Source organism: Chroococcidiopsis sp. TS-821 (assembly GCF_002939305.1).
Classification (GTDB): Bacteria; Cyanobacteriota; Cyanobacteriia; order Cyanobacteriales; family Chroococcidiopsidaceae; genus Chroogloeocystis.
In genome coordinates, this window is sequence record NZ_MVDI01000008.1 from 115,343 (window position 1) to 173,013 (window position 57,671).

42 protein-coding genes, 1 tRNA gene and 1 other annotated feature (2 of these 44 running past the window's edge) are annotated in these 57,671 nt (G+C 45.5%); of the genes, 20 read left to right on the plus strand and 23 right to left on the minus strand.

The features are described 5' to 3' along the window. Both B1A85_RS18270 and psaM read right to left on the minus strand, forming a co-directional pair. A protein-coding gene (locus tag B1A85_RS18270) for a hypothetical protein (RefSeq protein ID WP_104548169.1) crosses the window boundary here: on the minus strand, nucleotides 1–29 show its 5' end (the start). It extends 340 nt beyond the left edge of the window; only the first 29 of its 369 coding nucleotides appear in the window; it begins with the start codon at nucleotides 27–29; its stop codon lies off the left edge, out of view. A 561-nt stretch (nucleotides 30–590) separates the two neighbouring features. Next, a complete protein-coding gene (gene psaM, locus B1A85_RS18275; RefSeq protein ID WP_104548170.1) occupies nucleotides 591–686 on the minus strand; it encodes a photosystem I reaction center subunit XII in 96 nt (31 codons plus the stop codon). Nucleotides 687–1,006: 320 nt separating this feature from the next. Here psaM and B1A85_RS18280 point away from each other — a divergent pair, with 320 nt between their 5' ends. The 3 genes from B1A85_RS18280 to B1A85_RS18290 all read left to right on the plus strand — a co-directional run bounded on the left by B1A85_RS18280 (nucleotide 1,007) and on the right by B1A85_RS18290 (nucleotide 3,830). Further along, nucleotides 1,007–2,290, plus strand: a complete 1,284-nt coding sequence (locus tag B1A85_RS18280) for an FGGY-family carbohydrate kinase (protein WP_104548171.1) — start codon at nucleotides 1,007–1,009, stop codon at nucleotides 2,288–2,290. 88 nt (nucleotides 2,291–2,378) lie between these two features. Then, nucleotides 2,379–2,834 carry a hypothetical protein gene (locus tag B1A85_RS24845; protein ID WP_210404562.1) on the plus strand — a complete coding sequence of 152 codons (456 nt, stop codon included), beginning with the start codon at nucleotides 2,379–2,381 and terminating at the stop codon, nucleotides 2,832–2,834. A gap of 78 nt (nucleotides 2,835–2,912) precedes the next feature. Next, nucleotides 2,913–3,830 carry an ROK family protein gene (locus B1A85_RS18290; protein WP_104548172.1) on the plus strand — a complete coding sequence of 306 codons (918 nt, stop codon included), beginning with the start codon at nucleotides 2,913–2,915 and terminating at the stop codon, nucleotides 3,828–3,830. A 105-nt stretch (nucleotides 3,831–3,935) separates the two neighbouring features. On the opposite strand, the gene B1A85_RS18295 is transcribed toward B1A85_RS18290, so the two are convergent. Beyond that, entirely contained in the window at nucleotides 3,936–5,573 is a 1,638-nt protein-coding gene (locus tag B1A85_RS18295; protein WP_104548173.1) for a CTP synthase, read from the minus strand. Between the two features lie 159 nt (nucleotides 5,574–5,732). Here B1A85_RS18295 and B1A85_RS18300 point away from each other — a divergent pair, with 159 nt between their 5' ends. Continuing rightward, a complete protein-coding gene (locus tag B1A85_RS18300; protein ID WP_104548174.1) occupies nucleotides 5,733–7,466 on the plus strand; it encodes an N-acetylmuramoyl-L-alanine amidase in 1,734 nt (577 codons plus the stop codon). A gap of 126 nt (nucleotides 7,467–7,592) precedes the next feature. After that, a complete protein-coding gene (locus B1A85_RS18305) occupies nucleotides 7,593–8,237 on the plus strand; it encodes a Uma2 family endonuclease (protein WP_104548175.1) in 645 nt (214 codons plus the stop codon). 10 nt (nucleotides 8,238–8,247) lie between these two features. Here B1A85_RS18305 and B1A85_RS18310 read toward each other — a convergent pair whose 3' ends face one another. From B1A85_RS18310 to B1A85_RS18325, 4 genes are all read right to left on the minus strand, one after another. Continuing rightward, the gene (locus tag B1A85_RS18310) at nucleotides 8,248–8,724 is read right to left on the minus strand and encodes a hypothetical protein (RefSeq protein WP_104548176.1); all 477 of its coding nucleotides are present in this window, start codon (nucleotides 8,722–8,724) and stop codon (nucleotides 8,248–8,250) included. 22 nt (nucleotides 8,725–8,746) lie between these two features. After that, nucleotides 8,747–9,700 (minus strand): sucrase ferredoxin, encoded by a 954-nt coding sequence (locus B1A85_RS18315; RefSeq protein WP_104548177.1) that lies wholly within the window; start codon nucleotides 9,698–9,700, stop codon nucleotides 8,747–8,749. A 91-nt stretch (nucleotides 9,701–9,791) separates the two neighbouring features. After that, on the minus strand, nucleotides 9,792–10,772 hold the full coding sequence (locus B1A85_RS18320; RefSeq protein ID WP_210404563.1) for an iron-siderophore ABC transporter substrate-binding protein: 981 nt from the start codon (nucleotides 10,770–10,772) through the stop codon (nucleotides 9,792–9,794). A gap of 100 nt (nucleotides 10,773–10,872) precedes the next feature. Next, the gene (locus B1A85_RS18325; RefSeq protein ID WP_104548179.1) at nucleotides 10,873–13,401 is read right to left on the minus strand and encodes a TonB-dependent siderophore receptor; all 2,529 of its coding nucleotides are present in this window, start codon (nucleotides 13,399–13,401) and stop codon (nucleotides 10,873–10,875) included. Between the two features lie 739 nt (nucleotides 13,402–14,140). Between B1A85_RS18325 and B1A85_RS18330 the strand changes: the two genes are divergently transcribed. Genes B1A85_RS18330 through B1A85_RS18340 form a run of 3 tightly spaced genes read left to right on the plus strand, consistent with a single transcriptional unit; the run spans nucleotide 14,141 to nucleotide 17,279 of the window. After that, on the plus strand, nucleotides 14,141–14,371 hold the full coding sequence (locus B1A85_RS18330) for an acyl carrier protein (RefSeq protein ID WP_104548180.1): 231 nt from the start codon (nucleotides 14,141–14,143) through the stop codon (nucleotides 14,369–14,371). 23 nt (nucleotides 14,372–14,394) lie between these two features. After that, on the plus strand, nucleotides 14,395–15,930 hold the full coding sequence (locus B1A85_RS18335) for a benzoate-CoA ligase family protein (RefSeq protein WP_104548181.1): 1,536 nt from the start codon (nucleotides 14,395–14,397) through the stop codon (nucleotides 15,928–15,930). Nucleotides 15,931–15,956: 26 nt separating this feature from the next. After that, a complete protein-coding gene (locus B1A85_RS18340; protein WP_104548182.1) occupies nucleotides 15,957–17,279 on the plus strand; it encodes a salicylate synthase in 1,323 nt (440 codons plus the stop codon). A 102-nt stretch (nucleotides 17,280–17,381) separates the two neighbouring features. Here the strand turns inward: B1A85_RS18340 and B1A85_RS18345 are convergent, their stop codons facing one another. Further along, nucleotides 17,382–18,695: an MFS transporter gene (locus tag B1A85_RS18345; protein WP_104548183.1), complete on the minus strand. Its 1,314-nt coding sequence runs from the start codon at nucleotides 18,693–18,695 to the stop codon at nucleotides 17,382–17,384. A gap of 453 nt (nucleotides 18,696–19,148) precedes the next feature. On the opposite strand from B1A85_RS18345, the gene B1A85_RS18350 reads away from it, so the two are divergent. From B1A85_RS18350 to B1A85_RS18375, 6 genes are all read left to right on the plus strand, one after another. Continuing rightward, a complete protein-coding gene (locus B1A85_RS18350; protein ID WP_104548184.1) occupies nucleotides 19,149–20,615 on the plus strand; it encodes a 3-oxoacyl-[acyl-carrier-protein] synthase III C-terminal domain-containing protein in 1,467 nt (488 codons plus the stop codon). Between the two features lie 409 nt (nucleotides 20,616–21,024). Then, complete coding sequence (locus B1A85_RS18355) at nucleotides 21,025–24,465, plus strand: non-ribosomal peptide synthetase (protein ID WP_104548185.1); 3,441 nt, start codon at nucleotides 21,025–21,027, stop codon at nucleotides 24,463–24,465. Between the two features lie 151 nt (nucleotides 24,466–24,616). Beyond that, on the plus strand, nucleotides 24,617–29,107 hold the full coding sequence (locus tag B1A85_RS18360; protein ID WP_104548186.1) for a type I polyketide synthase: 4,491 nt from the start codon (nucleotides 24,617–24,619) through the stop codon (nucleotides 29,105–29,107). A gap of 25 nt (nucleotides 29,108–29,132) precedes the next feature. After that, nucleotides 29,133–30,359: an LLM class flavin-dependent oxidoreductase gene (locus tag B1A85_RS18365; protein ID WP_210404566.1), complete on the plus strand. Its 1,227-nt coding sequence runs from the start codon at nucleotides 29,133–29,135 to the stop codon at nucleotides 30,357–30,359. Between the two features lie 52 nt (nucleotides 30,360–30,411). Next, nucleotides 30,412–35,019 (plus strand): non-ribosomal peptide synthetase, encoded by a 4,608-nt coding sequence (locus tag B1A85_RS18370; RefSeq protein WP_104548187.1) that lies wholly within the window; start codon nucleotides 30,412–30,414, stop codon nucleotides 35,017–35,019. Between the two features lie 325 nt (nucleotides 35,020–35,344). Beyond that, nucleotides 35,345–35,713: a hypothetical protein gene (locus B1A85_RS18375; RefSeq protein WP_104548188.1), complete on the plus strand. Its 369-nt coding sequence runs from the start codon at nucleotides 35,345–35,347 to the stop codon at nucleotides 35,711–35,713. 6 nt (nucleotides 35,714–35,719) lie between these two features. Here the strand turns inward: B1A85_RS18375 and B1A85_RS18380 are convergent, their stop codons facing one another. Then, nucleotides 35,720–38,866 (minus strand): efflux RND transporter permease subunit, encoded by a 3,147-nt coding sequence (locus B1A85_RS18380; protein WP_104548189.1) that lies wholly within the window; start codon nucleotides 38,864–38,866, stop codon nucleotides 35,720–35,722. Nucleotides 38,867–38,887: 21 nt separating this feature from the next. Beyond that, a complete protein-coding gene (locus B1A85_RS18385; RefSeq protein ID WP_104548190.1) occupies nucleotides 38,888–40,288 on the minus strand; it encodes an efflux RND transporter periplasmic adaptor subunit in 1,401 nt (466 codons plus the stop codon). A 277-nt stretch (nucleotides 40,289–40,565) separates the two neighbouring features. On the opposite strand from B1A85_RS18385, the gene B1A85_RS18390 reads away from it, so the two are divergent. The 3 genes from B1A85_RS18390 to B1A85_RS18400 all read left to right on the plus strand — a co-directional run bounded on the left by B1A85_RS18390 (nucleotide 40,566) and on the right by B1A85_RS18400 (nucleotide 43,902). After that, entirely contained in the window at nucleotides 40,566–41,168 is a 603-nt protein-coding gene (locus B1A85_RS18390) for a TetR/AcrR family transcriptional regulator (protein ID WP_246841466.1), read from the plus strand. A 273-nt stretch (nucleotides 41,169–41,441) separates the two neighbouring features. Continuing rightward, nucleotides 41,442–41,978 carry a GIY-YIG nuclease family protein gene (locus tag B1A85_RS18395; RefSeq protein ID WP_104548191.1) on the plus strand — a complete coding sequence of 179 codons (537 nt, stop codon included), beginning with the start codon at nucleotides 41,442–41,444 and terminating at the stop codon, nucleotides 41,976–41,978. A 172-nt stretch (nucleotides 41,979–42,150) separates the two neighbouring features. Further along, nucleotides 42,151–43,902, plus strand: coding sequence for a serine/threonine-protein kinase (locus B1A85_RS18400; RefSeq protein WP_246841467.1), 1,752 nt, complete (start codon nucleotides 42,151–42,153; stop codon nucleotides 43,900–43,902). Nucleotides 43,903–44,203: 301 nt separating this feature from the next. Here B1A85_RS18400 and rplL read toward each other — a convergent pair whose 3' ends face one another. The 8 genes from rplL to rplS all read right to left on the minus strand — a co-directional run bounded on the left by rplL (nucleotide 44,204) and on the right by rplS (nucleotide 48,325). After that, complete coding sequence (gene rplL / locus B1A85_RS18405) at nucleotides 44,204–44,602, minus strand: 50S ribosomal protein L7/L12 (protein WP_104548193.1); 399 nt, start codon at nucleotides 44,600–44,602, stop codon at nucleotides 44,204–44,206. 58 nt (nucleotides 44,603–44,660) lie between these two features. Continuing rightward, on the minus strand, nucleotides 44,661–45,212 hold the full coding sequence (rplJ, locus tag B1A85_RS18410) for a 50S ribosomal protein L10 (RefSeq protein ID WP_104548194.1): 552 nt from the start codon (nucleotides 45,210–45,212) through the stop codon (nucleotides 44,661–44,663). 36 nt (nucleotides 45,213–45,248) lie between these two features. Beyond that, nucleotides 45,249–45,417, minus strand: a sequence feature (ribosomal protein L10 leader region). A 51-nt stretch (nucleotides 45,418–45,468) separates the two neighbouring features. Further along, the gene (rplA, locus tag B1A85_RS18415) at nucleotides 45,469–46,182 is read right to left on the minus strand and encodes a 50S ribosomal protein L1 (protein WP_104548195.1); all 714 of its coding nucleotides are present in this window, start codon (nucleotides 46,180–46,182) and stop codon (nucleotides 45,469–45,471) included. 100 nt (nucleotides 46,183–46,282) lie between these two features. Further along, nucleotides 46,283–46,708 (minus strand): 50S ribosomal protein L11, encoded by a 426-nt coding sequence (gene rplK, locus B1A85_RS18420; protein ID WP_104548196.1) that lies wholly within the window; start codon nucleotides 46,706–46,708, stop codon nucleotides 46,283–46,285. A gap of 7 nt (nucleotides 46,709–46,715) precedes the next feature. Beyond that, entirely contained in the window at nucleotides 46,716–47,351 is a 636-nt protein-coding gene (gene nusG / locus B1A85_RS18425; protein WP_104548197.1) for a transcription termination/antitermination protein NusG, read from the minus strand. After that, a complete protein-coding gene (secE, locus tag B1A85_RS18430) occupies nucleotides 47,348–47,572 on the minus strand; it encodes a preprotein translocase subunit SecE (protein WP_104548198.1) in 225 nt (74 codons plus the stop codon). Before secE ends, nusG begins: the two co-directional genes overlap by 4 nt. A gap of 216 nt (nucleotides 47,573–47,788) precedes the next feature. Continuing rightward, nucleotides 47,789–47,861 (minus strand) — tRNA-Trp (locus tag B1A85_RS18435). 101 nt (nucleotides 47,862–47,962) lie between these two features. Continuing rightward, nucleotides 47,963–48,325, minus strand: coding sequence for a 50S ribosomal protein L19 (rplS, locus tag B1A85_RS18440; RefSeq protein ID WP_104548199.1), 363 nt, complete (start codon nucleotides 48,323–48,325; stop codon nucleotides 47,963–47,965). 427 nt (nucleotides 48,326–48,752) lie between these two features. Here rplS and B1A85_RS18445 point away from each other — a divergent pair, with 427 nt between their 5' ends. Then, a complete protein-coding gene (locus B1A85_RS18445) occupies nucleotides 48,753–49,292 on the plus strand; it encodes a phycobiliprotein lyase (protein ID WP_104548200.1) in 540 nt (179 codons plus the stop codon). A gap of 76 nt (nucleotides 49,293–49,368) precedes the next feature. Here B1A85_RS18445 and B1A85_RS18450 read toward each other — a convergent pair whose 3' ends face one another. Beyond that, nucleotides 49,369–51,072 carry a diflavin flavoprotein gene (locus B1A85_RS18450; RefSeq protein WP_104548201.1) on the minus strand — a complete coding sequence of 568 codons (1,704 nt, stop codon included), beginning with the start codon at nucleotides 51,070–51,072 and terminating at the stop codon, nucleotides 49,369–49,371. Between the two features lie 128 nt (nucleotides 51,073–51,200). Beyond that, nucleotides 51,201–52,928, minus strand: coding sequence for a diflavin flavoprotein (locus B1A85_RS18455; protein ID WP_104548202.1), 1,728 nt, complete (start codon nucleotides 52,926–52,928; stop codon nucleotides 51,201–51,203). 209 nt (nucleotides 52,929–53,137) lie between these two features. On the opposite strand from B1A85_RS18455, the gene B1A85_RS18460 reads away from it, so the two are divergent. Continuing rightward, nucleotides 53,138–53,959 carry a pantothenate kinase gene (locus tag B1A85_RS18460; protein ID WP_104548203.1) on the plus strand — a complete coding sequence of 274 codons (822 nt, stop codon included), beginning with the start codon at nucleotides 53,138–53,140 and terminating at the stop codon, nucleotides 53,957–53,959. Between the two features lie 71 nt (nucleotides 53,960–54,030). On the opposite strand, the gene B1A85_RS18465 is transcribed toward B1A85_RS18460, so the two are convergent. After that, nucleotides 54,031–54,486, minus strand: a complete 456-nt coding sequence (locus B1A85_RS18465; RefSeq protein ID WP_104548227.1) for an NUDIX hydrolase — start codon at nucleotides 54,484–54,486, stop codon at nucleotides 54,031–54,033. A gap of 554 nt (nucleotides 54,487–55,040) precedes the next feature. Between B1A85_RS18465 and B1A85_RS24025 the strand changes: the two genes are divergently transcribed. Further along, nucleotides 55,041–55,205 carry a hypothetical protein gene (locus B1A85_RS24025; protein ID WP_168192432.1) on the plus strand — a complete coding sequence of 55 codons (165 nt, stop codon included), beginning with the start codon at nucleotides 55,041–55,043 and terminating at the stop codon, nucleotides 55,203–55,205. Between the two features lie 91 nt (nucleotides 55,206–55,296). Here the strand turns inward: B1A85_RS24025 and argH are convergent, their stop codons facing one another. Together argH and B1A85_RS18475 are read right to left on the minus strand one after the other, a co-directional pair. Continuing rightward, a complete protein-coding gene (argH, locus tag B1A85_RS18470; RefSeq protein WP_104548228.1) occupies nucleotides 55,297–56,685 on the minus strand; it encodes an argininosuccinate lyase in 1,389 nt (462 codons plus the stop codon). A gap of 302 nt (nucleotides 56,686–56,987) precedes the next feature. Then, on the minus strand, nucleotides 56,988–57,671 hold the 3' portion of the coding sequence (locus B1A85_RS18475; protein ID WP_104548204.1) for a PP2C family protein-serine/threonine phosphatase. 717 nt of this gene lie beyond the right edge of the window; 684 of the gene's 1,401 nt are visible here — the last part of the coding sequence; its start codon lies beyond the right edge, outside the window; the stop codon is at nucleotides 56,988–56,990.

The window sequence follows — 57,671 nt, forward strand, 5'->3', positions numbered from 1 at the left end:
GAAGGGTCAGAAGGTTGAATAGCGTTCATAACGACTCAAAAGCTGCTCTAGAGAAAGCTAGATTAACAATACCAAGCTATTACGCTGGTTTTCGACAAATTTTGCTGTAAATCCGTAACTTAAGTAAAGATGACTCTCTACTCAATTTGTTCTGCTTTAAACAAAAATTCAGAATTTACAAAGGTAAGGTAGATGTTACAGCTTGATGACCGAACAACCATGAGTCACCTTCGGTTAGGTGAGCGTGTAGGGTTACAAGTCTCGCAATGAGCGATTGACAAAAGCACAGGTCTTTATTCAAGAAATTTAGCTAGAAGCTAAGCGCTTTTTTACTTGCACCGTAATATCACGTAAACTCGCGTTGCTTCACAAGCAAGTTACCGCTAGTTTGCCAAAATTTCAACAGTAATTATACTGAAAAAATCTGAACTTTGTCCTAGGTAGCCGTCAGAAATTTGGGGGCACAGGGCGATAAGTTGAAAGGATGAAAATATATGCGACAAGGAGTAGCAAGTCACCCGAGGTTTTGCTTGCAATCCTGAGTGGCGATACCTTTCATCCTTTCAAAATTTATGCTGTTTTAAATGGCGTTACTTGTAAAGCTCTGTTGCTAAGCGGAAAGCAAGTACGCCAGGAATCAGTGCAATGACAAGTGCTACAAAAACTTGGGTATCTGATATAGACATTTGAGGAAACCTCCTTGAGACAAAATGAACCGAACAATCATTACTTTTGACCAAATTGTTCAACTGATGGAATAAGTTTTTACAATATGAAACAAAATAGGAAAATTAGAGGTCAGAGATCAAAGGTCGGGGAAGCTTTATACTTATACAAAAAGATATCTTGAATCTCGTCGCCGACAATCTCCCTACCCAGCTTTCGTTGTTCCATCGATGAATCTGTGCTGGTTGAAATCAGCAACGGCTCTAGATTCTAATTCTATTATCGGTCGTAAAACCCCGATACCCGCTCTTTGACTCCTCACCTCGAATGTCTTTCCACAGTGCTTGAATCCGTAAATTATCATTACACGCTTGGAATAGATTTTGGTACCTCTGGTGCGAGAGCCGTGGTTATTGATGCTACGGGAGCAGTACAAGCTGAAACCAAAAAGTCACTGACTTTTGATGCAATTACACAAGTAAGTGATTGGGAACGCACTTTATTTAGCTTGATCGAGCAAATTCCAGCAAGAATACGGCAACAAATTAACGCGATCGCCATTGATGGAACTTCTTCGACAGTTCTCTTGTGCGACGCAACCGGAACGCCAGTGACAACACCACTGATGTATAATGACGCGCGCGGAGTTGCAGTACAAGCACAATTAAAAGCGATCGCACCACCGCAGCACACAGTATTGAGTGCGACATCGAGTTTAGCAAAGCTGTTGTGGCTATCGCAGCAACCAGGATTTAACGATGCTCAATATTTCTTACATCAAGCTGATTGGTTAGCGTTTCTGCTGCACGGAAAACTAGGAATCAGTGACTATCACAACGCGTTAAAACTTGGCTACGATGTCGAGCATTTTTGTTATCCTGCGTGGTTGACACAACTCGCGATCGCGCATTTATTACCCGAAGTTGTCGTTCCTGGTACGCCTATTGCAGAAGTAACAGCAAGCATTGCCAAACGCTTCGGCTTGCGCCGCGATTGCTACGTATGTGCGGGAACAACCGATAGTATCGCTGCGTTTCTCGCAAGTGGTGCGGTTTCTCCAGGAGAAGCTGTCACGTCACTCGGTTCAACTTTGGTACTCAAGCTCTTAAGTCAGACTCGCATAGAAAATAGCCTGTATGGTATTTATAGCCATCGCTTAGGTGACTTATGGTTAACCGGCGGGGCTTCTAATACTGGAGGCGCGGTACTACAGCAGTTTTTTTCTAACGCTGAGTTAGAACAATTCAGCCGTCAGATTAATCCTCAACAAGTTAGCCCACTCGATTACTATCCGTTATTGCAAAGTGGCGATCGCTTTCCAGTTAACGATCCCAACCTACAACCGCGACTCGAACCGCGACCAGATAATCGCGTCGAGTTTCTACATGGATTATTAGAAAGCATTGCTCGTATTGAATACCAAGGTTATCAATTACTACAGCAACTCGGTGCAACTCCGCTCACGCGCATTTATACAGCCGGTGGCGGTGCAGCAAATGCAACCTGGACGGCGATTCGTCAGCGTTACTTTGACGTACCGTTAGTGATGTCGCAGCACACCGAGGCGGCTTATGGTACTGCATTACTTGCCCTACGCAGTATCAATCACAACAGGAACTCATAGACAGTAAACTACCGTCTAAAAAGATCGCAGCGAATTGCTCATTGCTGATTGTTCTTAGCTTTTGAATAATATTGCTTTTTAGCTTCGGATGATGAAACCTATAGTCTTGATTAAACCTCGGCAAATCTTTTGCATTGTGTTGTTGAGCGGTATTTTATCTAGTGGTATGGCAACAGTGACAGCAGCCTCCCCACCCAGAAATGTACCGTCACAAAGGTGTAAACCAACACGCCAACGACAAAGCGATCGCGCAACACGAGTTCCCCGTCAAGTTGTGGATGCGGTACGGCAAGATATTGCGCAACGCGAGAGTATTCCTGTAAATAGGCTGCGAGTTACTCAATCGAGTCAACAAACGTGGTCAGACGGTTGTTTAGGATTAGCGCAAGCCGACGAATTTTGTACGCAAGCTTTGGTAGAAGGTTGGCGCATTACAGTGTCTGATGGTCGCTCTACTTGGGTGTATCGTACCGACTCGTCGGGAAGAGTTGTGCGCCGTGAAGAACCGCAAACAACATCGAGCGTTAGGAACCTCTTCAACTGATTCCCTTCTTGTGGTGAAATAAGAGAATTCTGGCGAAGCAATTGCAAGAATTCTAAATCACCGTAGTTGAACCACACGATGAGCGCAGCATCATATTCACTTCAGTCTCAAGTTATCGGCATTGACTTGGGTGGAACCGCAATCAAATTAGGGAAATTTACGCAGGATGGTACTTGTCTTGGCTCGTTAATTGTTGCTACTCCTCAACCTGCAACGCCACAGGCGGTTGTTGATGCAATAGTGGATGCGATCGCGCAAATTGATCCTCACAATCAATGTTTGGCGATCGGTGTTGGTACTCCAGGTCCTACGGATGTTTCTGGACGAATTGCGCGAGTAGCAATTAATCTTCATAACTGGCGCGATGTGCCTTTAGCCGATTGGCTAGAAACGAAAACAGGTCGAGTTGCGGTTCTAGCTAATGACGCTAACTGCGCAGGCTTAGGCGAAGCATGGCTAGGTGCAGGACGCCGCTTTCGCCACTTAATTCTGCTTACTTTGGGAACGGGTGTAGGTGGCGCTATAATCCTCGATGGCCATCTTTTTGTCGGACATCAAGGAACTGCTGCTGAACTCGGATTAATTACTTTAAACCTTGATGGTCCACCGTGCAATAGTGGCAACTACGGTTCTTTAGAGCAATACGTCTCTGTTCAAGCAATTCGTCGCCGTACTGGACTTGAACCCGCCCAACTCTGTGCGCTTGCCAAAGCAGGAAATGTAGAAGCCTTGACTTTTTGGCAGCAGTATGGTAAGGAATTGGGCGCAGGCTTAGCGAGTTTAATTTATGTTTTAACTCCTGAAGCCATTATTATTGGTGGTGGGGTGAGCGCCAGCGCAGAGTTTTTCTTACCTAGCGTTCGTGCGGAAATAGAATGCCGCGTACTACCGAGTTCCCGCACGGGATTAGAAATCCTGACAGCCGAACTCGGCAACCAAGCCGGAATGGTAGGCGCCGCGCGACTTGCGTGGGACAAACTAGGACAAAAGAGTTAAGTAGAGGGTGTAGGTATGTTATGACTTTTTAGCGTTTGTGAGTGGTGAGTTTTGACTTATATAGAAAACACTATTCTTCCTCTACACCTCTGTCCCTACTCCTTACTACGACACTTCTGCGGGTGCGGGTAATGGCGAAGATGATTGCGATCGCATCATAACGGCTTCAACAAAGCCTTTAAACAAGGGATGCGGTGCACTCGGACGCGATTGAAATTCTGGGTGAAACTGCGTCGCCATGAAAAACGGATGATTTGGGAGTTCGATAATTTCGACCAAGCGCCCATCAGGAGACGTGCCACTAATTACATATCCAGACTCTAAAAATAAGTTGCGATAGGCGTTATTAAACTCATAGCGGTGGCGGTGTCGTTCGTAAACGACTTCTTCTTGGTAAAGCTTGAACGCTAGAGTATTCGGCGCTAAGCGACAAGGATACAACCCTAAGCGCATCGTACCGCCCAAATCGACAACATCTTGCTGTTCTGGTAATAAGTTAATAACCGGATGCGCGCCTTCCGGATTAAACTCAGCACTGTTCGCATTTTCTAAACCCGCGATGTGCCTCGCCCATTCAACAACAGCACACTGCATTCCCAAGCACAAGCCCAAGAAGGGAATTTGATGCGTGCGCGCGTATTCTACTGCGGCAATTTTGCCGTCTACACCGCGAATGCCAAAGCCTCCTGGTACGACTAACCCGTTTACTCCTTCTAGATAGCGTTCTACAGGTTCATTTTCTAAGTTTTCTGAGTTTACCCAGCGTAAGTGCAATTCGCCACCCATTGCGATCGCCGCATGACGAAGCGCTTCTACTACTGATAGATACGCATCACCCAAGCGCACATACTTACCAACGATCGCAATTTCTATACTGTGTGTTGGACTATACAACCGCTCGACAATCGTTCGCCACTGACGGAGATCTGGTTGGCGTTGTTCGAGTTGCAGTAACTCTAGCGTTTGCTGCGCTAGACCTTCTTGTTCGAGATTTAGCGGAACTTCGTAGATACTTTTAGCATCTTGCGACGTAATCACGCATTCGACAGGGACATCGCAGAATTCGGACATTTTTTCTTTCAAGCCAGGGGGTAGCGGGCGATCGCATCGACACACTAAAATATCAGGCTGAATGCCAATCGAGCGTAACTCTTTGACTGAATGCTGCGTCGGCTTGGTTTTCATTTCTCCTGCCGAAGGAATCCAAGGTACGAGCGTTACGTGCATATACAAAACATTCTGCCGCCCGACATCCTTGCGAAACTGGCGAATAGCTTCTAAGAACGGTAGCGATTCGATATCGCCTACTGTCCCTCCAATCTCTGTAATAACCACATCAGGATTAGTATTCTTTGCTACGCGCTTGATGCGTTCTTTAATTTCATTTGTGATGTGCGGAATCACCTGCACTGTCCCACCCATATAGTCGCCGCGACGTTCTTTATTCAGCACAGCTTGATATATTGAGCCAGTTGTGACACTATTGAGCCGCGACATTGAGGTATCTGTGAAGCGTTCGTAGTGTCCTAAATCCAAGTCAGTTTCAGCACCATCTTCTGTCACAAAGACTTCCCCATGCTGAAAAGGACTCATCGTACCAGGATCGACGTTAATGTAAGGATCGAGCTTGAGAATCGATACGGAATAATCGCGCGACTTCAGCAACCGTCCCAAACTGGCTGCAACAATGCCTTTGCCAATGCTGGAGACGACACCGCCAGTGACAAAAACAAATTTAGTCATAAAAATTTAATGAGGAACTTGTGCAGATATACCCCGTCAATTGTGCCACAGTTGTGAAGGGGTTAGGGGCGAGGGAAAATGATGAGTTGTTTTTTGTTCCAACATAATTGATATTTTAGCGTGAGACACATTTTAGGATTAGCGTTATTAAGTTTTGTCATGGCGTCTGCGCCAGCTTGGGCGAATCAATCGCTTTCGGTAGTGTATCCACCCAACGAGCATCAAACCACATCCGATCGCATTTTCTTAATTGGAACCGCACCGCCAGACGGGGAAGTATTCATCAATGGTCAGGCGATCGCGCGCAGTCGCGCCGGACATTTTGCTCCGAGTTTTCCTTTACAAGTGGGCGATAATGTGTTTACGCTGCGCTACCAAAATCAACAACTTCAAATTAAAGTGACGCGCCTATCCACAACGCCAAAAATTCCAGTCGGATTAGCATTTGCGGAAGATTCTCTGACTCCAGCAGTCGATATCGCGCGATTACCAGGAGAATTAGTTTGTTTCGGGGCGATCGCTCCTCCTAATGCTACGGTAGCAGTCCAACTGGCGAATCAGAAAGTTCCCCTACTGCCACAACCACAAGTTCTTCAGTTACCACCTAACTCTGCCGCGTTAACGCAACAAAATCAACCGACAGTTTCAGATACCGGAAAGTATCAAGGCTGTACTACGTTACCAGCTTTGGGTACTGACGCAGCGATCGCCAATTCGATTCAACCGCAGTTTCAGCTAACAGTTGATGGTAAAACGACAACGCAACTCAGTCCTGGTAAAATCTCAATTTTGTCTCCTGCGCAGCTAGAAGTTGCTGAAGTAGTTGCGGATGCTGGTGTCGCGCGTACAGGTCCTGGTACCGATTACTCGCGTTTGACACCGTTACCAAAAGGAACCCGCGCGAGTATTACCGCCAAAGAAGGTGAATGGTTACGTCTCGATTACGGCGGTTGGATTAACGCCAAAGAAACAAGCATAATTCCTGGTGTTGTTCCCCCGCGATCGCTAATTCGCAGTGTCAGCGCCCGTCAAGTTGCAGGTGCAACCGAGATTGTCTTCCCGTTGCAAGTTCCCGTACCCGTAAGCGTCCAGCAAGGCGATCGCGCGCTCACTCTCACGCTCTACAATACCACCGCCCAAACTGACGTTATTCGCTTGGATGACGATCCGCTAATTTCGCGTCTAGATTGGCAACAGACCGCGCCAGAACAAGTGCAATACACCTTTAACCTCAAATCTGCCCAACAGTGGGGATATAGGCTGCGCTACGACGGTACAAGCTTAATCTTAACTTTACGGCATCCTCCTGTAAGTCAGGCTAAGCAGAACGCTTTACCTTTAGCAGGAATTAAAATTCTTCTCGATCCAGGACATGGAGGCGCGGAATTAGGTGCGAAAGGACCAACAGGATATCCTGAAAAAGAAATTAATTTGGCGATTTCGAAATTAGTGCGCGATCAACTAGTAGCGCGGGGTGCAACCGTATACATGACGCGCGAGGAAGACATCGAATTGTCATTAGGCGATCGCGTTGCGATGATAGATAAATTAGAACCAGCGATCGCGCTTTCACTGCACTACAACGCGCTACCTGACGGTGGCGATGCGATGAATACGCAAGGATTTGGAGCATTTTGGTATCATCCCCAAGCCCACAATCTCGCGGTATTTTTACATAATTACGTCGTTAATAAACTGCGCCGTCCTTCGTATGGAGTGTACTGGAATAATTTAGCACTTACGCGTCCCACATCAGCCCCTTCGATACTACTCGAATTAGGATTTATGATCAATCCCACTGAGTTTGAATGGATAGTCGATCCGCAAGCACAAAGAAACTTAGCTGCGGCGATCGCTGAAGGGATTACCGAATGGTTTCGTGAGGTTCAATAGCATCGCGATTAAAATGATTGGACAATGGGTAACAGGTAATAGGTAATCGCCATTCTACTTGATACTCTTATTACCATTTACCAATTACCCGTCTTAAATTTATTTGAATTTTTACTACCTATACATATGGTTTCAACGTCAGCGTTAGCCGAACAAAGAGTTGTTTTAAGAAATATTAGTTGGCAAACATTCACAACCATGCTTGACGAGATGGGTGAAGAACGAGCAACGCGCGTGGCTTATATTGATGGAATGTTAGAGATTATGACTCCTTTAGGAGAACATGAAAATACAAACCGATTTATTGAGCGACTGATTCACGCATTAGCTGAAGAAATGAATTTGAATATCAAAAGTTTTGGCTCCCTGACACTCAAGCGCGAAAATATGAAACGTGGTGCTGAGCCTGACTCTTGTTACTATATTCAAAACGAGCCGCGTGTTAGAAATAAACGCAATATCGATCTAAATAGCGATCCGCCGCCTGATTTGGTTCTCGAAATTGATATTACAAGTAGTTCGATTGATAAACGCCCAATTTATGCTGCTGTGGGCGTACCAGAGATTTGGCGATATGATGGGCGATCGCTTCAGGTTTTCTTATTATCTCAGTTTGATTCAAGCTACACGCCTACGCAACAAAGTCCGACGTTTCCTATACTTGATTTGAATTTAGTTCCACAGCTTATGGCACAAAGTCTAGTTGACGGCGAAACTCAAACGCTGCACTTGTTTCGGAAGTGGGTACGGCAGCAGTTATCGTCTAAGTAAGAATAGAAAATTATAAATTACGAGTACGTTGTCGCAGTTGTTGGGGTAAGCTTCTGAACCACAACCCAAGCGGAAATTGATAAAACTCGATCGCCAACCAACCAACAATCGCTAAATGTGCGATGAAACCCAAGGTAGCCCATACATAAGGTAGCCAAGCTAAAGGCGTATCAGGAGTGGGAGGATGAATCAAAATTACTAGCCCAATTAAAGTAGGTGGAAGTAATACCAAGGCGATCGCTGCAAAAACGTACCCCCAACCAAACTCAACGCCTTCCAAACGCGCGCCGTCCCAACGTTTACCATTCCAGTTCCACAATAATGCTGGTTGGCGTGAAGGCATTTTGATTTGCTGTTTTTCTAAATCAACTTCGAAAATTTGCCGACATAAATTACACGCCATCGCGTCCATCAAGGGTAAAGCTGCAATTTGCCCCAAACGACAGACAGGACATGGATAAGAGTCGTGTAAATTTAAGGAATTCATGAAAAGATGTCAATGAAGTGAATTACACAATGCGATATTGCTTGACTGCGATCGCTTTCTCTCCCGAATTTGTAGCACTCATAACTGAACCACATACTTCTACCCTAGCTTGATAGACACTACTCGCGCTACCATTAGGTGCCGCGTACTCTAAACGAACTTCAGCCCAATCAGCATTCCACGGATCGTTAGCGGTATCTTGTGCCAAGATTTGCCCAAATTTATAGTAGTTTAACCAATTCCAACCATGTTGCATCCAAAGCTCTCGCTCTACTATTTGCTCAAATTTCGTTAGTCCTGTCCAACCTCGATAAAATCGTCGTAACTCGATAACTGGAGAATTGCGCAAAACAAGCGCGGGTAAAATTTGCGATTCCAGGTGTCCCCAAACTTGTCCTGTTGGGAAATCGATTAAGGTTGGTGCAAACTGATGTCCGCCAAAGTGCGAACAGCGCCAGACGCGCAGGTTTTCAGGCGTAGCAAATTCTTTCCGTAGCTTCTCATAAATCGGCGTACCAAATCGCGCGCAAGCGACGTCAATGTTTCCATGCGTGCAAACCAAGATTTCGCGAATATTTTGCGTTTGCTGGCGATACTTTTCCCAAAAATCCAGCGTTGTTCGCTGTAACAAAGCAGAAACTATCAGTTTCAGTTCGTCTTCTGGAACGAGAAATTCTTGTTTGTCAAATTGCGCAAAAAGTTGACTAGGGCGTTGATAACAAAATACGCGGGTATATCCTGGAATCGAATATTGGCGATCTGGTGCGATCGCGATCGCTGTCAGTTTTGTATTTCCCTCGCGAATTGCTTGAAACGCCGGACTCAATGGAGAATCGAGTATCAAGCACTCTTTGAGCCAAGGTAGTGGCAATTCTACAACGATCCAAGTATCAGTTGCTTTGGCACTCCCAATTGGATCTTCGCCATTCGCTTTGGAAACGACTGAGCAAAATTGACAATAGTTTGAAGCTGTCATAGATATAAGAATCAGGGGTAAGGTAATACTTTGCGTTTGTGTTATGTAGATTCATAGTTCTTCCTCTGCACCTCTGCTTCCTCTGCTTCCTTTAGCGCATTTGTTGCAGCTCATTGAGATATAATTCTGTACCAATTGGACCTGGCAAGCCGAGACAGGTGTACGCAGGAATGAAGTAAGTTCGTCCCGCTTGACTGGCGCGTAGCGATTGCGCGATCGCATTTTTTTCCCAACGCTGTTTTGCCATTTTCACCTGATGAGTTGCAAATTCATCAACTGTCGGCGTAAGCGCAAAGTCAAACCCCAGAATAATTACCGAGTCAGCTTGGTTAAGGCTTGGTAGTTCCTCCACACTCAGCGGTAAAGAATTTTGTTGCGCGGGATCGAAATTTGGCGGATAAACTAATTGAAAACCCAGTTCTTGAATCAACCCACTACACAGATTATCTGTAGAACTCACTAAGCGCATCTCGCTGGTACCAGCCGCAATCAGCATTAATACCCTAGGGTGAGAAGCAACAGTTGAAGCAAATTCTTGACGGGCTTCACTTATAGTTTGCTGCATTTGCGCAATAACTTGTTCTGCTTGTGGCGTGTCAATTGCTGTCGCGATCGCGCGTAAATTTGCTTCTGTATCGTACTGCTTTAAAAATAATGTCGGCGCAATTTTAGATAACGTCGCGTACAAATCAGCACTCAATTCTCGACTGACAATCAAATCAGGTTTCACCTTAACCAACGCTTCCAGCGAAGGACTAGCACTCCATCCTACATTGGCGATCGGATTTGTGATGCGATTTCCCAAGTAAGGAATTTGTTGCGGTGGGTTATCGTAATCGCCCTCAAAACGGACGTAATCGCCAAATCCTACAGGTTGGACATCTAACGCTAGTAACAATTCCAGCATATCGGGACCTAGCGCTACTAAGCGCTGAGGTTTTCCGCAAATCTCGGTTTCGCCTATTTGATGCGAGATTTGACGACAATCGCCAGTCATTGTTGCTAACTGCGAATTGCTAACAGAAGGGTTAACACCGCAAGACACAATGACAAAAGCAGTCAGTGCAGCCACAAGCAGCAATTGAACGTTCTTGTATCTAACCATTCTGCTATACAAACTCATAATTCTCCCCTGCTTCCTCTGCACCTCTGCGCCCTCTGCTTCTCTATTACTAAAACTCCACCGAGAACGAACCAATCACAGTAAACGGCGCACCAACTTGAATTCCACTCGTGCGAGCACCAGCATTAGAAGCCACAAAATAATTTACGTCGAAAATATTGCGGAAATTGAGCGCCACGCGGTAGCGATCGCGTTGATAAAATATCGCCGCATTTGTGAGGAAGTAATCGCCCAAATTGTATGTGTTTTCTAGATCGCCAAGACGATTTCCGACGTAATTGAATCCAACACCGAACCCTAAGCCTTGTAAGTCACCCGTTTGAAGTGTGTAGGTTGTCCACAAGCTTGCACTGTGTCTCGGAACATTCACTAACCGATTACCAGTAGGAATATCCGTATCTTGTGTTACTCTAGCATCGGTATAGGCGTATGCAGCAATAACGTTCCATCCAGGTAAAAGTTCTCCCGTTAAGTCGAGTTCAACTCCTTGGCTGCGTTGTTCGCCTGTCGCAACAGAAAAATCAGGATTCACGGGATCAGTTGTTGCTACATTCTGTTTTCTAATGTCGTAATACGCTAGTGTGGCAAATAACCCAGGATTGAGTTCTGCTTTGACACCAACTTCCCAGCCTTCGCCGCGTTCGGGTTCTAAGAAATCACCGGCGACTGTGGTGGCTGTATTGGGATTAAACGATCGCGAGTAACTACCATAAAGCGAAATTTCGGGAATCGGTTGATAAACTAACCCAACGCGTGGCGTAAAAGCATCATCACTTTGGGTAACTTCCGAACCTTCTTCATTTACAAAGCTAGGATTTTGTACGCGGCGTTGTTCTACGGTGTCATAGCGTATCCCTGCTAAGAGTTTCAAATTGTCAAATAAATCAATTTGATCTTGTAAGTACACTCCCAAGCGATTTTGGGCGGTGAAGTTATTAACTAGTACAGGTAATTCTGCGATATCAGGTCTAGGAGTTGCGCCATAGACGGGATCGAAGATATTTAGTGGAGAAATAGGCGGTGTAAATTGCCCAAAGAAGTTATCTGTTTGGCGGTTCAAATCTACACCAAAGAGCAATGTGTGACCGATCGTACCTGTTGTAAATTCACCAACAATATTCGTTTGCAGCGAGTACGTTTGAAAGTTTAAATCGCGAGTTTGAAACGAACGCAGCAAATCGCCTGTTTCCTCGTCAAAAATAGTCGGAAAATAAAAACTCGTAAAATATTGCTGGTCGAAATACCGAAACGCATTTACAAGTCGCCAGTTGTCATTAAAACGATGTTCTAGCGAATATCCCACATTAAAAAATGTTGTTTCACTTTCGTCAGCAGGTTCGTTTGTAATGCGATCGCGTGGAACGTCAACAACACCATCACCGAACGCTACTAAACCAAAATCTAGCGGTTGCTTATCGTAGGTTAAATCTAAATTAAATGTGATATCAGTGCGATCGTCAATTTCCCACGCTAAGACGGGTGCGAGGAAGAAGCGTTCGTAATTTTGGTCAAAACCGCGAAACCCACTATCATTTTGCAATAAGGCATTAAAGCGATAGCGCAAGTCACCATCAGTCGTCAGTGGACCGGTTAAATCAATTCGCGGACGGAAAAAGTTACGATTACCTACTTGAATTTCTGCTTCGTAAAACGGTTCTGCTAACGGCTGTTTGCTAACAACATTGATCGCCCCACCAGGTTGAAGATCGCCAAACAAGATAGAAGCGGGACCTTTAAGAACTTCAATTTGTTCTAAACCGGCGATTTCAGGAACTGCTCGCAAATTTCCATACTGGCGGAAACCATCGCGCAAGACCGGTGCATTAGGAAACCCGCGCACTGTAAAGTTTGTAAAGTTCCCAAACAAAGTATTGGAGGTAACGCTACTGACATTGCGCAGCGCTTCATCGAGTTGCGTCACTTGTTGCTCGCGCAATACTTGTTGTGGTACTACCTGGATCGATTGCGGAATATCGCGTAAAGGTGTCTCGGTACGAGTTCCTGTTACTGCATCGGGAACAAAGTATCCTTGTTGGAGTTGTTCTCCGGTTACGGTAATAACAATTTCTTCATCTTGTGCTTCGTTTAGACTGTAAACAACCTCACCTACACGTAGTGTTACGGCTTCTGTAGGTAATGCGCCATCCCCCACGACACTAACTTGAATGGTGGAAGGATCGAGTTGTGTCACGCGCACACTTGCAATTTCAGCGGTAGGATTGTTCGCAACAAATTCTGGAGTATCAGGAAGTGCTAAAACTGCATTGGGAATATCCGCAATCAGCGTGTTACCTTCAATCCGAAAAGTTTCAGGATCGACTGCAAGAATTTCGTCTTGAGTTTCTAAGACAATTTCTAACCCTTGATCTGTAGTTAGTAGCTGTACATTTGTGACTTGTACGGGCGATTCATTTTCTGTTTCTTCAATAATTTGCGCTAACCACTCTTTAACCGTTGTCGCAGGAGATTGAGAATGCGATCGCGTTTTTTCTACAGTTTGTGCTTGAGCAATTTGAGCTACTAATACCGATAAGATACTTGCGATTGTCAACGCAAGCGATCGCTGCAAAGATTTCATAGATTTCCTTACACGCCAACTGACGTCTATAAAAACGAAAAGAATAATGTTGAGATTAATGAATTTGCTTGAGACGCTACACTATCTAGCCAGCATCATTTCTAAGAGTATAAAAATTTACTCAAAATTAAAAAAACCATAATTATACTGAAAATCTTTTAGTTTTAGCTATTTGGATTCTACAGAACACCGAACTGGGATCCTATCTTCGGTGATGACACAATAAACTAGTTGCACAACACATTCCACATTCATAGCCAATACGCCGTAGCACATCAAAGTTTAACTGTTGAAAGGTTTTGTCAACAGTCCTAGTTAAGATTAAAATGCTAGTTGCGTAAAGTCAACACTCAATCTTGTTTTGTACTGCATAATTTCTGAAAATGAGTTGACGAAGAAAGATGTAACGTTACAGATTATAGAGTATACATTATATGTTGAAGTGGTTTACATTTTTTCATAATGAATACTGCCTTAGAGGGCTGAAATTCGCTTGCGAAAAATTAGTACATGATATAAGCTCTTTGTAGCTTAATAGAAATCTTTTTTGATAAATTCCATGACTAATTGTTTAGTCGATGCGAGTGATTAAGACGACTAAGTAGGTAATGAGGCGATCGCCCCAGCTACAGAAACGCAGCATTGGTACAAACAAAAGCATTTACCCAAATCAAATTGAACTAACGCACGTCAACTTTCGTTTGCATCCAGAGGTATTTGATTGGATAGGTTAAAGGTAATGGATACGCTCAAAGCGATTCTGGTTGATTTCGGTATTCCAGAATCTGCAATCCGTGAAGACACATTGTTATACGGACACTTACAGCTTGACTCGGTTGAGACAGTCAGACTTGCTCTAGAACTAAAGCGCCGCGTTGGTATCGATTTGAAGTTGGGAACTCGTAACGATATCACTTTGGGTGAAATTTGCCATCAAATTGCAGCGATGTTACCTGCTCAATCATCGTAATTTGTAAGGAAATTTGAAAAAAGATGGAAAGTGTTTCTGCATTACCGAAAATCTTTAACGTAGCAGCTTATTTTCTAGACTTGGCGCAGCAACGCGGTGAAAGGATTGCCTTTTATTACCAGGATCAATCCTATACGTATGCTCAAGTGCGCACTTGGGTGCAACGGATGGCAAAACTCCTTGCTGAACTAGGGCTAGAACGTGAAAACCGCATCGCGATTCTTTTACCGGATACGCCCGAATTTGTCTTTACGTTTTGGGGTGCAATTTGGCTAGGAAGCTTACCAGTTCCCATCAATACAGCTTGCACAGCGGATGACATTCAATATATTTTGCAAGACTCGCGTGCCAAAATTTTGGTAACAACGCAAGCTTGGTTAAATAACCTAGGAAAGATTGAGTCGCCATTTTTGCAACATGTTCTGACGATCGACGGCGATCGCCCGTTAATGTCTTTAGCACAACAAAGCGATGCGATCGCTTGGGCAGAAACGTCACCGGAGGAACCCGCATTCTGGCTATACACCTCAGGAAGTACAGGGCGACCGAAAGGCGTAATTCACTTGCATCAAAGTATGGTTGTTTGTGCCGAACTCTATGGCAAGCAAGTTTTAGGCTTACGCGCAGACGATATTATCTACTCAGTAGCCAAGATGCCCTTTGCGTATGGGTTAGGGAATACATTGTATATGCCTATGGCAGTCGGTGCTGCTGCGATTCTTTCTGATGCGGCAAATGCGTTTGACGTTATCGCAGACATTGAAAAATATCGACCAACCATTTTGTTTGGTATTCCTGGAATTTACGCGGGTATTTTGGCTGTGCATGAAATTGCGCCGCTGAATTCATCATCACTGCGACTGTGTGTTTCTGCTGCGGAACAACTACCGAAAACGATTTGGTTGAAGTGGCAACAAACACACGGTATGGAGATTTGCGAAGGAATTGGCACGACAGAGTTGTTGCACATTTTTCTATCAAACACCCCTAATGCGTGTCATCCAGGAACTTCAGGACGCCCAGTTCCAGGCTATGACGTTCAAGTCGTTGACGAACAAGGAGTTCCCACACAACCTGGTGAAATTGGGTACTTACAAGTGAGCGGCGAAAGTTTGATGTTAGGGTACTGGAATCGTTTGCGCGAAACTCGCAACGCGCTTTACGGAACAACGATGCAAACCGGAGATAAGTACGTCCGCGATGCAGATGGTTATTTTCGGTTTATGGGACGCAAAGACGACTTTTTTAAGGTTAATGGGATGTGGGTGTCGCCGTTTGAAGTTGAGGATGTGTTACTTCAGCACGAAAGTGTATTAGATGCGGCTGTTGTTCCAGAAGTGCAGAACGAGCAATTAACTCAGGTCACTGCTTACGTCAGTCTCAAAGCCGGTTATGAAGCTTCCCATGATTTAGAAAACAGCATTCGCCAGCTGCTGAAGGCGCATTTGCAGTCGTTTAAAGTACCTAAAAGCATTCATTTTCTCAAAACGATACCGCGCACGCCGACTGGGAAAGTGCATCGTCAAGCATTACTGAAAAACACATTAGTTGAAGTTTGAATCTTAATTACCTTAGGTATTGATCTATGTATCAGGTCGTCAGCGATCCGCTAGTTTACCATGAGTTGTTTGTTCCTGTACAAAAAGATCCGCAATGCTTGTTGCAAACGTTGTTGAGTCTTGGGCTTTCCAGTTATATGCTGTACCAAAGCGAGCAGGAAACGCGTATTGCTGGTAATGCTTTGTGCAGTATTACTATTAGTAGCGATGCGGTTGTGTGCGATCGCTTCGGAAAAACTCAATCGCAACCGATAGGCGATCCACTCAAGCAAGTCGAGTCGATCCTCGCGTCTTTACCTATCGAAGATTGGACGGCGTACGGTTACATCAGTTTCGATCTCGCGCGTTTTTACTACCCCTATACGAAGGCGATCGCGCAGCCGTTACTTTATTTTGTGATTCCGGAAACCGAGTTACATATAACAGCGAAAGGTATCCGCATCCGCAGCGTTAAATCGCTAACCAAAATTCTCGAAGCTTTGTCAGTTGATAATTCAACGCAAAACTATACAGCGACGCCACTAGAAGTTGATTTTAGCGATCGCGCGCACTATCAAACGCAAGTGGGCAAATTAATTCAAGCGATTCAAGCAGGAGATTTGCACAAAGCCATTCTGTCGCGATCGGTGCAAGTTCAAGGTGAGATGGATGTGCTAGGAACGTATTGTTTAGGCGCGCAAAGCAATAACAGCGCGCGATCGTATTGTTTTGAGTTCGACAACGTCCGCGCTGTGGGTTTTAGCCCTGAAATTTTGATGAAAGTCGATGGCGATCGCATTATTACCAATCCTCTCGCTGGAACTCGACCCCGTGCTGAAAACGCGCAACACGATCAAAAGTTATATCGCGAGTTGTTTACCGATGCCAAAGAAGTCAAAGAACACGCGCTTTCTATTTGGCTAGCACAAGCAGAAATGGCGGCGTTTTGTTCGCCAGATACGGTGCAAGTTTACGATTTTATGCAAGTGAAACAATATCGCTGCGTGCAACACCTATCATCACGAGTGGGCGGTCAACTCAAAGCAGGAAAAACACTTTGGGATGCTTTAAAAGTTTTGTTTCCTGGAATTACGGTGTCAGGTATTGATAAATATCGCGCCTTGAAATGGATTGACGCTTTGGAAGCCGAACCAAGGGGAATTTATGCTGGGGGTATTGGTTGGGTAAATAGTCGTGGAATGGCAGATATTGCGATCGCAATTCGTTCGGTTTACCAATACGGTCATACAATTCATTTCAACGCTGGTGCGGGAATTGTCGCCGAGTCGATACCAGAAAATGAATATTTAGAGTCGGTTAATAAGATGAATACGATGTTGAGCAATCTAGTTTTGCGATCGCGTGGTTGATAGAAAGTAGAGGACGCAGAGGACGCAGAGGACGCAGAGGGGCAGAGGACGCAGAGGACGCAGAGGGGCAGAGGACGCAGAGGGGCAGAGGAGAATAAAGAATTAGGAATGAGATTTTGTTTCTTCGCGATCGCGATCGTAGTCAGGTAACAGATCTTCGGCGTTGCGTAGCGTGGGAAATGCAAAACCGCCCACACCGATCAAAACCATACAAAGTGAGATCGTAATGTACAACAAGGCAATGCCAGCGCCGGAACCTGTTCCTACTAGCGGTGCAAATATCGACGCTATCCACCCTCCTGAAGTCATTGTCAGTTCCAATTGGTCAGCTAAAGGTCCTGCGACTAAACTTGCAACTGCACCCACAATTAAACCAATGGTGTGCGCAGCGGCTAAAACTCGCCCCTGAATATCTGGTTTAACCTTGGCATACCACACTGCATAACTCGAACTATACACGAGCGGAATATTCAACGCCGCAAAGAACTGCGCGCCAATCCATATACTCGGTACGCGCCCTAATCCTAAGACAATACTACCCACGCCAGTGCCCACAAACCCCAGCAACATCCCGCGTACTTGGCGCTGAAAGCCACCAAAAATGCTTAAACCCACTGCCCCAACAACACCGCCGATACCCGCTGCAATGACAACTGTACTTAATACCTGCGCACTTCCACCTGTGCGTGCCAGAATCAATGGCTGATACAAGGTTTCGCTCATGTGGTAGGTAAATAAAAATAAGCAGAAAACGATTGTCATTGCTTGTAGGCTAGGTCTAGCTAAGATATAGCGGATACCCCATGTCAGTTGTTTCCAAATTGTTTTACTTGTCAGTGTTGTGGCTTCTAAATCAAACGTTTGGGGAATATGGATTAAAAATACGGTAAAGATTCCCACCGCAAATGTGGCAATATCAATCGCAATGATGCCGAGTAAACCGACTGTGGGATACAAAAGACCAACTAAAGCTGGCGCAATAATTGCAGAACTATAGTTGACGAGAGTCTTCAGACTGGTGACGCGGGCGTAGTGCTGCTTGGGCACAATTGATGAAATTGATGCAGTAAAAGCTAAGGTTTGAATTTGTCCGCAGCAGCCGTAGGCGATCGCTAAACTATAAAGATGCCAAAGTTGCAAAGTTTGGGTGGAGTACAATAGCCCAATCAAAAGCGTACACAGCGCCACAACTACATCGCTGAAAATCATTAAGTACTTGCGACTGAAGCGATCGATAATTAAACCTGCAAACAGCGCAATCAAGATTTGCGGTAGCTGAAAGAAGAAACTAATCAGCGCGATCGCTGTTGTCTCTTGTGTTGCTTGCCAAATCCAAATTGTGAGCGCAAATTGGGTCATTTCCGTCCCAATCGCAGATGCCATCTGCCCGCTCCAGAGAATTGTGAAGGTACGCACGGTTATATTGTTGGGGTTTAAGGATTGTTATTTGGAGTTAAGCAGAGGGAGCAGAGGGAGCAGAGGAGCAGGGGAGAATTAATGAGCATAGTTTGTCGTAACTTTTTTAGACTGGTAGAGAATTGAGTGATGAAGAGAATTACAAATCGCTCAAGCAGCGATCGCACAACAATTGCATTCGCAGTATATAATACTTGAGAACTATTGCTACTATTTTGCAGTAAATTTTTCTAAAGTTCTTGCTGAAACATTTAAAAAATGCTGATATTGAAAACAAATTACTGCCTTAGTCGCTGGAATGTAGGCAGGAGTTAATTCTATAACACAATTCTTTAACTTAGAGTTTGCAAATTTTTTTCATCTTGGCTTGTATCAGAGAAAAACCTGTGATAGTGTTAAATAGCTTTTTGAGAATATTAATCAACAAGAGTTTCGACTCTTTAAGAGCTTGCTATGACAACGCCATCGGTCGGTATTCGCTCACTGGCAATTAGCTTTCCCCAAACAACTCGCACCAACGACTATTGGTTGGCAAAATTTCCGCAATTAGGCAATCAAACACAACGACAAGCTAGGCTACCGCAGCTTACATCAAGCGAAAATGGGCTTGATATCTGGTTACAAGAAGTCGCTCCATATCTTAGCGATCCTTTTCGGGGTAGCGTTGGGCGGCGCGTGTTGGCGAGTAACGAATCGTCACTGACGCTAGAATGTCGTGCAGCACAAGCAGCACTTTCATCAGCGCAACTGACAGCAGATGAAGTTGATTTAGCGATCGTTGCTTCACTCTTTCCCGATACAGTAGGTCCAGGATTAGCGGCTTTGCTAGCAAGGGAACTAGGATTGCGTTGCCCTGCTTGGAATTTAGAATCGACTTGCGCAAGTGCGTTGATTGCGTTGCAAACGGCTCAAGCATTCATTCAGACTGGAGTTTATCATCGTGTCTTAATCGTTGTCTCGCATATTGGTTCGCGTTGTGTCAACGACGAAGATACGCTTTCATGGTCGATGGGTGACGGTGCGGGAGCATTTATTGTAGGCTCTGTCAAACCAAATCAAGGCATTCTCAGTACCAAAATTGTATCGACATCTACAACGTATGGAGCGTACGTACATGAATTAGTCGTTGATGCCCAAGGTAAACCGCGTATTCAAACTCGTACAGGCGAAAACGCGAGTAGCTTAGCCGAAACTGCGGTTGATTGTATCCGCCATTGCTGTCAAGAAGCAGTCAAAGCCGCAGGCGTAAGTCTCGATCAAATTAGCGTGTTTGCTGTCAATACACCAACTGCCTGGTATGCAAGCGTCTGTGCCAAAGCCCTTGGTATTGATCCGCAGCGCGTGATGAATCTTTACCCGCTGTACGCAAATATAGGTCCAGTATACTCGGTTGCTAATCTTTATCACGCTGTTACCACAGGTAAGCTTGGTAAAGATGATTTGGTATTGGTATACGCTAACGGTGCTGGGGCGACAGCTGCGGCGACTGTTATGCGTTGGGGAGATGTTGCTATAAGTTCAACAGATGATTCATCAACAATTGCACAGCAAGCGACATCAGTGGTAGCAACACCGCCGCATGTGGATCCTGTGCGATTACCAGCTGCTGTTAACCCAGAAGAACGCTATGCGTTTTTGGAAGCTTATCTGTGCGAGTGGCTAGCACACTCTACCCAGCGTGCGTCGGCTCAACTTCATTCTCACGTATTGTTGAGTACATTGCTTGATTCTTTACTAGCGATCGCCTTGCGCAGTCGCATTGAAAGTGATTTAAAAGTGCGAGTTCCGATGGAAAAATTCTTTGGAGAGACAACGATCGCCGATCTCGTAAAATTTTTGTGCGATCAATTAGTCGTGACAGAAATTGTGAACTCCAAAACGGCAACTTCAACCTCAGCGCGGGAAATTGTGCATTTGTAACACAGGCGTAGCCTTTCCATAGGGCAGAACATTAAGCACGCAAAGAAATAAGAACTTTAGAGAGATTTTGCGTTAGTCTTGTCATTTTTAAAAACTTAATTACTACTGTGTCTTTACATAGATCGACCTGGCGAGCGTGCCTTTGTCTTTCAGAACTAAGTCTCCACTGGAAGATTTATACGATTTCACTAAATAAGAACTACTATTAATTTCTCCCTCTGCCCCTCTGCTTCCTCTGCTTCCTCTGCTTCCTCTGCCCCTCTGCTTCCTCTGCTTCCTCTGCCCCTCTGCTTCCTCTGCCCCTCTGCTTCCTCTGCCCCTCTGCTTCCTCTGCTCCCTATTTATAGCAACTTCAAAGCGAAACGATCTTAAGGGCTGCTCAGAATTTAGCTATTCATTGTGCAAAAATATGAACAATTTGCATTCACTGCTGAACTTACTAGCAAACAGCGACATTAAATTATCAGTTGATGGAGATGCATTGCGCGTTGATGCTCCGCAAGGGAAATTGACGGCAGAATTACGCGATTTACTCGTGCAACACAAAGCTGAACTGCTCGCACTGTTGCAGCAACATAATAGCAGTACACTTGTGAATGATTTGCCAGCGATCGCGCCCGCGCCAGAGTTACGTTATGAACCGTTTCCCTTGACTGATATGCAACACGCCTTTTGGATCGGGCGCAGTGGCGTGTTAGAACTCGGTCATGTCTCCAATCACGGTTATTACGAAATTGAAGGTCACAATCTTGATGTAGCGCGACTCAACACCGCGTTGCAACGATTAATTGCGCGACACGATATGCTGCGGGCTATTGTGCTACCTGACGGACAACAGCAAATTCTTAAAGATGTACCGCCTTATCAACTCAAAGTTTTGAACTTAAGAGGACAAGATCGAGAAACTGTTGCGACGCAGCTAGAAGCAATTCGTCAAGAAATGTCGCATCAAGTTTTACCCGCCGATCGATTTCCGCTGTTTGACTTTCGCGCAACGTGCTTAGATGGCGATAAAGTTCGGTTACACATTAGCTACGATCTCCTTGTGTTTGACGCTTGGAGTTTGTTTCGTTTATTTGAAGAATGGTTTGAGCTTTATCAAAATCCTGAATGCACTTTGCCACCGTTGGAACTTTCGTTTCGCGATTATGTTCTGGCTGAGCAATCACTTGTGCAAACACAACTTTATCAACGATCGCAATTCTTTTGGCTCAACCGCATCGACAAGTTACCACCTGCACCCAGCTTACCTTTAGCTAAAAACCCGAAAGAACTCAAACAACACCGTTGCCAACGCTACAACGCGCGCATGGAAGCCTCAGACTGGCAACAACTCAAACAAAAAGCCACAAACTTTGGTCTGACGCCAACAGGAGCCTTACTTGCGGCGTTTGCCGAAATTTTAACGCTGTGGAGTAGCCCGCAATTTACGCTGAATTTAGCATTGTTTAATCGCTTGCCGATGCATCCGCAAGTGAATAATATCTTGGGCGACTTCACGTCGGTAACACTTTTAGCCGTCGATAACTCAAAGCATGAATCATTTCGCGATCGCGCATTGCAAATTCAAAAGCAACTTTGGCAAGACTTAGAACATCGTTACTTTAGTGGCGTGCGCGTCACCCGCGAACTCACACGCCGACAAGGTGGCACACCGAATGCATTGCCAGTCATTTTTACAAGTACGTTGGGTTTTGCTGGAATTGGGCAGGAAACATTAACTTTTAGTCATTTTGGCGAGTTGGTTTACGGTATTAGCCAAGCCTCACAAGCGTGGATTGATGTCCAAGTTTGGGAAGAAAAAGACACCTTGACTTTCAACTGGGATGTCGTCGAAGGTTTATTTCCTGATGGGTTAATCGCCGATATGTTTGCGACGTACAGCCGCTTTCTGCAACAACTGGCAAATTCTGAAGCCGCTTGGTACGAGACAACCCGCGAACTTCCGCCACATCAATTAGCGCAACGCAATGCCATCAACGCCACCGATGCACCGATTCCAGATGTGCTGTTGCACGAACTATTTATCAATCAAGTTCGCCAAAACCCCGATCGCCCAGCGGTGATTGCGTCGCAACGAACGCTGAGTTATCAAGAATTATGCGATCGCGCAAATCACATTGCGCATCAATTGCGTTCTTCTGGCGCTGTTCCCAATCAGCTAATTGGCATTGTCATGGATAAAGGATGGGAACAAATCGTTGCCGTCATGGGCATTTTAATGGCTGGCGCTGCTTACGTTCCGATCGATCCTAAATTACCAGCAGAACGCTTGGCGTATCTCCTCAAAAACAGCGAAGTCAAAATCGTGCTGACGCAATCGTGGTTGGATGAGAAATTACCTTGGCTGGAAGGCATTCAGCGGTTGTGCGTAGATGATGCACTTGTTCATCATCAGGAAGTACTCGCATCAGTTCAAACACCCGACGATCTCGCGTATGTCATCTATACTTCTGGTTCGACAGGCTTGCCCAAAGGCGTGATGATTACGCACCGCAATGTAGCGAATGTGGTAGTTTACACGAATCAACGATTTGGGATAAATGCAAGCGATCGCATTCTCGCATTAACCGCACTCAATCACGACTTATCGGTATATGACATTTTTGGTTTACTCAGTGCTGGCGGCGCGCTTGTGATTCCTGATGCGTGTTTAGTTAAAGATCCGCACCACTGGGCAAAGTTAATTCAACGCGAACAAGTGACGTTGTGGAACTCGGTTCCGGCGATGATGGAAATGTTGGTAAATAGCTTAGGCGATTTTTCAGCAACGCTTTCGAGTTTGCGCTTGGCAATTTTAGGCGGCGATTGGCTACCAGTTTCGCTGCCTAACCGCCTTAAAGCGATCGTACCCGATATTAAATTATTGAGCATTGGTGGACCAACCGAAACGACGATTTGGAATATTGGCTATGAAGTAAATGCGGTCGATCCGAGTTGGAAAAGCATTCCTTACGGTCAGCCGATGACTAATACGAAATACTACATACTAAACGAAGCCTTAGAAGATTGTCCCGTTTGGGTGCCAGGAGAAATGTATTGTGCAGGCGTGCAACTTGCCAAAGGCTACTGGAAAGACGAACAAAAGACAAAGGCTCACTTTATCGCGCATCCACGCACAGGCGAACGACTTTATCGTACTGGCGATCTTGGTCGCTATTTACCCGATGGCAACATTGAATTTTTAGGGCGAGTTGATTTTCAAATCAAAATCCGCGGCTATCGTATCGAAGCTGGAGAAATTGAGGCGGCGTTGATGCAACATTCAGGGGTCAAAGCTGCGGTTGTCAAAGCTGTAGATGCAGCGCGTTTGGTTGCCTATGTCGTACCCCATACAACACCACCAACAGTTGACGAACTCAGTCAGTTTTTGAGCAACAAACTGCCAGATTATATGATACCTGCGGTGTTTCTTTTTCTCGATGCACTGCCACTATCAGCAAATGGCAAAATTGACCGCAAGGCACTACCAACGCCAGATGTCGCCTCATCAACGCGAAGGACGTATGCGGCTCCCCAAACCGAAATTGAGCAGGCGATCGCCACTGTGTTTCAAGAGGTATTATCACTCGACAAGGTAGGAGTCACTGATAACTTTTTTGACCTGGGTGCTAACTCTTTATTAATCACAACAATCTACAGAAAGCTAGCAACAGTTTTACCAACAGAAATTCAATCAATTTCAATTATTGATTTATTTAACTACCCCACAATTAGAACTTTAGCTCAGCGATTAAATCAATCGCAGAAAACTGATGAAAATGAGCGACGCAATCATGCATCGCAAAAATTAATTCAAGGTAAAAATCGAATTAAACAAAAGTTTGAAAAATCAAGAATTTCAAAATAAATGAGCTTGGCGAATGAATCCGCAGCTAAACGAACAAAATCCACCTGCGTGGAATTAAGATTCAGAGTTTGATTGTGGCGTGCCTGCCTACATGCCTCTATATTCCCGACTTCAGTCGGAGGATCTTATATCATCATTGCGAGAAAGCAACATGAGCAATCAAAATGGTTTAGAAATTGCAGTTATTGGCTTATCTGGAAGGTTTCCAGGGAGCAAGAATATTGAAGAATTTTGGAACAATTTAGCAGCAGGAATTGAATTAATTTCTACTTTTACAGACGATACACAACCTGCAAATGCGATCGCTAAAGTTGGTGGCGTGTTATCAGACGTCGATCAATTTGATGCGGCATTTTTTGGTTTTAATCCCCGCGAAGCGGAAGCAATGGACCCGCAACATCGCCTCTTTTTAGAATGTGCTTGGGAAGCACTCGAAAATGCTGGTTACAGTACCGATGCGGATAAATCGATTGGCGTGTTTGCTGGCGTAGGGATGGGAACGTACCTGTTGTATAACCTCAGCCCCAACCAGGAATTCATGGCATCGCGAGGTTTTTTGCAAACATTAGTGGGAGTTGATAAAGATTACTTACCTACGCGAGTTTCCTACAAATTAAATCTCACAGGACCAAGCATAAGTGTCGGGACAGCGTGTTCAAGTTCGTTAGTCGCGGTGCATTTGGCGTGTCAAAGTCTACTCAGTGGCGAATGCGATATGGCTTTAGCGGCGGGAGTTGCTGTTAAAGTACCGCAAAACGAATTAACGTTATCTCCCGATGAAATTGCTTCTCCTGATGGGCATTGTCGCGCGTTTGACTGTCGGGCAAATGGTACAGTTGGCGGCAATGGCGTTGGAGTCGTTGTTTTGAAGCGGCTTGAAGATGCGATCGCCGATCGCGACTGTATTTATGCTGTCATCAAAGGTTCTGCAATTAATAACGACGGCGCGCTGAAAGTAGGCTACACCGCACCGAGTGAGGCGGGGCAAACACGCGCGATCCGCACGGCGCAAATGATTGCTGAAGTGGAACCGGAAACGATTTCCTACATGGAAACGCACGGTACAGGAACAACATTAGGCGATCCGATTGAAATTGCCGCAATGACGCAAGCGTTTCGCGAGTCAACAAACCAAAAACAGTTTTGCGCGATCGGTTCAGTGAAAACGAATATCGGACATCTCGACGCCGCAGCAGGAATTGCAGGTTTAATTAAAACGATTCTGGCACTGTATCACCAGCAAATTCCCCCTAGTCTTAACTTTGAGACTCCCAATCCGCAGATTAATTTTGCCGAAAGTCCGTTTTACGTCAATACTCAGTTGCGCGAGTGGAAATCTAACGGCAATCCCCGTCGTGCGGGAGTCAGTTCGTTTGGGTTCGGTGGTACAAACGCCCATGTCGTACTAGAAGAAGCTCCTGTTTTACCCAAACAGACAACTCAGGGATATCAACTTTTAACGTTATCGGCTAAAACAGCGACAGCGTTAACGCAAGCAACGCTGAATCTGCGCGATCGCCTTCGTCAATCACCTGAAATCAATTTAGCTGATGTTGCTTATACGCTGCAAATCGGTCGTCGCTCTTTCGATTATCGGCGGATGGTTGTCGCGCAAACTGTAGAAGAAGCAATTCAAGCACTCGACGATCCGCAGCGGATTGTTACAGGTTATACGCAAGCAAGCGATCGCGCTGTCATTTTTATGTTTCCTGGACAAGGTTCGCAATACGTCAACATGGCGCGGGAACTTTACAACAGCGAACCGTTGTTTCAAGCTGAATGCGATCGCCAATTTGCTATCCTTGCGCAACACAATATAGATTTACGTCAAGTCATCTATCCTACTACGGCAGAAGCTCAAACAACGCAACTAGGGCAAACTGCCTTTACTCAACCTGCACTCTTTGTCATTGAGTATGCACTAGCAAAACTGTGGATGTCTTGGGGCGTACAACCGAGGGCGATGATTGGACACAGTATTGGCGAATATGTCGCGGCGTGTCTTGCTGGAGTTTTTTCACTCGAAGATGCGCTGAAATTGGTTGCAGTACGCGGACAACTGATGCAGCAACAGCCTCCTGGCGCAATGCTTGCTGTTCATTTATCTGCCCTAGATGTACAACCATTCTTACACGCATCACTCTCGCTGGCGGCGAGTAATAGCCCACACCTGTGCGTCGTTTCTGGAACAATTGAGGCAATCCAAAACCTAAAACGCGAATTAACTGCTAAGAAAATTGAGAGTCGCTTGTTGCATACTTCCCATGCGTTTCATTCAGCGATGATGGAAAGCGTTGTCACACCTTTCTTAAAACAGTTCGAGTCGATTCGCCTTAACCCGCCACAAATTCCGTTTATCTCAAACGTAACAGGTACGTGGATCGCAGCCACAGCTGCAAATCCACAATACTGGGCACAGCATTTGCGGCAAACAGTCCAATTTTCCCAAGGAATTGCTGAACTATTAAATCTCCCCGACCCGATTTTTCTAGAAGTTGGACCAGGCTCGACACTTAGCACTTTAACAAAACAACAAGCTGCACAAAGTGTTTTTGCGTCTTTACCGCATCCCAAGGCACAATCAGGCGATTGCGCTACGCGCAGCACCGGAGGCGATCGCGAATTTCTTTTGCAAACAGTAGGAAAACTTTGGCTAGAAGGTGTTGCGATCGATTGGGCTAGCTTCTACGCACGCCAGCAACGTCACCGCGTACCGCTACCGACGTATCCTTTTGAACGTCAGCGATATTGGATTGAACCACCCCAAGCATCGTCAAGCAGCGCTGTGGCGACACGTAAAACGGACATCGCCGACTGGTTTTATATCCCGTCGTGGAAGCGTTCGCCTATACCACAAATTATCAACAACAAGCAAAAGCAATGTTGGTTGATCTTTGCCGATCGCAACAACGTAGCCACAGCGATCGCCCAACGACTACAGCAACAAGAACATCAAGTTATTCTGGTGTATGCCGGTGAAAGTTATAGTCACCACGATAATGTTTACACGCTTCATCCAGGCGATCGCGAACACTATCAAACTCTAATTCAAGAAGTCCTTGCTCGCGACGAAGCCCCAATCATTGCGCATCTGTGGACGCTTGCAGAGCTTTCGTTTGACGAATCGCAAACGCTGGGATTTTACAGTTTACTTTATTTAGCGCAAGCTTTGGGACAACACCAAAGTCCGACAATTCCAATTCACGTTGTTTCAAGCAATATTCAAGAAGTTATTGGCACTGAGGAGATCCACCCTGCAAAAGCAACTGTACTCGGAGCGTGTCAAGTCATTGCGCAAGAATACGTTAATCTGACTTGTCGGCATATTGATGTTCTTCCTTCACCAGATATCAACCAAATGATTGCAGAAATGCGATCGCCTGCAACGGAACCTCAAGTTGCTTATCGCGGCAATTACCGTTGGATTCCTACCTACGAACCGCTGCGTTTAGAAACTGTTGAGCCAGCATTGCGGACTCAAGGCGTGTACCTGATTACCGGAGGACTAGGAGAAATCGGCTTAGCCGTTGCCGAATATCTTGCCCACACGGTTCAAGCCAAACTCGTATTAGTTAGCCGTTCACCGCTACCACCGCGTCAAGAGTGGGAACGCTGGTGCAAAGATGCACAAGACCCGATATCTGTCAAGCTCCAAAAAATTCAAGCCTTGGAAGCGATCGGCGCTGAAGTTCTCGTTTTAAGTGCTGACGTTGCCGATGCAACAGAAATGCAAGCTGTCATGACGCGCGTCGAGCAAACCTTCGGTCAAATTCACGGCATTTTTCATACCGCAGGTGTTGCAGGCGATGGCATCGTTCAACTCAAAACGGCTGAAACTGCGGCTAATGTGATGCGACCGAAAGTGCAAGGTACGCTGGTGCTGAGTCAATATCAACCGCTTGATTTTCTCGTGCTGTTCTCGTCGTTGAGTGCGATTCAAGGCGGTGTGGGACAAGTTGACTATTGTGCAGCAAACTGCTTTCTCGATGCCTTTGCGCGATCGCGCGCCCAACAACGCGTCATATCAATTAACTGGGATATGTGGCAAATCGGTATGGGAGCGCAAAAAATTGCTGAACTGCCCGATGCGCTCAAGCAAGAGCGTTTGGCAGCACTCAAGACAGGGATCGCTCCTCAAGAAGGAATCGAGGCATTACATCGCATTCTCCAAAGTCGTTGCAATCAAGTCATAGTCTCGCCGAAAGATTGGCAAACCAACCCCAAACAAGAGCGCATTGCAGTTGATACTTCAGTCAATACTGTTGATACACCATCAAATCATGCGCGATCGCTACCGACAACTTATATTGCTCCTAGCAACGAAATAGAGCAACAAATAGCGGCACTTTGGCAAGAACAACTCGGAATCGAACGCGTAGGAGTCAACGATAATTTCTTCGAGTTAGGCGGACATTCATTACTAGCAGTAAGAATCGTGTCGCGGTTGCGTGAATTATATTCCGTTGATTTGTCACTGCGGGTATTACTTTCAGAAGCACCTACTGTCGCAGGCTTAGCAAGTGCGATCGCTGCACAATTGCAACCAGATGACTCGGACGAAATGACTCGCCTCCTTGCCGAAATTGAAAATTTATCCCTCGATGAAGTGCAAGCGCAGTTGGCATCACAACAGAATTTGTAAACAAATTACCCACGATCAATTACCCATGAAATTCAGTTTGTTTTATTTTTCTGGTGATGGTTCGACCACCGACAACAACAAATATCGTTTGTTGATCGAAGGCGCAAAGTTTGCCGATCGCCACGATTTTGCTGGAATTTGGATTCCCGAACGCCATTTTGATGCCTTTGGCGGTTTGTATCCAAATCCGGCGGTAGCAGGCGCAGCGATCGCGATGGTGACGAAACGCATTCAAATTCGTTCGGGTAGCGTTGTCATGCCATTACAAGATCCCTTGCGCGTTGCCGAAGAATGGTCAATGGTTGATAATCTTTCGCAAGGTCGCGTTAGCCTTTCGTTTGCACCAGGTTGGCATCCGAATGATTTCGTTCTTTATCCAGAAAAGTACGCGCGCAAAAAAGAAATCATGTGGCGCGATATCCAAGTTGTGCAGCAGTTGTGGCAAGGAAACGCGATCGCCCGCACAGGTGGTAATGGCAAATATGTCAATATTCACACCTTTCCCAAGCCGATCCAATCTCGCCTTCCAATTTGGATTACGTCATTATCCGACGAAACATTTGTGGAAGCAGGTAAAATCGGTGCGAACATTCTCACCTCACCACTGTACCAAAGCCTCGACGAAATCTTAAACAAAGTATCGCTGTATCGGCGATCGCTCGCGCAACACGGTCGCGATCCGCAGCAGGGTAAAGTTGCATTGATGATTCATACATTTATTGGCAGCGATATTAATGTTGTCAAAGCAAAGGTGAAACAACCTTTTAAAAATTACTTGAAAACGCATTTCGACCTGGTTGTCAAATCGGCTGGCGACTTGCGATTTTCGATCGATCCGGAAACGCTGACGGCGCAAGATCTCGACGATCTACTCGAATTTAGCTTCGAGAGTTACTTTAACGGCAAAGTCTTGATGGGAACTCCTGAATATTGCCGCAAGATGATTGATAATCTGCAACACGCTGGCGTCGATGAAATTGCAGCGCTGATTGACTTCGGTGTCGATTTTGACTCAGTGATGGAAAGTCTTCAGGCATTGCAAAGTATCAAGCATCATTATGATTCAAGTTCGGCGGATTATGTAGCAGAGGGGCAGAGGAGCAGAGGAGCAGAGGAGCAGAGGAGCAGAGGAGCAGAGGAGCAGAGGGGCAGAGGAGCAGAGGGGCAGAGGGGCAGAGGAGCAGAGGAGCAGAGGGGCAGAGGAGCAGAGGAGAATAGGGAATTACAGATTACTATAGATGTCTCTTCATAGAGTCAAAAACGCGGGTTTAGTCATGCATATCGGTAAAAGGAATCGCTAATCGATGAATCATTCGCAACGAATTGCGGCACTTTCTCCAGAACAGCAGGCATTACTTCGGCTGCGACTGCAACAACAATCCTCACAACGCTTAACAATACCAAAATGCAATCGACACGCGCCGCTTGCTATATCTTTTGCGCAGCAACGGATGTGGTTTCAAGACCAGTTGAGCATTAAAAGTGCAGTTTCTAATAATATCTCGATCGCTTTAAAAATCACAGGTTCGCTTCAGGTCAATGCTTTAGCGCAGAGTCTGCGGGAAATTCTTCAGCGTCATGAAAGTCTGCGGACTACCATCCAAACGGTTGGTGGAGAACTAACTCAGGTAATTTTACCTCTTGACAAATGGGAGTTACCTGTGCATGACTTGCGCTTAGAAAGAGAGGGCGATCGCGAACAACGATTAGTGACAAAACAGGCTTGCACTCCTTTTAATTTAGAAACCGATCTGTTGCTGCGCGCGACACTACTGCAACTCGCTGATGCAGAATACGTTTTACTATTAACAATGCATCACATCGCAGTCGATGCTTGGTCATTGGGGATCTTTTTTCGCGAACTGAGTGCGCTTTATAAGGCGTTTTCCCGCAATCAACCTTCCCCGCTAACAGCATTACCGATTCAATATGCTGATTTTGCAGCTTGGCAACGGCAATCTTTACAAGGTAGTCTTCTTGAAGACTTAGCGTACTGGAAGCAGAAACTACACAATGCTCCTGATTTATTGCAACTTCCGTGCGATCGCCCGCGCCCTGCGGTTCAATCTTTTGCTGGGAAAACTCTATCATTTCACATCTCGCAGTCTATAACCACAGCACTCAAGCAGCTATCGCAAGCCTCAGGTGCAACTTTATTTATGACGCTGCTAGCAGCCTTGCAAACTTTACTGTTTCGCTACACAAATCAAGACGATATTCTTGTCGGTTCGCCCATCGCAAATCGTCACCACCCTGAAACCGAGAACTTAATCGGGTGTTTCATCAATACTCTCGTGTTGCGGACGAACTTATCAGGAAATCCTACTTTTCTAGAATTACTTCAGCGCGTGCGAGAAACTGTACTGGAGGCTTTGGCGCACCAAACCTTACCTTTTGAAAAGTTAGTCGATGAATTACAACTAGCGCGTTCCTTAAGCTACGCCCCGTTATTTCAGGTGATGCTTGTTCTGCAAAATGCGTTTTCGATTGAGAATATCGAGTTACCAGGTTTGAGCGTCGAACATTCGCGCATTGATAATCACACAGCCCAGTTTGATTTAACTTTTCACCTTGTCGAGTCCGACTCTGGACTAATTGGCAAACTAGAGTACAACACCGATTTATTTGATGAATCGACGATTGTTCGTCTGCTAGAACATTTTCAAATTCTCCTGACAGGAATTGTCACTAATCCTCATCAAACGCTGTCTGCACTACCATTACTGACTTTGGCAGAACAACAGCAGTTACGCGCGTGGAATCAAACAACAACGCCTTGTTCTGATAGGTGTATTCACGAACTCTTCACCGCCCAAGCTGAGAAAACACCGGATGCGATCGCACTCATCAGTGGTGACGAACAACTTACCTACCGCGAACTCAATCACCGCGCGAATCAACTCGCCCGCTATCTGCAAAAATTGGGCGTTAAACCAGAATCTCTCGTATGTCTGTGCGTTGAGCGTTCAATTTCCACGATCGTGGGATTGTTAGGCATTCTCAAAGCTGGAGGCGCGTATCTTCCGCTCGATCCGACTTATCCACAGCAACGCCTGGAGTTTATTTTATCGGATGCTCCAGTGTCGGTGTTACTAACGCAGGAATCGCTGGCAACAAAACTGCCAAAAATTGCTGCAACGGTTTTTCTCGACACCGATTGGGAAAAAATTGCGTTAGAAGACACCACGAATGTCACGCCTGCGGTTGTCAACCATAACTTGGCTTATGTCATTTACACGTCAGGTTCCACCGGACAACCCAAAGGAGTGATGGTTGAACATCGATCGTTAGTAAACTACACCTTAGCAGCAGTTAGAGAATATGAAATCTGTGCCCGCGATCGCATTCTCCAATTTGCTTCAATTAGTTTTGATGCTGCGGCGGAAGAAATCTTTCCTTGTTTGACGCAAGGCGCAACGTTGATTTTGCGCACCGATACGATGCTAAGTGCGATCGCAGGTTTTTTGAAAACTTGTGAAGATTGGCAATTGACAGTTCTCGATCTACCGACTGCATTTTGGCATCAGATGGTGACAGAAATGGCAACCCAAAATTTGCTGTTACCCGATTGCGTGCGTCTTGTAATTATTGGTGGCGAACAAGCAGCGCGCGATCGCTTTATGCTTTGGCAAAAACACGTTGATGCGCGCGTTCGTCTTGTAAATAGCTATGGACCTACTGAAGCAACAATTGTAACGACAACAGTTGATTTATCCGAACTAGCAAGCGATAACTCTGCGCTACCTATTGGTAAACCTGTCAGTAATACAAAAGTCTATATTCTTGACTCGTCTCTACAGCCTACCCCGATTGGAGTTCCAGGAGAATTATACATTGGCGGACTTGGGGTCGCTAGAGGTTATCACAACCGACCTGATTTGACAGCACAAGCATTTATTGCCGATCCTTTTAGCGAAATTCCAGGTGCAAGACTATATAAAACTGGCGATCGCGCGCGTTGGCGCAAGGATGGAAATATTGAGTATTTAGGACGCATCGATCGTCAAGTGAAAGTACGCGGTTTCCGCATTGAACTCGGCGAAATTGAAGCTTTACTTGCTCAACATCCTGATGTCCGCGAATGCATCGTCGTCGATCGCGAAGAGACAACGGGGAATAAGCAGTTAGTCGCCTATATTGTTCCCGCATGCAGTACCTTGACTACGTTAGACCTACGGCGGTTTTTGGAAAAGCGATTGCCTAAGTATATGGTGCCTGCAACATTTATGTTGTTGGATACCTTACCGCTAAACTCTCATGGCAAAATAGACCGTCAAGCACTTCCTATTCCTGATGGTGTCACTGTAACCGCAGCGTTTGTTGCACCGCGTACAGACACTGAAGTTGCGATCGCTCAAATTTTTCGGGAGATTCTGAACATTCCGCAGGTAGGGATTGCAGATGATTTCTTTGAATTAGGAGGACATTCATTACTTGCAACAAAGCTAATTGCTCAGCTATCACGAGTTTTTCAGGTAGAATTATCAATTGTCGATCTTTTTGAGTCTCCCACCGTTGCCGGTTTAGCTGAGCGCGTTGTCAATCAAACCAAGCCTCACGCAACAGACTTCTTTCTAGTAGAGCGATCGCCACAAACACCCGTACCACTCTCGTTTTCGCAGCAGTACCTTTGGCACGTTCATCACGCCAGCACTACAGGTGCAGTACTCAATAGTTCAATTATCATCCGCATTCAAGACTCGCTTTCACCCGCAGTCGTAGAGCGAAGTTTGAATGAAATTGTACGACGTCACGAAATTTTGCGGACTGTTTTTAGTGTCGTTGACGGTCAACCAATGCAAGTTGTTTTACCCGCGCTGCATTTACCATTAGTCTATGCTGATCTAGAACATTTGGCTCCTGAAGTCCGCGAATCAGCAGCATTCGACTTAGCAATCAACGTTGCGCAACCTGCTTTTGATTTAAGCGCCCCTTTAATGCGAACGGCGTTGTATCGACTGAGTGCGTGCGAACACTGGTTATTGGTGACAATGCACCACCTCATTACCGATGGTTGGTCTTTTCATTTACTTTTACAAGAGTTACATACCCTAATTCAAGCCTTCTCTGGCAATTTACCTTCACCGCTTCCAGAAGTATCGCTGCAATACGCGGACTTTGCCTTGTGGCAAAAGCAAGTTTATAACGAAAATGCGATCGCACAGCAACTGCAATATTGGCAACGCAAATTAGTTGATGAGCATATACCTCAAGCTCAGTACAATTCTTCTGCGATCAAGAGTAAGCAGGCTAAACGCTATTTCACGTCTATTTCTGAAACACTCGTTGACTCAGTTAAGGCTTTGAGTCGTTCGCTGCAAGTGACAAGTTTTGTTGTTTTACTCGCCGCTTTAAAACTCGCTTTAGCAGTCTGGAGTGGAAGACGCGAGGTATGGATTGCGACAACGATCGGCAACCGTACTGTGCCCGAAACCGAAGGAATGCTAGGCTGCTTTATCAACGATGTGATTTTGCGATCGCAGTTTCTACCAGAACAAACAGGATCGACTGTCATCAAACAACTGCAAGCCGACCTCAACGAAGCGATTGCGCATAAAGAAGTACCGTTAGAATGGGTGATTGCTCAAACGCGGCGATCGCGCCCTGTTAACTTGATGGCAAGTATCACAATTACAGCTTCCGATGCAGGTATTAAACGCATCCCTCATTGGGAAATCGTGCAAGTGCAGCAAGGGGATGATATTCCTTCCGAACTTTATGACGAAGACATTCCCCTCGAACTTTATGTCGAACTATCGAACACAATAAAAATAGGAGCAAACTACAGCATTGAGCAATACACAGTAACACGCATTGAACAACTCTTTGCTATCTATCAAGATATCTTAACCAAGCTTACTATTCCTGAGATCGCGCTTTCACAATTACTTCCCACTAACCCTAGCTTATAATACCGTGTTGCTTTAAAGTTTCTACAAATAGGGAGCAGAGGAAGCAGAGGAAGCAGAGGAAGCAGAGGAAGCAGAGGGGCAGAGGAAGCAGAGGAGCAGAGGAAGCAGAGGAGAAATTAATTGTAGTTCTTATTTAGAGAAATAGTATCAAGTGCTTCTCTGAGTGTGCTGCCGCGTACACTTAGTTTCTATAGCTCCGAAGGGAGTCAGAAGGCGTCTGCGTTTCTGTCTGCGAGTAGATGTTTGTAAATTGCTGTATTTTGTATCTTAAGCTACAGAAATATATAATTGAATTTGAAAAGCAAACGTCTTTCGAGGGACATTCATGGCAGTACTCTACAAAGATTCTTCGCACGGAGATAGACACCTAGAAAGCATGATGGCTTCCTTAGCGCATCGTCTAGAAGTTGCTAAAGCGACAAACAATAGTCAACTTGCGAGGCTATTAGAGTGCGAAGCGCAGCAATTGACAATTGCTGATACATCAAGTCAGCGATTCAAGTTAAATGCGTGGTTGCAAAGCATAAAACAAAGGGTTGCAGCGTTGTTTACTCATTCAACGCCGCGAGTACATGAATTTGTCAATGGTAGCGATCGCTGGTGGTACACCATCAACCCGCGCACAGGTGAATTTGTCTATGCAGATTCTGAAGCTGAACTGCGTTTATGGATTAAAGATTGCACTCACTCATAGTAAAAATTAACTATCCATCGCGTCAGATTTAGACCAACCGAAGCGATCGCGCACGCTTTCCTCAAGTGAAACAACGATAACGTAGAGTACAGGAATGATAAACAACGACAAAAACGTTGCTACGAACATTCCCCCAAAAACCGCAGTTCCTAACGATTGACGACTACCAGCCCCCGCACCTGTCGCTATAACTAGAGGAAAGATACCAACTAAGGTAGAAATCGCTGTCATTAAGATGGGGCGCAAGCGTTCTCGTGCAGCTTCAATTGCAGCTTTGACTAGTGGTAATCCTTCAGCGCGTAGTTGGTTAGCAAACTCAACGATCAAAATCGAGTTTTTACTTGCTAAACCAATTAACATCACTAACCCCACCTGACAGTACACGTCATTAATCAACCCGCGCAAGGACTGGGCAATTAACGCACCCAGAATCGCGAGTGGCACTGCCAGCATGATAATAAAGGGGTCAATAAAGTTTTCGTACTGCGCTGCTAAGACTAGGAAGACAAAGACTAAACCTAAACCAAAGATAATCGGTGCTTGTCCGCCAGATTCGATTTCTTCCAACGAAGTTCCTGACCATTGATAGCCTAATCCAGGTGGTAAGACGTTCGCTGCAATCTCTTCCATTGCTTGAATCGCATCTCCTGAACTATATCCTGGTGCGGGTGAACCTGTAATTTCAATTGAGCGAAATAGATTAAAGTGATTAATCGTTTGGGCACCAGTTTCGGGTGTCAGCGTCACAAGATTACTCAGGGGAATCATTTCTCCCAACGCCGACCGCACGTACAAGCGACTAATATCATCCGGAGTTGAACGAAATTGCTGATCTGCTTGTACGTAGACTCGATAGTTGCGCTGTCCCAAGGTAAAGTCGTTGACGTATTGCGAGGCGATCGCAGTTTGTAATGTATTTAAAATATCATCAACCGAAACTTGCAGTGCTCTAGCAGTATCGCGGTCAACATCAATCGATAACTTAGGCGTACTCGCGGCGAAAGTTGTAAATACTTGCTGCAAACCTGGAGTTTGATTCGCTTGCGCCATGATTTGTCCAGCAGCTTGTACGAGTGCGTTAAGGTCATTCACGCCACGGCGATCTTGCAACTGAAAGCTGAATCCACCAAAGGTTCCCAAACCTTGAATTGCTGGGGGATTCAGTGGTAAAATTCTCGCTTCGGTAATTGTGGCAAATCGACCAAACAGTTGACCAATAATTGCATCGACTGATTGTCCAGGTTCGCGGCGTTCTTCCCAAGGTCTAAGACTAGAAAATATAATACCGTTATTGGCACTACTACCAGTAAAGCTAAATCCGGCAACGGCAAAGCTAGATGTAATTTCAGGAATTTGCTGGAGTTCTTGTTCAACGCGCGCAATTACATCGCTCGTGTAGTTGAGCGAAACGCCTTCTGGTGCTTGCACAAGCGTAATAAAGTAGCCTTGGTCTTCCTCTGGTAAAAAACCAGACGGAACGCGCGCAAACATCCACGCGGTCAAGCCTAAGGATAAGACAAACACACCCAGCACAATCATTCTAAAGCGCATCAACGTGCGTAGCGATCGCGCATAACCCCGTTGCGCACTATCCAAAACATGATTGAAGCGATTGAAAAACCATGCTAGCCAGCGTGGAGGATGTTGCCCTTGGCGCAATAATTTTGCCGACATCGAGGGTGTAAATGTCAGTGCGAGAAAGGTTGATACAGTGATGGAAAACGCAATTGTTAGCGCAAATTGACGATACAGCGCGCCTGTAGAACCAGGGAAAAACGCCACAGGTACAAACACCGCCATTAATACTAGTGAGGTTGCAATAACGGCACTTGTTAACTCGCGCATCGACTCAATCGCGGCGGCGCGCGGGTTCATTCCCTTCTCTTGAATCAGGCGGGAAATATTTTCAACAACGATAATAGCGTCATCGACGACCATTCCTGTGGCAAGCGTTAACCCGAACAGCGTTAAGGTATTAATCGAAAACCCAAAAATCTGCACAAAGATAAACGTACCAATTAGCGAAGCGGGAATTGTGATTGCTGGAATCAGCGTAGTCCGCCAGTCTTGCAGAAAGATGAAAATGATTAAGACAACAAGCGCGATCGCCTGAATCAAAGTTCCCACAACTTCACTCAGGGATTGCTGCACAAATGTCGTTGTATCAAACGCAATTTGGTACTCCATCCCTGGGGGAAATCGCTGCGCAAGTTGTTCTAATTCTGCTCTCACCGCTGTAGCAACTTCGAGTGCATTACTTCCAGGAAGTTGCGAGATTCCCAAACCCGTTGCTTCAATTCCCTGAAATCGGAGAATAGTACTATAGTCTTGTGCGCCGAGCTCAACGCGCCCCACATCGCGAAATCGCACGAGTGAACCATCTTCTTCAGTTCGCAAAATCAAATCCTCGAACTGCGAAACATCGTTAAACTGCGTGCGTGCTTCTAAATCTAATTGATACTGTTGTTCGTCAGAAATCGGTGGTTGTCCGAGTTGTCCTGCACCCACTTGGATATTTTGCTCATTGAGTGCATTTACGACATCCTGCATTGTTAAGCCCCGACTTGCAAGCCGTTCCGGATCGACCCACAACCGCATGGCGTAACGGCGTTCCCCAAAAACTTGCACGTCACTTACGCCTTGAATGCGTCGGAGGGCATCGACAATATAAAGGTCAGCATAGTTACTCAAGAAAGTATTCGTATACTGACCGTTGTCTGAATACAGACCGACCGCCATCAAGAAGCCTGTTGATTGCTTCAGTACCCTGACTCCTGTACGTTGGACACTTTCAGGTAGTTGAGACTGTACGGTTGCAACGCGGTTTTGTACGTCTACCGCCGCAAGATCGATATTGCGCCCAGTTTCAAACGTGAGGTTAATCGAGCTATTGCCGTTGTTACTACTCGATGAGGAAATGTAGCGTACGCCTTCTGCACCATTGACTGCCTGCTCTAGAATGTTTGTTACTGTATTTTCAACAACTTCGGCACTTGCTCCGATGTAGTTCGCTGTGACTGTTACCTGCGGCGGGGCAATTTCTGGATATTGGGCAATTGGCAAATTCGGAATACTCGCCGCGCCCACCAAGACAACGATGATGGCACAGACGATCGAGACAACTGGGCGTTTGATGAACAGTTCGACAAACATATAGTAGGGGTCAGGAGGGTACTATGGTGTATTGGCTCCTACAGGTTGAGACATTGCGGTAGTTGGTATGATGGGCGCACCATCCATCAGATTGAGAGTTCCGGAAACCACAACTTGCTCTCCTGGTTCTACACCCGAAAGAACTTGATAACTGTTACCTTGCAGATTACCGAGCTTCACGGGGCGCTGTCGGGCGATCAGGTTTGGTGTGGAAGTGCCTTCCGGTGCAGCTGGTGCATTTCCTTCGGGTTGTGGAGTTTCGGCAACAAAGACAAAAGGTTCTCCAGCTAAGCGAGTGATTGCTGTTGTGGGAATCAAAATTCCTGGTTCTTCCGACCAAATTACCCTAGCACGAACAAACTGACCGCTTCTCAGTCGTCCTTCTGGATTATTGAACGTTGCCTTTGCTAGAATGCTTTGCGCGTTGGTTTCTACTTGCGGTGCAATAAAACTGATTTGTCCTGTAGTAATTGTCTCTCCCTGCGTGTCAATTAATTCTACTTGTTGACCTTGGCGTAAGTCTGGCGAGCGTTCTAAAGGAATTGATAGCCGCAGTTCTAACGGATTATTTTGAGTGACTGTTGTGAGTGTATCACTGCTTGTTACAACATCGCCAAGCCGGACTGGAATATCGCCAACAATACCGCTAAACGGTGCTGTGATTGTCGTTTCTTGAAGTTCGGCGGTGGCGCGTTGAGCATTTGCTTGTGCCTGCTGTAATCCCGCCTCGGCTTCTTGCAAGCTTGCGCGTGCTGCTTGAATGCGACGATTGATCGCGTTGAGGTTTGCTTGTGCTGTGCGGCGATCGCGCACCACAGTATCTAATTGCTGTCTTGGTAGCGCGCCTTGATTGACGAGAACTGAAATTCGCTGAAATTCTTCGTTTTGCAGGTCAACTTCTGCCTGTTGAGCAATGCGTTCGGCTTCTAATGCTTCAATTTGTGACTGCGCGTTGGCACGAATCGCGCGGGCTGAATTAACGCTTGCTTGGACGCTTGCGAGGTTTGCTTGCTGTTGATCGGGGCGCAATTGAACGAGTGGTGTTCCTGCACTTACGCGATCGCCAGGCGAGACAAGTATGCGACTAACTCGCCCTGTCACTTCAGGACGCAGGACAACTGCGCGTTGCGATTCGAGGGAACCAAGAAAGTCTGTAGTGTTTTCTACTGTTGTTGTTTCCAACGTTTCTAGCCTGACTGGAATTCCCTGCGGTTGTCCGGCGGCGGAATTTTGAGCACCGTTGCGACTACTCACCCACCATCGCCAACCAAACCCTACGCCAGTTAACAAAACAATCGCACTAATAATTGCAATCCAGCGATTACGACGCTTCGCTCTCGACCGAGCCGATTTTGTTCTGCGAGGTGTCTTTGAAGGAGTTTGCTCAGATGTTTCTGGGTAATCGGAATTAGATTGCGCCATACGTTGTGCTCGATCCCTCGCTTATCAAACTCAAAATTTTCTAACGAACGCTGCAGCGCGTTCGCTGCTGAGTACAAAGACTTCTCAACTTTTGTGGTGGCAACGGCAACTAAACTTTAAAAAACTTTTAAAATTATAATACGATACGGCACCGTATTACAATAAAAATGTTACGTAGAGGATTAGCTAGCGATTATCATGCTGTGCCAGACTGTCTGATAAGATAATGTTATGAGGGGGTATCCTTGAGCGACATGAGATACGAATATTTTTAATTATGATCAGTCAGACAACAAAAAGCTTACCAGGAAGACCCCGAAGTATTGAAGTTCATCAAGCAATTTTGCAAGCGACGCTCGATTTATTGGCAGAAGTCGGATATCAAGGCTTAAGTATTGAAGCGATCGCCGCGCGTGCTGGTGTGGGAAAAGCAACAATTTATCGTCGTTACGGTTCTAAAGAAGAGTTAATCGCCGAAGCGATTGCAAGCAATCGACCACAACTCATCATACCAGATACAGGAAGTCTTTGGACTGATTTAGAAGAAGTACACAAACAAGCTGCGGAACTTGACCTTTCACCCCTCGGTCGGCAAACGATTGCGATGATCATCAGTTTGGCATCCACAGTGCCACAGTTTGCTGAGATTTATTGGAAAAAATACGCTGTACCTCGCCGAAAAGCCGCTTCGATTATCTTTAAACGCGCTCAAGCAAGAGGTGAAATGTCTCCAGATGTCGATCCTGATTTAATTTGTGACTTGATGATGGGCTTGTTATTTAAGTCAATTCTTTTCCAGCCTGAAACTGAAGAAATTGAAAGTTACATGCGTCGTGCTTTAGATTTTCTTCTTCAAGGTGTCACCTCAAAGTCGTTATAATTGATAGCTCATGTTTTAAATAAGGTTTGCAAGAATGAGTAACGCTCATTACAGTTCTTATATATAGAAAAAATTGCTTCTAGCTGACGAGTATCGCAAAATCTTCTATGCTAAGTAAAATAACTATGTTAGATATAAAACCATCGTAAATTAATTTAGAAAAATTTCCTTCTATACTTCTTCTTTGTATACTTTGCGTACTTTGTGGTTTTACAAAAAAGCTAAATTTCTAGCTTATTCATCTTTCATTAAATAAATTATTTTTAATAACTAATGACGATAAACACGAATACTGCTTTGACAGAGCTAGAATATATTCCATACATTGACACCAACGGTCAATTACCGGAAGAATTTCAAAATAAAGTCGGCGTGTATGCAATTTTTGACCGCGATCGCGTGTTGCAATTTGTAGGATACTCGCGAGATGTATATCTAAGCCTTAAACAACATTTGGTACGTCAACCAGCAAAATGCTATTGGCTCAAAATTCAAACAATTGATCGTCCTAGTCGGACAATTTTAGAATCAATTAAGGAAGCTTGGATAAAAGAAAATGGCTTAATTCCGCCAGGTAATGTAGCTGCTACAACACAGTGGAATGAACCGATTGATGCTAAATTAACAATGACGGCTGAGGAGCAAACGAGCTATCAAGCAAGTGACGAACTGGAACAAATCAAGCTCTTAAAAAGCGTTGCTCGCCGAGTAGAAGCAACAGTATTATCAAATCTAGAATCACGTGGTGTAAAAGTACCAATTCGCTTTAATCCAAAACTAAAGGAAAAAGGCATTTTGGACGTCACCTAAGTACCGTGCTTCTCAATAGTTGGCAATCATCTTAACCAGACATTCAAAGCTGACTATACATGTGGCAGCTTTCAGTCAAAGCAGTTTATTGTAGTGTGGAGGGTAGAAGCTCAATCTTATACCGTAAGTAAAATAACAAAAAAGCTAAGCGATCGCTGGAAAAAACTCCGTGATGACAACGCTGTTAAACAATCGCTATCAAATCATTCAGATGCTAGGTTCAGGTGGCTTTGGCGAAACCTTTCTAGCGGAAGATACGCATATGCCTTCACGCCGCCGATGTGTAATTAAGCAACTCAAACCGCTAGCGAACGATCCTAGCATGTATCAACTGATTCAACAGCGATTTCAGCGAGAAGCCGCAACGTTGGAAGCTTTAGGCGAAGGAAGTCCGCAAATTCCTAAGTTATACGCCTATTTCTCCGAACGCGGTCAGTTTTTTTTAGTTCAAGAGTGGATTCCAGGTCAAACACTCGCAAGTAAAGTCGCAACCGAAGGACCGCTAAACGAAAACATTGTCCGTGAAATTTTAGTTAGCTTACTGCAAGTATTGGATTACGTCCACAGTCAAGGAATTATTTATCGCGACATTAAACCTGACAATATTATTTTGCGCGAGTCTACTAACCAGCCTGTGCTGATTGATTTCGGCGCTGTCAAAGAAACAATGGCAACAGCGATCAATTCGCAAGGTAAAGTGACTCAGACAATGGTAATTGGCACTCCTGGGTTTATGTCACCAGAGCAAGCAGCAGGAAGACCTGTATATGCTAGCGATATTTATAGCTTGGGCTTAACAGCAATTTATCTGTTGACAGGAAAGCTACCTCAAGAGTTGGAAACGTCGTCGAATGAAGAAATTCTTTGGCAGCGCTATGTTCCCCATGTAAGTCCCAAGCTAGCCGCAGTTATTGGCAAAGCAGTTCAGTATCATCCGCGCGATCGCTACACAACTGCAATGAAGATGTTGGAAGATCTGCAGTCGATGAGCCGGATTGCCAATCATCATAAGCAAAAAGCAACGCTATTTATTCCTAGCAGTACTCGTCAGCGTACTGTCATAAGTCCAGCACCAACATCACCTGTTAGCGGGTATCCATCGCGAAAAAACAATTGGTTCATCTTGGCAATTGGTGGTTTACTTGCAGGAAGTTTAGCAGCGATCGCACTTTTTACAAGTTTTCGCCAACAACCTCAAGCAGCATTTGATGACCCAACACCGCCAGAAATTCCCGAACCTCCCGTTGCAGCAAGTCCAACACCAGAATTATCGCCATCACCTACCGCACCGCTGGTAGCGTCACCAACACTTCCTCCTGTAGAGTCTCCGACACCACCACCGCCACTATTTCCATCACCCACCGAGGAGGAACCTCTTGCGCAAACGCCAGTTCCAACGCAAGAACCACAAGAACCAGAAGTAACATCACCACCAGTCGAGGAGACACCACCTCCAACACCTTCACCGTCACCTGTTGCGTCCCCTCGTCCAGAAAATACAGCGCCCTCAGCCAATACTGCAAGAATTCCTGGATTTCCTACAGGTACCGCCGAAAGCCAAGTTCGAGCCACACTCGGCAATCCGACAAAAACAACTAGAGGTCTTTGGGGTAATACACGTGCGGCAATTTACGATATCAAGCCTAACCAAGTTACCCTAGGTTATCTATTTGACCGCAATTCTGGACGTCTGCGACAAACTGAGGTCTCTTTTGCGCAATCTGTCGGTACGCAAGTTATGCAAGAAACTTTGCAACAAATGTTAGATGGTAATGCTTCTGCTGAGATCAATGAAGGGCTACAGCAAGTTTATCAACGTCGTACCAATCGTTACTCGTTTAATACGGGTGAACTCAAAGGAGTCATCGAACGCAACGATCGCGATCGCATTTATATTGGCGTATGGGATGCGGACTTGCACTGAATCTCCTATAGCGGGGGTCAGAAGTTAGAGGGAAATCGGTACGAGCTTCGATACGAGTCCTAATTCTATTGACTAGAACTATACATAATACAAAAAATTGCGCTTGACTTGAAGCAACTGCGCTCTCAAAGGGCTACCCGCAAGGGAGCCCGCCGTAGACTTATTCATAAAATGTTACTCATAGCGTGCGCGACACACTTTGTCTGAATAGCTCCAACGGCAAGCGTAGAGCATCTGCGATCGCAGTGTTCTCCCCCAGCGTTGGGGGAGATTGAGAGAGGGCGAGAGCCGATCGGCTTAATTACTTGACAGTGACTTTCGCACCAGCTTCTTCCAGCTGCTTCTTCGCGTCTTCAGCCGCCTCTTTAGCTACAGCTTCTTTGATAGGCTTGGGTGTAGACTCTACCAAGTCTTTAGCTTCTTTTAGACCTAAACCGGTCAACGTACGTACGACTTTAAGAACTGCAATCTTCTTATCCGCAGGTACTTCATCCAGAATGACGTCAAACTCAGTTTGTTCTTCGACTTCCTCTGCAGGTGCAGCAGCAGCGGCGCCAGGCGCAGCCATCATCATCATACCACCCGCAGGTGCAGCAGCACTAACGCCAAAGGCTTCTTCGATTTGCTTGACTAACTCAGCAGCCTCTAGCAAAGTTAAAGACTTAAGTTGTTCTAGAATTTGGTCAGTTGCAGCAGACATTGATTAACTCCTGTAATGTTTAATTGTTTTCACAAAAATACAATTCAGTTTTAGCGAGCTATGCAGCATCGCTTTGGGCATCATTGTTTTTGTCTTTTTCTGAGATTGCTTGAATACTGCGACCCAGCGAAGCAGGAACTTCGTTGATTCCCACAGCAATCTTGGTTGCTAAAGCATTGATTGCTCCAGCAATTTGAGCAATCAGTTGTTCTTTGGATGGCAGGTCTGCAAGTGCTTTAATATCAGGCTCTTTGAGTATCCGACCTTCCATGACGCCGCCACGCAGTTGCGTTTTTTTGCTGGCTTTTTGGAAGTCTTGGTAAGCCTTGATGGCTCCACTAATGTCCTCTTTGACTAATAAAAAGGCAGAAGAACCCTGGAGAAATTCTGACATTGGCTGCCAGTTTTCCTGACCATCAATCGCAATACCCATGAAGGTATTTTTGGTTACTTTGCACGTTGTGCCTGTAGGACGCAGTCGCCGACGGAGATCGGTAATCTCGGCAACAGTGAGTCCTTGGTAATCTATGACAAGCGCTAGCTGCGACTGACTTAAACTTTCTTTTAGTTCAGCGACAATTGCTTGCTTGTTTTCTAGCGTTCTACCCATCTTTGTCTCACCTCCTTAAACTTGTGCGTAGCCTAATACTCAAAGCAAAAACCCCAGCTTTATCAGCCAGGGTTAAGCAGGTTATACCTCTACCGCCATGCCACTTGGTTCGCACAAGTGACATTTAAGCAATTGAGTTACAAACCTCGGCAGGGTATTAAGCTATGCAAGCTCCTGCTGTCTCTGGCTTTATCTATTTGATTTGAAAGGGTCAGAGTTCAGAGATTTAAGTACATCAACATTCTCTAACCTCTCTCTAAGCAGCTTCAGATTTCATGTCGCGTAGGGCATTAATATCAACTTGAATTGATGGTCCCATTGTTGCTGACACGAACATTGTCCGCCAGTAACGACCTTTGGCACCTGAAGGACGATTGCGGTCAATAGTCTCCTGCAAAGCCTTAAGATTCACCAATAAGTCTTCTGGTGAGAAGGATGCCTTACCAAACATAACATGAACAATTCCTGTGCGATCGGCACGAAACTCTAATTTACCTGCTTTGAAATCGGCGATCGCTTGCGTCACGTCAAATGTCACCGTTCCACCTTTAGGTGAAGGCATCAAGCCGCGTGGACCTAGCAGTCTTCCAAGTTTTGCCACCTGCGGCATCATGTCGGGCGTTGCAATTAACCGATCGAAGTCCATGCGACCTTGTTGGATTTCATCGATTAGTTCTTCAGAACCGACGACATCCGCACCCGCACTAGTTGCTTCATTGACTTTTTCCCCGCGTGCAATCACTGCTACTCGTACAACTTGCCCAGTACCTTTTGGTAGCGTTACTGTTGTCCGTAGTTGCTGGTCAGTATATTTAGGATCAATTCCTAGACGAATATGAGCTTCTGCGGCTTCGGGAAATTTTGCGGTCGCAGTTTCTTTTAACAAGCTCAGCGCTTCTATCGGTTGATAAGGTCTATCTTCAACTTTTTTCCGTAGTTCTTGCATCCGGCGAGATTCTTTTTTCGCCATTTTTTCTCCCTTGGGGTCAACTAACGAAGTTATACTTCTCCCCCGCTATATGTGTACATTAGAGCTTAAAATTCAATGCGCTAGAAAATAATTTTAGCAATCAATCTACTATCGTCACACCCATATTGCGGGCAGTGCCAGCAACAATCTTCATTGCTGCCTCTAGATCATTTGCGTTGAGGTCTGGCATTTTTGTTTGAGCAATTTCTTGCAATTGCGCGCGGCTAATCTTACCAACTTTCTTTTTGTTTGGTTCGTTCGAACCTCGCTCAATACCAGCCGCTTTGCTAATTAACACTGAAGCTGGTGGTGTCTTGAGTACAAAGGTGAAACTGCGGTCTTCATAAACCGAAATTTCGACTGGGATAACCATTCCGGCTTGGTCTGCGGTTCTGGCATTGTATTCTTTGCAGAACATCATAATATTGACGCCATGCTGACCAAGCGCTGGACCCACTGGAGGTGCTGGGTTTGCTTTTCCTGCGGTCAGAGCCAGCTTAATGACCGCAACAACTTTTTTTGCCATCTCTAATTTAGCCTTGTTTCTGAACCTGATTAAACTCCAATTCTACTGGCGTGTCGCGTCCAAAAATGGAGAGTAGCGCTTTCAGCTTACTTCGTTCTGGACTGACCTCGACCACTTCACCCTCAAAGTCTTTAAACGGACCCGAAAGCACTACAATTTTATCGCCAGCTGCCATGTCAATTTTGACGACTGGCTCTTGCTCGGTTGTCTGTTTAAATATCCGTTCGACTTCGGCATGACTGAGCGCCACTGGTTTAACGTGACCGCGTCCTTTTCCCGTGCCTTTTCTTTGTTCCGCGCCGACAAAGTTAATGACGTGAGGTGTATTCTTGACGACCTGCCAAGTGTCATCGTCCATTGCCATCTTGACGAGTACGTAGCCAGGAAACACTTTTTCTTCGGTATGCTGTCTACTACCGTCTTTGCGGATTTTCACGGCGGGAGTTTGTGGAATTTCGACGCGAGCGATCCGCTCTGCAACGTCAAAGGTTTGCGCTCGTCGCTCAATATCTGCTTTGACTCTTTTTTCACATCCCGAAGCAACTTGAACTGCATACCAACGCGTCGGGATATTAGGCGAATTTTCTGTCGCTTCTGTATCCTGAACTTGATTGGAATTACCTCGTTCGTCTTCTAATGTCATCGAAACACCTGTCCTGCTGCCCAAGCAAAGAAGCCATTAACCAGATAAATAAAAGTCGCGGATAGAACTACCATCGACAATACAGCAGCCGATTCGCTGACAAGTTGCTGTCTACTAGGCCAGACAATTTTGTCGAATTCTTCTTTGGTTCCGCGAAAGAAGTTGCCAAGGTTACCCTCATTTTTGGATTCTTGGACTTCGACTTCGTTTTTCTTGTTCACGAGCAATCGTCTCCCTCATCACAATGCAGCTATGACACGAATTTCTGCAGTTACAAACACAACTTATTGTCTGCTTCGCGAGACGCTCTTAGTCATATATACCAATACTATTTTACCCGAAAGTCATATTTCTTGACACTCAAATAGCATTGCGAACTGCTTTCGGGTTATGCGTAAAAATGTATGTTACACCTAGCAGGGTCAGATCCTGCGCAGCGCGCCCTGGAGGACTTGAACCCCCGACATCAGGTTTTGGAGACCTGCGTTCTACCAACTGAACTAAGAGCGCACAATTTGCTGTAGCTATAGCCACTAATTATATAGTGTAACGTAATTTGAGTTTGAATGCGCAAGATCGAGCTTGAATTCAAATTTGCTACTGTTCGCCAGTCATAGAGTACGATCAAACCGCTGTTTAACGCGAGTCGCTTTACCAACGCGATCGCGTAAGTAGTATAACTTGGCACGACGTACTCTACCACGACGCAGCACCTTAATACTTGCAACACGCGGTGAATGTACAAGAAAAACTCGCTCTACACCGACTCCTTGAAAGATTCGTCGGACAGTAATTGTTTCGTTAATTCCGCCATTACGTTTAGCAATGACTATCCCTTCATAGGGTTGGGTACGTTCTTTACCACCTTCTTGAATGATCACTCCCACCCTAACCGTGTCGCCGACATAGATATCAGGTATATCCGATTTGAATTGCTCCGCTTCAATCGAGCGGATGATTTCTTGCGCGTTCATAGCCTTATGAAAAACTCACGATCATTCATAATAGCTCGATATTTATGTTTGAGTCTAGTAAGCGAGTGAGAGTTCTTCATCAGATGATGAAATTTGCACATTACAGAAGAAAGGCATAAAAGCAGTAGAAAATAACTGTTCTCGCTGCTTCAGGCGTTTTCCGAGCCAGATTTCGGACACTTGAAGCCTTGCGCTAGAAATGATACTGCGGTACAAAACATTCCCTGACACGCACTTCATCTGGCTTCTGCTTATTAAATACTTCGCTCCCTATCCTCTCGACAGATTTTGTAAAACAGTGACACATTTTTTATTTTTGTCGCTATATTGTTAGGTATAATTCACTGTATTAAAAAAAGTAACAAGGTATTGCAATTAATCGTTTGATACCCTGTGTTACTTTAACTTTCCATGAGGCTTGCTGATAGTGACATCACCGCGACAACTGACCCCAACCACAGAAGCTTCGCTACTAGCTGCGGAATTTTTCAAACGCTCCGCGGGAAAATGGCGTTCAGAAAGGCGATACTATACTTTACCCGACGGCGAAACCAAGGAAATGGTTAGTATAATTACCATTCGCTTTTTAAAGTCAGGGTGTGTGGAACTCGAACAACTCGCTCAATTACACCAACTCGATCGTGCAGCAATCCTTACCTGTGGTGCAGAAGTTAGTTGGGAAAGTACCAATTCAGTGTCAGGAAAAAAAGAGTCTAAGGGCGCGACACTTTTCGGTGTATGTGGAACGACGTTGTATCGCGATCGCGGTTTTGCCACAACAAAGCCAGTGACAGCTGAATATTATTTCTCCAATTCACAAACGATGTGTTTGCGCACCGAATACAAAGGTTCTGTCTTTGAAGAGGAATTGAAACTGATCGGTAACAACTACCGCACTCGGCAAACAATTATCTCGCGCGCAGGCGAACAGCAGATGATTGGTCAGTATTTAGAGAAGAGACTGTAGGGGTGAGAAACAGATGATGAGTGGTTAGTAGTTAGTGGAAATTCCTATTTAATCTAATTTTCCCTGGCTTCTACCCCTAGTAATGATTTCCTGACTTACGGTGGTGAACCGCAGTAACTTTATCGGGAGCGAGAACCTTACCATTATCCACACTTGCGTAAACTATCCAATGATCGCCTGCTTCCATACGATTTTGAATTGAACATTCTAGGTACGCCAGCGCGTCACAAAGGATAGGACAGCCATTATCAGCGCTTTGAGTTGCTACACCACTAAAACGGTCTTCTCCTGGCGCAAAAGGCTTCATAAAGTGCTTGCGTAATTGCCTGCCCTCAGCGAGTATGTTTAGCACAAATTTGTTACCAACGTGCATGAGTGACTCAATTGCACGGTCTTTGGCAACTGCTACAGTTAATCCAGGAGGGTTGAAAGTTGCTTGAGAAACCCATGACGCCAGCATCGCACTAGAAACGTCTCCCTGTTTTGTTGTGACGACACTCAGCGAGCCAACGATTCGCCCAACTGCTTGTTCAACACTCGTTGCTGGTTGTTGCGGGGCGCGAACTTTTTTGGCTTTTTTCAAACTTTGAGCAAAGTCAGTACCAGCTTCTTCGCACAACTGGAGGGTAACATCAGTAGGTTTAAACTTGACACGCATCGTGTCGAACCCGAATCGATAACCAGCATCTTTGAGTTTGCTCTCGATTAAATCGATTGCTTCACCACTCCAGCCGTAAGAACCAAACACCCCTGCGAGTTTATTATTAGTCGCAGTCGAGAGAACGATTCCTAAAGCGGTTTGGATCGGAGTTGGTGCATGACCCCCAAGGGTAGGCGAACCGATAATAAATCCGGATGATTTTTCTACCGCAGCGCGAATTTCTTCAGGAGTAGCAAATTCACAATTGATCGATTCGACAGCAACACCAGCTTTGGTAATGCCACGCGCGATCGCCTGTGCTAATGTTGCCGTATTGCCATAAGCTGAAGCATAAATCAAAGCAACAGTCATATCTTGAGACGTCTGCTGCTGACTCCACTGTCGGTAAGCTTCGGTGAGTTGTAATAGTCCATAACGGACTAAGGGACCGTGCGCTGTAGCATACATTCTCACAGGAAAATCAGCAAGCTTATCGAGTGCCGTTTCCACTTGACGCGCGTGCGGCGCCATTAAGCAGTCAAAATAGTAGCGCCGGTCTTCTTGAAAACTTTCCCAGCCTTCATCAAAGACCTGATCGCCGCAAATATGCGCGCCGAACAACTTATCTGTGTAAAGAATTTCTGTAAGCGGGTCGTAGGTGCAAAGATGATCGGGATAGCGCGGGTTAGGAGTAGGAATAAATTGCAGATGATGACCTTTTCCTAAATCCAGCGTTTCTTCACCGCGCATCACCATAATTTGCAGCTCAGGGTTTTCTAGTGCGCCACGGAGATTGATTGCACCAGGGTTAGAGCAAACAAAGGTAATTTGCGGGGCAATTTCTAGTAGCGCTTTTAACGTTGCAGCCCGGTTAGGGTTAACGTGTCCGAGAATGACGTAATCGAGCTTTTGTAAATCGATGCGCTGCTGTAAGGCTGCTAGATAAATTTGGGTAAAAGTTTCTCCTGGAGGATCGATAATTGCTAGCCGATCGCCTTGAATGATGTAGCAATTAGCAGTCGTACCGCGCGCCAAGGCATATTCAATTTCAAATCGTAACCGCGTCCAACTGCGCGATCGCAGCACAGTAGTATCGATACCAACGGGAAAAAACTGTACGTCGCGTGGCTTTGATTGCATAAGTCCGATGTGGTGAAGGATTAGGAAGCTTCAGGAGCAGAGGAGCAGGGGAGAAATGTTGTCTATTGACTCTCTTTCACTAACCACTAGCTTCCAGCCATTAGTTACTCACCCCTCACTCCTCGCTTTTAGTAATGATTGCCAACTTTGCGGTGGTGAACGGCGGTCAGAGCTTCAGGATTGCTAACTCTACCAGTTTCGACGGTGGCATAAACAATATGGTGGTCGCTGAGTTCCATCCGACTTGTGACTTGACACTCCATGTAAGCCAGCGCATCAGTAAGAATTGGCGCACCAGTTTGGGAAGGTTGGGTTTTAACGCCCTCGAAACGATCGGCACCAGGTGGGAACCGCTTGAGGAAGTGTTTCATTAAGTGCAGATGGTTACCTTCTTCTAAGACATTGAGCACAAAGCGATCGCCGACTTGCATTAACGATTCAATTGCGCGGTCTTTCGCAACTGCGATTGTTACACCAAGGGGCTTAAAACTTGCTTGTGTGACCCACGACGCCAACATCGCGCTGGATACGTCTCCTTTTTTGGCAGTGATAATGTAAAGTCCGCCGCTGATTCTGCCTAAAGCTTTATCGAGATCGGCATCTAAAGATTTCATAACTTTGATGCTGCGATCGCGCGTTAGCCATTGTCCTAGGTCAGTTCCTGCTTCTTCGCACCGCTTGTAGGTGGCTTCAGTTGGTGCTTCTCGAATTTGAATTGCGGGAAAAGCAATCGAAAGTCCCAAATCGCGGAATTTGTTCAATAGTGGGTAAATTGGCTCATCATCGCTACCACCTGATTCAAAAATGCCTATTGCTTGCTTTGCTTTGGCGGCGGCTAAGATGGTACTTAACACAGTTTGGGTAGTTTCTGCCCCATCTCCCGACGCGGGAGGCATTCCGATTACGATTCCTGATACGCGACTAATCAGTTCTTGAACTTCTTGGAGATCTGCGGCTCGGAGATCGACAGTTTCAACCGCAACGCCTGTTTTAGCGATACCTTGAGCGATTGCTTGTGCGAGGCGATCGCTGTATCCATAGTCGGAGGTATAGAAAATCGCAGCGGCTGTTTCTGTCTTAGCTTGCGATTGACTCCACACGCGGTAGCGGCGGGTGAGTTCTTCGACGTTGTGATACAGTAGTGGACCGTGACCTGTGGCGATGGTAGATACTTTACCCAATTCACCCATCCGTTTCAGTGCAGATAACACTGAACGCGCATTTGGAGCCATTAAGCAGTCGTAATAAAAGCGGAAATCAGCTTCAATCGCGCCAAGATCTTCGTCAAAGGTAGAGTCGTCGCAATAGTGCAATCCAAAGGCATCACACGTGTAGAGGACCTGCGTTTTGCGATCGTAGGTGAACATTGTATCTGGCCAGTGTAAATTGGGAGCACTGACAAACTCTAATTCGTGTCCGTCACCTAAATCTAAGCGATCGCCGTTTTTGACAATTTGCCGCTTAAACGGCTGATGCACCATATCTTCTAGAAACTGAAGTGCGACTTTCGACCCTACGACCGTTGCTGCGGGAGCAAGCTGCAATACGTCTTTCACTAAGCCGCTATGATCCGGTTCGGTGTGACTGATAATGATATAGTCAATTTCTGCTGGGTCAATGACTTGACGCAGCGTGTCTAAATATAGTTGGCGAAATTTTTCATGAGAGGTATCGACCAAAGCCGTTTGCTCACCTCGAATGATAAATGAGTTGTATGTTGTGCCATTTTGCAAGCCAAACTCGATATCAAAACGATCCCGGTCCCAGTCGAGCGAGCGAATTGCTGTCGTATTAGGAGCAATGTCCGCAGTTTGCATTGTTAGCCGGTTTTGGGCTTTATCGGCGAGCACTACCATTCGTCAGCCTCCTGCGCAACTTATAACTTTTTTTTATCTAGTTCTATTCTCTCACGCTTTTTTTGTAAAGCTTTATTAATAAATTTATATTTCAGTTTAAAAAACTAAAAGTGTTATGAGAGTGTTGAGTTTTGAGGAAAGTTGATACTTCTTGCAGTAGTAATCGGTGGTTGGTAGTTAGAAAAAAAATCAGAATAGTGACTGATCTTATGAGTGAATTGCACTGGCTAGCACTGGTGATTGGTAACTCGCGATTGCACTGGGCGTGGTTTAATGCAGAAACGTTGCAATTTGCTTGGGATACAGATTATTTACCCGCATTAGTCGTTCAAAAACTTGCTAGCGGTCAAAACGTCACCGATTTTTCTCAAGAGATTTTAGCTCCTAAGGCGCTCGAGTTCGGATTAGCACCGCCAATTTACCTCGCTTCAGTTGTTCCCGCGCAAACGACAATTTGGCAAGCATATCCCAACCTGCACGAAATAACCCTAGCACAAGTTCCGCTGCAAGGAATTTATCCGACGTTAGGAATTGATCGCGCCTTAGCTGTGTGGGGAGCAGGTGCAACGTGGGGTTTCCCCATACTCGTTATTGATGCTGGAACTGCATTAACTTTCACAGGAGCAAATAGCGATCGCGTGCTAGTTGGTGGTGCGATTCTCCCTGGTATTCGCTTGCAATTTCAAGCACTAGGTGAACGAACCGCCGCATTACCCCTTGTCGCTCCCAAAGAATCACTTCCACCTCGCTGGGGATTAAGTACACCCGCATCAATTCAAAGCGGTATTGCGTATACGCTAATAGCTGGGATCGAAGACTTTATTAGTGCTTGGTGGCAAGAATTTCCCGCAAGTTGTGTTGTACTGACAGGCGGCGATCGCACTTTACTTCTCAATTATCTTCAAGGACAACACCCAGATATTGCCGCTAAAATTACCTCTGCTCCATACTTGATCTTTCAAGGAATGTGCTGTTACTGGGCTCTCAAGGAGAATAAGCACCAAGGGCGCAAAGTGGTAGAGGAAAATTAATCGTTATGAATTAATTACAAATGAGAGCTAACCCAAAATCAATCACTAACCACTTACTTCTCACCCCTTCTCTACGCTACAGTAGTCAACCCAGCAAAATAATCTTGTAATTGCTGCGTGTGGTCGTGTGAAAGTTCGCCTGGAGGTAATGACGTTGGTGGAAAAGCTTTGATATCAATGACTTCTAAAGAATCGCGAATTTTCATTTCGCCTTTGACTTCGGCTTCTACCAGTACGCAAATTGAGTGTACGCGCGGATCGCGATCGGGTGCGGAATACACTCCTACCAAGCGGCGAATTTTGACGAGTTCAAGACCCGTCTCCTCAGCTAACTCTCGACGCACGGCTGTTGGAATATCTTCTCCCCAGTCGATCATGCCACCTGGTAGAGACCATTTGCCATTATCACGACGCCGAACTAAAACGATCTGGCCATCGGGCAGAATAGGAATAATGCTCGTACCAGGAATGGGATGTCGAAAGATAATTCCTAAGACAGTTTGACCGATTTGCCACAAACGGCTCATATAGCGCAAAGCTGGAACGCGAGAAAAACTAATATTATTCAACCTTACAATTTTTGAAATCAACTGCCGTCAGTAATATCATTGAATGCATCTTTGGGGTATTCGGCTCTTTTTTTAGAAATGGATTAACTAGCATCCCATACATTGAACTAGTGTTCATGCTAACACCTCACATACAAAGCAATAGAGCTCAGCTTAAATCCAAAGTTCGCGAACCACTACACTTAGCCCAAGAGAATCGGAAGTTAGCTTATAATGAACGCTAAAGTGGCATAATAGTCGTTTGACTTAGTAATTGGCATATTGTCTAATCTTAGTGCTTAGTCTATGGCAGCATAGTCTGGCAATAAGGTAACTAGAGTCTACTGTCAAAAACCTGTGTGACACACAAGTCGCTGTGTAGCTGCCAGCAATAAGTATACTTTTAGCGTTGAGGCGTACGACTACCCAGTTAAATTCGCTAGGCTAAAAGTATTACCGTTTATTACTGGTAGCTTATATTGCCTTTCTAAAAATCTTAGAGGCACAAATTGTTGTTTATTCATGAGGTGAACATGGCTAAGCGCCGTAACCCAAAAAAAGAAAAGGCGCTACGGAATCAGGCGTACGCCCGCAAGTTTCGTAAGAGAACAACTACAGGGCGTTTCCAAAGAAGATATCAACAAAATCCGCAGCAGCAACGAGAAGAAGAAGATACAGCCGCCGCCGCAGAAACATAAGCGTTTAATCGCGCTTGTTGAGGCTTGAGCAGCCAGTTACCACCTACATAACGCGGCACTATTTTGACAAAATATCAGCAGTTGCGGAGGTCTACTCCGCGCTCAACAGCTGACGAGCAGCAGTAATTGCTTGACTCACTTGTTCAAAACCCGTTCCACCGTAGCTATTGCGTGCTGCAACGACCTGTTGAGGAGCGATCGCTTGATAAATATCTTGCTCAAATGCAGGATGTAAAGCTTTCCACTCCTGTAAGCTCAAATCTTTGAGGAGTTTTCCTGCATCGATGCAAGTTCTGACAACTTTTCCAACAAGGTTGTAGGCTTCGCGAAAAGGAACTCCTCGTGCTGCTAAATAATCTGCAACATCAGTTGCATTAGAAAAATCTTCAGCTACTGCTGCTGATAGGCGCGGGGTAGAAAACTCTAATCCCTGCCCTAGCAGAATTGTCATTGCTTCTAGACAAGCTTTCACTGTGCGAACAGTATCAAAAATAGCTTCCTTGTCTTCTTGCAAGTCTTTATTATAAGCCAAGGGTAAACCTTTCATTAAAACAAGCAATGCTTGGAGATGACCGCACACTCTGCCAGTTTTTCCCCGCACCAATTCTGGCACATCGGGGTTTTTCTTTTGCGGCATAATGCTCGATCCCGTAGCACAGCTATCTTTAAGCTTGACAAAGCTAAATTCTTGCGACGACCACAAAATCACTTCTTCTGAAAGACGGCTGAGATGAACCATGATGATACTCGCGCTTGCGAGAAATTCAATCGCAAAGTCGCGATCGCTTACTGCATCCATGCTGTTAGCATAAATTTTGTCAAATTGCAAGAGTTCGGCAGTGTAATATCGGTCTATTGGGAAAGTCGTTCCGGCTAAAGCACCACTTCCCAGAGGCGAGACATTAACGCGCTGATATACATCTCCTAGGCGTTCCCAGTCGCGCTGTGCCATGTGAAAGTACGCCATGAGGTGATGCGCTAAGCTCACGGGTTGGGCGCGTTGCAGATGCGTGTAGCCAGGGATCAGCGTTTGAATGTTTGTTTCGGCTAAATCGAGAAGAACGCTTTGAAATTCGCGAATAGCTTGGCGAATTTGGTGGATTTGGTCGCGCAGATAAAGCCGGATGTCAGTTCCCACCTGGTCGTTACGCGATCGCGCGGTGTGGAGCTTTTTACCAACGTCGCCCACAATTTCAGTTAGGCGTCGTTCAACAGCAAAATGAACATCTTCGGCATCAATTCCTGGGGTAAATTTTCCTTGTCGATATTCTTGACGAATTTGTTCTAAACCTGTAACCAGTTGCGCAGCTTCTGCGGGTGTCACGATGCCCGTATGTCCGAGCATTTTCGCATGGGCGATCGAACCAGTGATGTCGTATTCGATTAATTCAATATCAAAGCCGATACTAGCATTGAAGCGAGCGATCGCCGGGTGTAGCGCTGATTCAAATCGCTGACTCCATGTTTGTTGTTGATTCACAGCTAATTTACGTTCCTTCACTCCAGGACACTTCCCATCAAAGCAAGATTTTGACGAAAATTAGATGATATGAGTACTTAATTTTAAATTGCTGTTACTAAATCTGCTTTTTGCACGCAATTTATGAGAAGTCAGAGGTCAGGGAGGGAGATTAAGGAAAAAGAAGCCCTACGACTTTCTTTAGAGCTTGCCAAACAAAGGTGACGAGTGCACATTTAATACCGTTTCTCTTTAAAGTTTCTACAAATAGACAGCAATAGAAGCTTTTAAACTCAACTCTGACCTCTGCTTTTCTACTCCTCTTAATTTGCCTGCAAGACAACAAGGGTCATGTCATCTTTATTTTGATTTGCGGAACCAATAAAGCGATGCACTTGTTCAAATAAGTATTCTAAGATCGCTTGTGGACCTTGACAGTGCTGACACGCCCAGTAGAAGTGACGAATCAGGTTTTCTTCATCGAAGCGATCGCCGCTTTGATTGGCTGCATCGGTAAAACCATCAGTGTAGTAAATAATGGTATCTCCTGGATGCAGTTGAATCTGGGCATCTTCATACTGGCTTTGAGAATCTAACCCAATCAACATTCCCCAAGTATCCAGGCGTTTGACATTTCCTGTTGCCGCTTGCCACAGTAAAGGTGGGTTGTGAGCAGCATTACTGTAATACAGCGTTTGAGTTTGGGGATCGTAGGTAGAACAAAATAAAGTAATAAAGCGGTGCGAGTTTTCTAAGTGTGCATAAATTACCTGATTTAGTTTTTGGAGAATTTGAGCTGGTGAATTGCCGTTAGGAACTTCTGCTCGTAATATTCCCTGTGTCATCGTCATTAATAATCCTGCAGGAACACCTTTTCCCATCACATCTCCAATCACGATTCCCCAGCGACAGGGATTGTTGCTACTTAGCTTTGCTTCGTTGGGATGGCAGTTGGTAGGAATAAAATCGTAATAATCTCCTCCAATATGACTTGCTGGTTGACAGCG

Coding starts and splice junctions, on each gene's coding strand:
- B1A85_RS18380 (WP_104548189.1), bottom strand. CDS start 38,866: ATGTTTGTCGAACTGTTCATCAAACGCCCAGTTGTCTCGATCGTCTGT.
- B1A85_RS24845 (WP_210404562.1), top strand. CDS start 2,379: ATGATGAAACCTATAGTCTTGATTAAACCTCGGCAAATCTTTTGCATT.
- B1A85_RS18325 (WP_104548179.1), bottom strand. CDS start 13,401: ATGAAATCTTTGCAGCGATCGCTTGCGTTGACAATCGCAAGTATCTTA.
- B1A85_RS18330 (WP_104548180.1), top strand. CDS start 14,141: ATGGATACGCTCAAAGCGATTCTGGTTGATTTCGGTATTCCAGAATCT.
- B1A85_RS18370 (WP_104548187.1), top strand. CDS start 30,412: ATGAATCATTCGCAACGAATTGCGGCACTTTCTCCAGAACAGCAGGCA.
- B1A85_RS18455 (WP_104548202.1), bottom strand. CDS start 52,928: ATGGTAGTGCTCGCCGATAAAGCCCAAAACCGGCTAACAATGCAAACT.
- B1A85_RS18340 (WP_104548182.1), top strand. CDS start 15,957: ATGTATCAGGTCGTCAGCGATCCGCTAGTTTACCATGAGTTGTTTGTT.
- B1A85_RS18305 (WP_104548175.1), top strand. CDS start 7,593: ATGGTTTCAACGTCAGCGTTAGCCGAACAAAGAGTTGTTTTAAGAAAT.
- rplJ (WP_104548194.1), bottom strand. CDS start 45,212: ATGGGTAGAACGCTAGAAAACAAGCAAGCAATTGTCGCTGAACTAAAA.
- B1A85_RS18460 (WP_104548203.1), top strand. CDS start 53,138: ATGAGTGAATTGCACTGGCTAGCACTGGTGATTGGTAACTCGCGATTG.
- B1A85_RS18375 (WP_104548188.1), top strand. CDS start 35,345: ATGGCAGTACTCTACAAAGATTCTTCGCACGGAGATAGACACCTAGAA.
- B1A85_RS18450 (WP_104548201.1), bottom strand. CDS start 51,072: ATGCAATCAAAGCCACGCGACGTACAGTTTTTTCCCGTTGGTATCGAT.
- B1A85_RS18360 (WP_104548186.1), top strand. CDS start 24,617: ATGAGCAATCAAAATGGTTTAGAAATTGCAGTTATTGGCTTATCTGGA.
- B1A85_RS18385 (WP_104548190.1), bottom strand. CDS start 40,288: ATGGCGCAATCTAATTCCGATTACCCAGAAACATCTGAGCAAACTCCT.
- psaM (WP_104548170.1), bottom strand. CDS start 686: ATGTCTATATCAGATACCCAAGTTTTTGTAGCACTTGTCATTGCACTG.
- B1A85_RS18390 (WP_246841466.1), top strand. CDS start 40,566: ATGATCAGTCAGACAACAAAAAGCTTACCAGGAAGACCCCGAAGTATT.
- rplA (WP_104548195.1), bottom strand. CDS start 46,182: ATGGCGAAAAAAGAATCTCGCCGGATGCAAGAACTACGGAAAAAAGTT.
- B1A85_RS18335 (WP_104548181.1), top strand. CDS start 14,395: ATGGAAAGTGTTTCTGCATTACCGAAAATCTTTAACGTAGCAGCTTAT.
- B1A85_RS18350 (WP_104548184.1), top strand. CDS start 19,149: ATGACAACGCCATCGGTCGGTATTCGCTCACTGGCAATTAGCTTTCCC.
- B1A85_RS18310 (WP_104548176.1), bottom strand. CDS start 8,724: ATGAATTCCTTAAATTTACACGACTCTTATCCATGTCCTGTCTGTCGT.
- B1A85_RS24025 (WP_168192432.1), top strand. CDS start 55,041: ATGGCTAAGCGCCGTAACCCAAAAAAAGAAAAGGCGCTACGGAATCAG.
- B1A85_RS18355 (WP_104548185.1), top strand. CDS start 21,025: ATGAACAATTTGCATTCACTGCTGAACTTACTAGCAAACAGCGACATT.
- rplL (WP_104548193.1), bottom strand. CDS start 44,602: ATGTCTGCTGCAACTGACCAAATTCTAGAACAACTTAAGTCTTTAACT.
- B1A85_RS18365 (WP_210404566.1), top strand. CDS start 29,133: ATGAAATTCAGTTTGTTTTATTTTTCTGGTGATGGTTCGACCACCGAC.
- B1A85_RS18295 (WP_104548173.1), bottom strand. CDS start 5,573: ATGACTAAATTTGTTTTTGTCACTGGCGGTGTCGTCTCCAGCATTGGC.
- B1A85_RS18400 (WP_246841467.1), top strand. CDS start 42,151: ATGACAACGCTGTTAAACAATCGCTATCAAATCATTCAGATGCTAGGT.
- B1A85_RS18300 (WP_104548174.1), top strand. CDS start 5,733: ATGGCGTCTGCGCCAGCTTGGGCGAATCAATCGCTTTCGGTAGTGTAT.
- B1A85_RS18465 (WP_104548227.1), bottom strand. CDS start 54,486: ATGAGCCGTTTGTGGCAAATCGGTCAAACTGTCTTAGGAATTATCTTT.
- B1A85_RS18290 (WP_104548172.1), top strand. CDS start 2,913: ATGAGCGCAGCATCATATTCACTTCAGTCTCAAGTTATCGGCATTGAC.
- nusG (WP_104548197.1), bottom strand. CDS start 47,351: ATGACATTAGAAGACGAACGAGGTAATTCCAATCAAGTTCAGGATACA.
- rplS (WP_104548199.1), bottom strand. CDS start 48,325: ATGAACGCGCAAGAAATCATCCGCTCGATTGAAGCGGAGCAATTCAAA.
- B1A85_RS18395 (WP_104548191.1), top strand. CDS start 41,442: ATGACGATAAACACGAATACTGCTTTGACAGAGCTAGAATATATTCCA.
- rplK (WP_104548196.1), bottom strand. CDS start 46,708: ATGGCAAAAAAAGTTGTTGCGGTCATTAAGCTGGCTCTGACCGCAGGA.
- B1A85_RS18315 (WP_104548177.1), bottom strand. CDS start 9,700: ATGACAGCTTCAAACTATTGTCAATTTTGCTCAGTCGTTTCCAAAGCG.